The organism is Galbibacter mesophilus (genome assembly GCF_023721415.1).
GTDB classification, from domain to species: Bacteria; Bacteroidota; Bacteroidia; order Flavobacteriales; family Flavobacteriaceae; genus Galbibacter; species Galbibacter mesophilus.
Window position 1 is genome coordinate 346027 of the sequence record NZ_JAMQVC010000002.1, and the last position, 57671, is coordinate 403697.

Consider the following 57671-nt stretch of genomic DNA (forward strand, 5'->3'; position numbering starts at 1 on the left):
ACGCTATACTTGGTATGGAGTGGGCAGAGAAATACGGAGAGAAAGCCGAAGTTTGTAATGCAATCGGTGCTCACCACGATGAAATTGAGATGAAATCGCTATTGGCACCTATCGTTCAGGTTTGTGATGCCATTAGTGGGGCGAGACCTGGAGCAAGACGACAGGTATTGGATTCTTACATCCAGCGTTTAAAAGACCTTGAAGAAATTGCTTTCGGATTTACAGGTGTGAAGAAGGCCTATGCTATTCAAGCAGGGCGTGAGCTTCGTGTAATCGTAGAAAGTGAAAAAGTTTCAGATGATAAAGCTTCAGAATTATCATTTGAAATTTCACAAAAAATTCAAACGGATATGACTTATCCAGGGCAAGTTAAAATTACGGTAATTAGAGAAACCAGAGCTGTGAATATTGCTAAGTAGCAAATTTCTGTCCTTAAATAAAAACCATTTTAAAGCCTAGTCGATTGACTGGGCTTTTTTAATTCTTATTTATCGGGTTAAGTTCTTTCAATTAAATTGAGTATATTTAATATATCTATTTTATTTTGAGTGAATTATAACTTTTCGATTCATGAGATTTCGCTACTGTATTTTTATCGGAATAGTATTCGTTTTTATGCAATCTTGCTCCTTGTTGCGTATAGAAAGTGCGCAAGAACCACTTACCAAAAGACAACTTAACTCAAGATTGCTAACCCAACAGTTTGTTGCTGATGCGACGGATAGAGTAGAGGAAGCAGCAGACAGCATTATCACTTCTGAAGCTAATTTGGAAATTGAACGAAATGCATATCTCTGGAAATTAAAAACACTCACCGCCTATAGAAAAGTAGGGTTCCAAACCATGCCTCAATTGGCGCTACTGGATTCGTGGGAAATAAGTCTGGCTATTGAAAATTTTATGGCGACGCAAAAAGCAGCGTCCATGTTTGGTAGTTGGCAGAATTATGTTCAGATAATCTCCAAGGAAAACCTTTTGGAAATAGAAAGGTATGCACGAGGCTTGCTTGAAGAAGATGAATACGAAGCTTACAAGGAACTGGTGTATGCTTTTGCTGAAGAAAACCCCATTGACGAATTCACATTTACCCATACATCTTTACGAGAGGCCTATCTAGAAGCTCAAAATATTGCGGACAGCAATGCTGTACAAACAGTTGGAAGTCTTTCGGAAGTCATGAATAACTTTTCCAACCGCCTAGTTTACACGTCAGAAAGTACGGGAAAACAGCTGCAATGGAACGCTGAATTGATGCTAAAGGAACAGGGCGTAGATTCTGCAAGCTTAAAAGCCGCTTTCGATAATATGGATAGAAGTTTGGATAGGTTGGTAACCACTGCAGAAACCACACCAGAACTTTTGGATCAGTCAGTGAAAGATTTTAGGGCAGATATGTATGTTTTGTTTAGGGGTTTGCATCGAGATATGGAAAGTTCAAAAGAGTTTATAACTATGGAACGTTTGGCTATGGATACCATAATTGAAAGAGAACGCATTGCATTGGATAGTTTTATTTTAAGGGAGCGAAAAGCGCTTACTGCAGAAGTGAATTTATTGGCGGAAGATGTGGTAGACAACACCATGGATCACGTAAAAGGTTTATTGACGAGGGTTCTGTTACTATCCATTTTATTCTTTGCGATTATTCTTTTTCTGCCCTTCGCCATTGGCTACTATACTGGGAAAATTCGTCAACGAAACAGGCATTTGAAGCGTAAAAAGCAGGGTTAGTCATCTAGCCTTTGGTCCACAATTTCATACAATACTTTTGAGTTCAGCGTATTTTTAATTTATTTCTTCGGGTTAAATACAGTAAACGTCTATAAGATTATAGGTAAACGTCGAATTTAATTTTTAAATGATTGTATTGTAAATACTTTAGACGCAGAAAATTAAAAATTTTATATCATGAAAAAGAATCTAATAATTATGGCGTTATTTACAATACTTTTTATAAGTTTTGGAAATGCACAAGAAAGAAAAGGACGTAGAGGAAACGGTCCTGAAAAGGCTGTGGAAGCTTTAGATGAAAAAGCAGATTTAACTGATAGCGAAAAAACAGAGCTAACGGCTATTTTTACCGATTTTCAAGAAAAAATGAAAGAAGATAGGGAAAATAGAAGAGGGTATACAAAAGAAAGAGACGAGGCTGTTGCCAAGGTTTTATCTCCAGAAAAAAATGCCATCTATCAAGAAATGCTAAAAGAGCAAAAAGCAAGAATGCGCAGCCGAGTAAAAAACAGACAATGAGCAAAAAATTAATGAATACCCTAAAAACCATATTTCTACATGTAGTGATATGGTTTTTTATTTTACTTTTTCCCTTTATCCTATCGGAAGGAAATGAACTTAATAAATTATTATTAAGGCAGTGGGTTCCGTTGATAATGGGTTCTTTTCTTATTTTTTATGTAAATTATTTTTGGCTTTTGCCAAAAGTTTACTTCAACAGAAATTCTTTTCAGTTCTATATTTTTAATGTTGTTCTTTTCGGGTTGGTTTTAGCGGGACTTAGATACGGCAACGATTTTGCTAATTTTATAGATTCAGACTCTTTATTTGCCACTTCAAGAAATAGAAAGCGTAGACCTTCATTTGGACCTTGGTTTGTTGCCAGAAATGCTCCTTTGCTTTTTATGTCCGTAGGAATTGCCTTTGGAATTCGCTATTCTCAAAAGTTAAATGAGGAAGAAAGACTTAAAAAAGCAAGAGAAAACGAGCATTTAAAATCGGAATTGAAAATGCTGAAATACCAATTACAACCGCATTTTTTCTTCAATACACTTAACAATATTTATTCGTTGGTAGATACCAATGCAGAGTTTGCTAAAGATGGCATTTTAAAACTGGCAAAACTAATGCGTTACTTATTGTACAAAACTGAAGATGGTAGTACAAAATTGAAAGACGAAATTCAATTTATAGAATCTTATATAGATTTAATGCAAATGCGTTATGGCGATCAGCTTACAGTAACAGCAAACTTTCCAAAACAGGATGTATTAAATATAGAAATACCGCCACTTTTATTTATTCCGCTAGTAGAAAATGCCTTTAAACACGGAGTAGCCGCATCCGATGAAAGTTTCATTGATGTAGATTTGAAATTGATTAATGAAGAATTGATTTTCAGTATAAAAAATTCTTATTTTCCAAAGAGCGATACGGACAGAAGTGGTTCGGGAATAGGGATACAAAACATGCAAAAAAGATTAAAATTGCTGTACCGGGAAGAAGAATATTCGTTTTATCAGCAGCGCGTCGAAAACACTTTTTTTACTGAATTAAAAATGAAAACACATCATGCAAATACTTAGTTGCCTTATCGCAGATGATGAGCCTCATGCAAGAAACCTGATCAAATCTTATATTGAAAAGGTTCCTTATTTACATCTAGTTGCGGAATGCAAAGATGCAAACGAGGTATTAGGTATATTTAAAAATAAGCAGGTAGAAATAGCTTTTTTAGATATTCAAATGCCAGGCATGTTGGGAGTGGATTTGGCAAAAATTATTAAGAACGAAACCAAAATCGTTTTTACCACCGCTTTTGATGAATATGCCATTGAAGGCTACAAAGTAAATGCGGTAGGTTATTTACTTAAACCTTTTTCTTTTGATGAATTTTTGGAAGTAACCCAAAAAATATACAGCCAAGACACAAAAAAAGCACCTTCTTCTGAAAAGCCAGATTTTTTAATGGTGAAAGCAGATTACAAAATCCACCAAATTCCGTTAAACGATATTCTGTATTTTGAAGGATTAAAAGACTATGCAAAGATTTATAGAAAAAGCGTGGAGAAACCCATTCTTTCTTTAATGACGCTAAAGAGCGTGGAAGAAAAATTGGAGCATAAAAATTTTATGCGCTTGCATCGATCCTTTGTGGTGAATATGGATAATGTTGAGCTTATTGAGCGTAACCAAATTGTCTTCGGGAAAACAAGGATAACAGTCTCAGAAAAATATAAAGACGTTTTTCAGGAATTCATTAAAACTCGGTATGAGTAATTATTTAAGCCCATTTCAGTGTAAATAAAGTTCCTAAAAACACATTCTTTCACTGGGAATTTAAATGTACAAGCTACTTTCTTCTGAAACGTCTATAAAATAACCATATTCTTCTATTTAGGTTGAAATGAAACTGCTTTAGTCGGAAGTTTACCGTAAAACAGTTTTAGATGAAGTTATTTTTTCAGTTTACGGTAATGGTTGTGCTTTTTTCGATTTCCGAAAGTATGTACTCACAAAATTCAAAACAGACATTATTTGAGGTGTTTGGTATTGTTAAAACCCAAGATTCTGTTATGAATATGAGCGGAACTAACGTTGTTTTAGTGAAAACGGACAGTAAAAGTGTTCAGGGAACTTCATCAAATCGTGATGGATCTTTTTCATTGGCTGTAAACAGCGGCACATATTCAGTAACCGTTACTTTTGTTGGGTATGAAGATTTTACTTCAGAAATAAAAGTACAAAATGAGGCATTAAATTTAGGAGAAATTGTTTTAAAAGAAAGCGCATTGGCTTTGGAAGAGGTGGTTGTTGAACAAAAAATTCCACCAGTGGTACAAAAGAATGATACAACGCAATACAATGCTCTAGCTTATAAAACCAATCCAGATGCCACTGCGGAAAATCTTTTGGAAAAAATGCCAGGTATTGTAATTACAGATGGAAAATTGCAAGCACAAGGAGAGGATGTGAAAAAAGTTTTAATCGATGGAAAGCCTTTTTTTGATAACGACCCAAACGCGGCCATTAAAAATTTACCAGCCGAAGTTATTCAGAAAATACAATTGTACGATGAGCAGAGCGAATTAGCCCGACTTACCGGTTTTGATGATGGAGAATATGAAAAAACAATCAATATTATTACCAAACCAGAATATCGTGAAGGTGTTTTTGGAAATGCTACAGCAGGCTACGGTACTAATAACAGATACCAAGTAAGTGGTGTAGCCAATATTTTTAACGACGATCAACGTATTACTGTTTTGGCACAAAGTAATAATATCAATCAGCAAAACTTTTCCTCGGCAGATTTGGCGGGTGTTTCCAGCTCTTCTGGGGGTCGTGGTGGTGGCGCTGGTGGTGCACGACGCGGCGGCGGAAGGCGTGGCGGAGGTGGACGCGCTGGGGGCGGCGCAGATGTAAGCAGTAGTGAAAGCGATTTTTTGGTTGGGGAACAAAACGGTATTGTGAGTTCTAATGCTTTTGGAATTAATTATTCTGATAGTTTTAATGATAAAATGGAACTGGCATCAAGCTATTTTTTCAACCAAAGTGAGAACGATGCGTTTACGCAAACTTCCAGAAGTTATTTTAATAACAATGCTGGTCAGCAAGATTTTGTAGAAGAGGCAGAATCTGGATCCATAAATACCAATCACCGATTAAATTTACAGCTGCGATACACGTTGGACGATAAAAACAGCTTGGTTTTTAAGCCTAAATTCACCTCCCAAACCAACGATGGTTTTAACAATGCAACGTCTACTTTTTTTACTGAAAATGGTAATGAAAGCACGGTAAGGAATAATACAAGAGCTGTTTTAGATGCGTATAATTTTACTAACTCCGTACTTTGGCAACACAAATTTGAAAAGAAAGGAAGGAGTCTTGCCATTGATTTTGGACAACAAATTAATACAAGCACGGGAGATAATAATGTTTTTACAGATTATTCTGATGCAAACGACCAGGATATAGATCAAATTTCTACTTTAGACCAGCAAGAGAACACAGCTTATACAAGAATTTCTTTTACAGAACCTCTATGGGAATCTGCTTTGTTGCGGTTAAATTACCGACCGAGTATTACGTTTAGTGAAATTGATAAACAAACCTTCGATAAAAATGAAATAACCGATGCTTACGATCTTTTAAATTCAAATTTAAGCAATCAAAGTTACAGTGAATTTTTTTCGCAACAAGCTGGAGCTAGTGTCCTCATGAGAAGTGGTCAAAGTAATTTTATTTTAAGCTCTGCCATGGAATGGTCGAGTTTAACCAACGAGGAAACACTTCCTAATGAAGGTGTTATTTCAAAAAATTATACCAATTTCTTACCATCATTTATTTGGAGATGGCGCATCAATAAAAGTAAAAATATAAGATTGAATATAAGATCTACTACTTCCATTCCGAAAATTAACCAATTACAGGAGGTGTTGGACAACTCTAATCCATTAAATCAATATATTGGTAATGGAGACCTCGATCAGCAAAAGCAAACTAACGCTAGTGTTCGATATTCATCCACCAATTCGGAATCACTACATACATTTTATGTTTTAGCATCCGCTAACTTGGTACAGGATTATATTGGGGATTATATTTTTCTGAATAATACTGATGCGTCGGTAGAAGTAGAAAACGTTACACTTTCACCAGGATCACAGCTTACAAGGCCCGTAAATTTTGATCAGCAATTCAATACAAAGGTTTTTAGTTCGTATGGCTTTCCAGTAGACTTCATTAAATCCAATCTAAACTTTAACGCAACGGCACAATATGCCAATACACCAAGCTTGGTAAATGATGTTGAAAATGAGCAATCCGACATAAAACTTTCACTGGGCGTGGTTTTAAGTAGTAATATTAGTGAAAATATAGATTTTACTTTAAGTTCAAATTCCTCCTATCAATATACAACCAACAGTACGCTCAGCAATAGTATTACGAGGCAGTTTATTCAGAAGTCAAAATTAAGGTTGTCGTATACTTTTTTAAAAGATTTTGTTTTGAGAAGCGATCTTAACCATTCATATTTTGGGGGGCTAGAAGAAGGCATTGATCCCGATTATTTGCTTTGGAACATCAACGCGGGAATGAAATTTTTAAAAGACAACCGAGGCGAGTTAAGCCTTACGATGTTTGATGTATTGGGTGAAAACACAAGTTTGGTTAGAAATACTACCGATACTTATTTTGAAGATGTTAGGAACAATGTCTTGGAGCAATATTTTATGTTATCGTTTACGTATAAATTTAGAGGATTCTAAAAAAAATATTACAAATTATAACTTATTTAGATTTATTTAAAATAAAATAGATTTTATTTAGAATAAGTAAATATAAGTTGTTAGTTTTGCCGGCAAATGAAAAATAAGATGTCGCTTAAAACTACTCTAACCTTTACATTTTTTTTGTTTTTATCCATAGCAATTTATGCCCAAAATGGCTCTCTTTCAGGTACTATTACATCCGCTAATGGTGTTCCCGTACCGCAAGTGTCGGTGTATATGAAAGGACTTTCAAAAGGAACATTTACCAATGAAGAAGGTGTTTTCAGCATAAAGAATGTTAAGCCTGGAACGCATGATATTACCGTGTCTTTTATTGGTTATGAGACTCATCATACACAAGTTACCATTTCGGCTAATGTATCAACAAAGTTAGATGTACAGTTAAAGGCTACTGAAGAGGAATTACAAGAAGTAATTGTTTCAGCCATTCGTAATAATCCAAACGAAAGAACAGTAGCATCGGTTTCTTTACTTCCTGTAAAAGTTAAGTATCAAAGTCAGGCACTCACTATTTTAGACAATAAGTTGTTAACGGAACAGCAATTAATGAATTTAGATGAAGCCATTAATTATGCACCAGGATTTAATTTAGAGTCTACACGAGGGAATCAATACCCAAATATACAAGTTAGGGGAGCAAAAGCAACTATTTTGGTTAATGGGCTGCGTTTACAATCGTCTACAAGGGAAGGAGATGGTAATTTCGATTTTAATACGTTGGATAATATTCAATTTATAAGCGGTTCTTCTTCCATTGGTTTGGGAAATGGGAGTATAGGTGGGGCCGTAAACACCGTTACAAAACAGGCTACTTTTAAAAACGATGGTTATGTATTTTCATCTTTGGGAAGTTTTGGACGAACATACAATGGCTTTGATAAGCAATTTTCCATGGCAGATGACAAACTAGGTTTTAGGGTAAATGGAAGTTGGAGCAAAGGAGAAACTTTTAGGGATGATGTAGATTTTGAAGCTTTTACGATAGCTCCAAGCGTAGCTTATAAAATATCTGAAAAAGATATGGTAAAAGTAGATTACATTTATAATAACGACGAGCGCTCGCAAGATGTTGGGCAGCTACGGGTAGACAGTTTACTGTTGGCTAAAAACGGGATTTTTATTGAAGAAAGTTTTAGACCTTCACAGCAGCAGTCAATTAGAGAGGATTATTTAGGTTTTAAAGATGATTTTCAAAAACAAATTACCAACACCGTTTTTGCTAATTATACGCATAAGTTTTCAGAAAAAATAAGTTTAGGCGTTACAGGGGGAATAAACCATAAAGATAGAACCAGCAGGGGAATAAATACAAGGAGAGCCTACCAAGATACCGATAGGGATGGAGCAGCGGATGTGTTTGCAAGAAGTTCGGTATATCAAGAAACTGGAGCGACATCAAGCTCTGTTAGGGCAGATTTCCTCGGAAAAGATGTTAAACTGGGGGTTAAGCAAAATTTTCAATTAAGTGTAGATTTATATAAAAACAAAAATTTTGCCAAAGGAAATGGATCGGAAAGTAGAGATCCAGGACCAGAAATTGACAGGATAGATATTTTAAACCCACAGTTTGAAAGTAACATCTCTAATTTGTCTCCTGAAGCTCAAGAAGCTTATTTTGCTGAATTACTGAACACCAACAATAAATCTGAAAATACTATTAATGGAATAACTTTTCAAGATCAATTGGAGCTTACTCAAAAATTACGATTAACATTAGGATTACGCTATAGTTGGGTTACTTCCTTTAATGAATTGCACGAGAATTTGGGTACAGATTCTTTAAGAGTTTCAGAAAGCGACCGAATTGACACTGGGGGGTTTTCTCCAAGTGTAGCAGCATTTTATGATTTAAATAGAAATATAACCGTCTATGGTAGCTATACCAACACTTTCAGCGAAACTTCCATTTCTCCTACTCGGGTAAATATAAATGGGGAACAAATTGGCCCAGAAGTTTTTGATCAGTTGGAAGCTGGAATTAGAGGTAGTTTTTTTCAAAATAGATTTGGTGCCAACTTAGTTTTCTATAACATTTACAACAATAACGTAGCTGTACAGGCGGTGGACATTAATAATGATCCCCTAACATCTCCAGATGCTGTAAGCGATGTGAATCCAGATGGAGAATATTTTGTAGAGGTTGGCGAGCAGCGAAGAAGAGGTGCAGAAATTAGCTTACAGGGAAAAGTAACAGATGCTTTAACGCTGTACGGAACCTATGCATATTACGAGTTTGCTCAAAAGAGTACTGAATCGGGTGACGCAGTCGTTCAGTCAACAGATTATAATCCAAAAAATAGTGCAAGTTTAATTGCGAATTACGAATTTCTCGATGGATTCTTGGAAAACTTTAAAATAGGAGCTGGTAGCGTTTTTACTGGTGACCGAACCGTTAGCACGCGGGGTGGAAGTTCCATCTCTTTTGTAAATGATGCATTTACCACTTTTTCATTAACAGCAGGCTATCAGATTAATAAGTTTTCCATCAACGCTAAGTTTAATAATCTAACTAATGAGCTGGCTTACAACTATTTTGGAACAACGTTTATCAACCCGATTGCTCCTTTTAATTTTGATGTTCGGTTAACCTATAATTTCTAAAAATGAGCAAGCTTAAATTATTACGGAAACGAAAAAAGAAAGAGTCTTTTTTTAAATACATTACGAATGTATTGCATTTGTGGCTCGGCTTGCTTTCCGGAATTGTCTTGGTTATTGTTTGTTTAACTGGGACTATTTTAACTTTTGAAGAACAAATAGAGAACCTTATCAATAGGAAAGTTCGTTATGTTGAAGAAGGAACAGATAGAGTGCCTTTAGATTCGCTAATTGCTTCTTACAAAAAACATTACGATTTACCGGTTGGAAGAATAACAATAGCTGAAGAAAAAAATATAGCTACTCATTTTTTTGCTTTTGATAGAAAAGCGGGAAAACGTGTTTCAACCTATTTCAATCCGTATACAGGAGAACATTTGGGAGACGAAAGCAAAGCAGCTCAAGAATTTTTCAGTTTTAATTTACAATTGCATAGATGGCTTTTGGTAAGAGGAATTGGTAAACAAATAGTAGGAGCAAGTACGCTTATTTTTCTTTTTCTTCTTGTTTCTGGACTGGTTCTTTGGTGGCCAAAGCGAAGAAAACAGCTAAACAGAGGACTTACCATTAAATGGAATGCTAAATTTTATAAGTTTAACTACGATTTACATAACGTATTGGGTTTTTATTCCCTAATTGGCTTGTTTTTTATTGGCGCTACGGGACTGTTTTTTTCGTATTCATGGGTGAGGGATGGTTTGAATTCAGCTTTGGGAAATGAGGCTATTGAAATAGTTGAAAACAGAAATATAGACAATTCTACTTCCGAAGGAAAAAACAAAGGCAATAAAAACCAACACGGCAAAAAAAGTAGCGGAAAAGGAAATAAAAATACAGCTGGACGTCGCGGTGGAAATGGAGAAAGGGGCGGCAGACGTGGCATGGGAAGAAAAAAAGAGCCTGTCTCGGTTGAAGCAATGCTTGTTAATGCCCAAAAAGAACTACCGTATAATTCCAATGTGATAATAAGTTTGCCTGGCGGAAGAAGTGCTAATTACAACTTCACCAAGCTAAACACCAGTAATTGGCTTTCTGCAGCATTACCCGATAAAGTTGAATTTGATACAAAAGGAAAGTTCGTTACCAAAAAACTGTACAGCGAACTTCCATTAAATCTTCAAGTGCGCTCCATAATTAAACCCTTGCATACAGGAGCCATTATGGGTTGGCCAAGTTTAGTATTTTACTTTTTAATGTGTGTTATAGGCACCTCATTGCCAATTACAGGCTTTATAATTTGGTATAAAAGAAAGTAGAAAGTTTATTGAGCAAATTGCAATTTTAGGGATTAACCCTCTTTTCCCCACAAACGTTTATTAAGTTTAGTAACTCGGATTATTTCAGCAGATAAATTGTATCTTTCCTATTCCAATCAAGACGAAAAAATAAATGAAGATTTTACATTTTGTAGCAGTATTTGCCCTTGTTATGGGCTGTAAAGACAATAAAAAAAGTAATGACAGTGTTGTTGCTGAAGAAAAAGAGTCGAAAGTAATGGAAGAATCTAAAGAAACATTTCCATTCTACGTGGGTACTTATACAAGAGAGAACGGGGAAGGTATATATCAATTTGAACTTACGGAAGAAGGTCAATTGTCAAATGGCAAATTAATTGCAAAAACTGATAATCCTTCTTATTTGGCATTTTCAGCAGATGCAAAACATTTACTTGCTGTAAATGAATCTAAAGAAGGAACGGTTTCCTCTTTTAAAATAGAAAAAGACACCTTACTTTTTGTAAATAAAAGTGCCTCTGGAGGTGCGCATCCATGTTTTATTGTCAGCAATGAAGAAGGTTATGTAGTAAACGCTAACTATAGCAGCGGCACGGTTGGACTTCATAAACTGGATGAAAATGGAAAACTATCTGATTTGTTGGATGTACAGAAACACGAAGGTAAAGGTACGCATGGAAGACAGGAAGGCCCTCATGCACATTCCGTTTGGTTACAGCCTTCTCAAAACGAGGTAATAGCAGTGGATTTAGGAACCAATGAACTTTGGTTTTCAAAAATTGATGGTAGCAATAATAAATTGGAGCCAAAAGCGCAAACCAAACTTGCCATGGCAGATGGCGCCGGACCAAGACATATGGCTTTTCACCCCAACGGTAAATTTGCTTTTGTTTTAAATGAATTGGATAATACCGTTACAACACTTGCTTTAAAAAATGGAACCTATGAAATAGTAACTACCATTTCTTCGCTGCCCAAAGATTTTACGGATAAAACCAAAGCAGCAGATATTCATATATCTTCAGATGGAAATTATCTGTATGCTTCAAACCGCGGTCATAATTCCATCGCTATTTTTAAAGTTTTAGAAGAAGGAAGTATAGAAATCGTGGGTTACGAGGGTGTTCGCGGAGACGGGCCACGTAATTTTTCTTTTTCCCCAGACGAAAAATTTCTTTTGGTCGCCAATCAGTTTACCAATAATATTATTTCTTTCAAAAGAAATGAAGAAACTGGCAAACTTACCTTTATTGATGAAATTGAAGCACCTTCACCGGTTTGTATTCTATTTAAAAACTAAATACCTGATTAAGAATATATTATTTCATCGTTTAAAAAGTTAGTTGAAAGATTTTTTGTTTTAAATACAATATTTCTATTTAAATTTTAGTACCTCAAAGAGCACTATCCTATTTAATATGAGTGGTTTAACAACTAAAAATAGAATAGATGTATATCAATGGGTCTTTTCATTTGTCGTATTGCACCAATGTGCATAACTCAGAATCTTGGGAAACTACTTTTTCTACGCTCAATAATTTTATTCCGAAGATAAAAAAGGATTTATCGGATAGAAATCCTTTTGGAATCAGTCTGCGATTGTCGCACAAGACATGCAAAGAACTTTCGCAAAGAAAGAATCTTGCCATTTTTAAAGATTGGCTACAAATTCATCAACTTTATGTTTTAAGTATAGACGGAGTGGCGTATGGTAAAATGCAGGGACACGAGGTAAAGGATTTATTGTATGCGCCAGATTGGGCTTCAACTGCACGATTAGATTATACACTTATGCTCATAAATCAAATGTCTTACTTGTTGCCAAAAAGAATGCAAGGAAGTATAACCACTTCGCCATTGGGATTTAGGCATTGGTATTCCGATGAGGATGAAAAAGAGCAATGCTATATAAAGTCGGCCATAAATTTGGTTAAAGTTGTTGAGGTGCTTTACGAATTGGAATGTGCCGCCGAAAAATACATTCATTTGGATCTAAAACCTGAACCCAATAGTTTGTTATCCAACAGCACACAGGTGATCGATTTTTTTCGAGCATTTTTATTGCCTACTGGTGTGGAGATGTTATCCAAGAAATTGGGTAAGAAGGCCCATGAAATAGAGGCAATGATATTTAGGTATGTCAATATTTGCTACAATACTGGAGCATTTTTTATGGCTTTTGAGTCGCCTTCGTTTACGTTCAAGCGCTTTAAACAAACGGATATTAAAATTGGGAAAATTCAAATGAGCTCGGTGCTGCGTTTTCAAATGAATGAACATAAGCGCGAGCGTATTATTAAAGCGTTTAACCAATTTAATCAAAATTATTTTTTGCATCCTGTAACCGAAAAAATCGGAGAAACGGTAATAACATATCTTAATTTGGAAGATATAGTTAATAAACATTTGGAAATTGGAGAGTTACACGCGCTGTTCAACATTCCAATTTATACAGAAGCGTATAAAAATTTAGAATCCAGTCAGTATACAATTTTGGAGACATTAAAGTGCCTGAAAAAAAGCAATGTTTGTGAGCTCGTAGAAATAGAAAGCTATATGTGGGACTTGTTGCCGGAAAAACTGAAAAAAAATGGATTGCAATTTTCCATAGCAAAAGAACTTCGCTGGTTAAAAGAAAGAATGCAAGAAGAGGTTTACGCGAATTAGTTACTAAATATCCAAGTCGAAATCACTTCTAAGCTTGTCGATTAGCGGATTTTTCTCACGTAGTTTTTCATACTTTTCCATAGGCGTAAAAGCGTATTGCTTTTCAACCTCTTCGTTAATGGTTATGTAAAGCTCAATTTGGTAGTTGTTGAGATGTTTTTTTAGGTATTCCATTAAAGGATATTGGTCTCTTTCTACCTCTTTTTTTAGAGTATCATTGGCCAATTCAATCCAAATCTTGTTTTTGCCTTTTAATCGTGGCGTATCCGAACCGAGGGCAGCACCAAGAATTTTCTTACCTTGCTTATCGATTTTGGCCACATATTTTGCCCAATACTTTTGCATCGTAGCCTCGTCGAATGGATCTTCAGGAAGGTTTTCCTCATCCACTACTTGATTCTTTTTAGCCAGCTCGTGTTCCTTTTTCTTTTTTATACTGGAAAGAGAAAGTCCGGAAACACTTTTTCTGTTCTGAAGGTTTATTTTTACATTCGGTTGAGCCGGTTTTTTTTCTTCGGAAACAGGAGTAGAGGCGGTTTCATTTTTGTCAGAAGCAACATTGTTTTGAACCGTATTGGCTATTTGCTTTTCTTCTGAAGTATTATTTTGAGAAGTTTTTTCTGAAGATACTTTGAAGAAAGAAGGAGGGATTATGAAATCACGGCCTTTTTTTTTTCTCCATTATGATTGATGGAGGCAAGTTTCATTAAGCAAAGTTCAACAAGTAAACGTTGATTTCGACTGCTTCGGTAATTTAAATCACATTGGTTGGCTATTTCAATGCCTTCTAATAAAAATCCTCTGGAAGCCTTTTTACTTTGTTCCAAGTATTTTTGCTTGGCTTCGTCGCCCACCTCAAGTAGTGGTATGGTCGCTTCATTTTGGCAAACCAATAAATCCCTAAAATGTGATGCCAGTCCCGCAATAAAATGATGACCGTCGAATCCGAGCGATAATATTTTGTTGAAATCCACCAATAACTTCGGGATATCTCCATCCAGAATAAGGTCGGTAGCTTCAAAATACGTTTGGTAATCGAGCACATTTAAATTTTCGGTTACAGCCTGGCGGGTAAGGTTCTCTCCTGTAAAACTCACCACCCGATCGAAAATGGAAAGTGCATCCCGCATAGCACCATCTGCTTTTTGGGCAATAATGTGCAGGGCATCATCTTCCGCTTGAATGCCTTGTTGTTCTGCAATATATTTTAAATATTCTTTTGCGTCTTTCACCGTTATCCTTTTAAAGTCGAATATCTGACAGCGAGAAAGGATGGTCGGGATTATTTTGTGTTTTTCTGTAGTCGCTAAAATAAAAATGGCGTGCTTTGGCGGTTCTTCGAGTGTCTTCAAAAAAGCATTGAAGGCAGCTTGCGAAAGCATGTGAACCTCGTCGATGATGTACACTTTGTATTTTCCAACTTGTGGTGGAATCCGCACTTGATCAATCAAGCTACGAATATCATCCACAGAGTTGTTGGAGGCAGCATCCAATTCAAAAATATTAAATGCAAAATCCTCGTCATCACTTTGCGTACCGTCTTGGTTTATTTTCTTGGCCAATATTCGGGCACAAGTAGTTTTACCAACACCACGCGGTCCACAAAATAATAGTGCTTGTGCCAAATGGTTGTGATCAATGGCATTAAGCAAGGTGTTGGTTATGGCCTGCTGGCCAACCACATCTTTAAAAGTCTTGGGTCTGTATTTTCGCGCAGATACTACAAAGTGTTCCATTGCAACAAAGATAAAAATTGACAAGTTATATTCTTTGATTTAAAACATCATTTTGTCTTTAATTATTAACAAAATGGTTAATAAATCATTTACTTTTGCACGGCAGGCCACCTTATCGCTCTTAACTTTTAGTTAGGGGAGGAAAGTCCGGACACCACAGCGTAGCATAGCGGCTAACAGCCGTCGACCGAAAGGTTAGGACAAGTGCAAAAGAAAGGATGTACAGGTAATGCTGTAGTGAAATCAGGTAAACTCTATGCGGTGCAACGTCATGTAAACCAGCGTTTGAGGGTTGCGCGCCCGATGTTGGAGGGTAGGCGGCTAGAATGTTGCAGCAATGTAACATCCAGATAAATGATAAGGATCTTTTTCAAGATACAGAATCCGGCTTACGGCCTGCTTTTTTTTAGTGAAACTCAATTTATGAGCTTCAGTTATTTGCTGAAGCTCATAAATTGTAAGTTGAACTAATCCCGATCTCTGCGTCGGGATCTTATATCTTTTCTGCAACAATTATCTTTCAAAAATTAAGAAACGACTTTTCCATCTAAAACCACCATATCTATATTGTTATTTCCGAAGTCATAAGGGAGGTAACTATACGATGGAATTTCTTTGGTAACTATAAAATTTGCTTTTTTCCCTTTGGTAATGCTTCCGTGGGTTTCGGATAGGCCCATGGCGTAAGCCCCATTTATGGTAGCCGCATTTATGGCTTCTTCCGGGGTGATTCTCATTTTAATACAAGCGGTAGCGACCACTAAATTCATATTTCCACTGGGCGAAGAACCGGGATTATGATCGGTCGCCAAAGCAAATGGGAGACCGTTATCAATAATTTTTCTTGCGGGAGTATAAGGTATTCCCAAGAAGAATGAACAAAGTGGAAGTCCGACAGGCATGGTATTGGAGTTTTTCAAACTATCGAAATCCCTATCTTCCATCACTTCCAAATGATCTACACTTAGCGCATTGTGCCTTGCCGCTGCAGGGATTCCTCCAATAGCATTAAACTGATTAACGTGTACTTTTGGAGTCAAATCATATTTTTTAGAGGCAAAAAGAATGGCTTCCATGTCGCCTACCGAAAAATATCCCTTTTCGCAGAACACATCAATATAATCAGCAAGTTTCCCTTGGGCTACTTTCGGAAGTGTTTCATTTATAATCTTGGAGATATAAGCGTCTTTGTTTTCCTTGAATTCAGTAGGAACCGCATGTGCTCCTAAAAAAGTACTTTTTATCGCAATGGGGTAATTCTTCTTCAGCTTTGCAATCACCTTCAGCATTTTTAACTCTGCTTCCGTGGTGAGTCCGTACCCACTTTTAATTTCAATGGCGCCTGTTCCCAATTTTATGACTTCCTCCAAGCGTTTGGCGGATTGCTCATAGAGCTCTCCTTCCGTAGTTTGCTGCAAAGTTTTGGCAGAATTTAAAATTCCACCACCTTTATTCGCTATTTCTTCATAAGTAAGACCTTTAATCCTATCTACAAACTCTTGCTCCCGATTGCCAGCATAAACCAAATGCGTATGGCTATCACACCAACTGGGCAACACTATTTTATTTCTTACATCGACTACATTTTCAATATTCTTTTTTGGCGCATCTTTCATTTCACCAAAATCTAATATCAAATCATCCTCAATCAGCAAAAAAGCATTTTTAATAGTCGGCAAAGATTGCATGTCTTTTCCATCGACTTTATGTATGTTATCTTCTCTTACTTGTAATAATTCTCTTATATTAAGATATAAAGTCTTCATAATGTAAATTTGAGGTTAAAGGTATAAAACATTTAGGAAAGCTGTCTTTTATGGCGTATTTTTAGGGAGAAATTAGCATAATGAGTTATTTTAAATTATAGCTCAGAAAACGAATATTTGTATGAATAAGGGTATTTATATTGCAACATTAGAATCCAACAGCGGAAAGTCTTTAATTACTTTGGGCTTGATGCGAACACTTTTGGGGAAAACTGCCAAGGTGGGTTATTTTAGGCCGGTAATAGATGAAGATAAAAAAGGCGGCAAAGACAATCATATAAGCACTGTGCTTTCTTATTTTGAAATTGATTTGGCTTATGAAGAGGCTTTTGCGTTTACACGTAATCAAGTAATTCAAAAAAGAAATACAGGGAAATCTGGGGAGATTATAGATACCATTATTCAGAAGTACAAGCGTCTGGAAGAGCAATTCGATTTCATTCTTGTGGAAGGATCCGATTTTTCTGGAGAGGGAAGTGTTTTTGAGTTTGATGTAAATGTACTTATTGCTAAAAATTTAGGAATACCTGCTTTGCTGGTTGCCAGCGGGAGCGATAAAACCAAGGAAGATTTAGCGGGAAGCTTGCAATTAGCATATCATACTTTTGTGAATAAGGATGTAAATGTAATGGCGTTGATTGCTAACAAAATAGATACCGAAAATTTGGAGATGATTAAAGCCGAATTGAAAACCTTTCTTCCTGATGAAGTTGATGTTTTTGCTATTCCAAAGGTTGAGTCCTTAGCCAATCCCACTATAAAGGAAATTGTTGAAGAACTTGATGGAAAAGTATTGTTTGGCGATGAATTTCTCGACAACCAAACTGGTAGCTTTGGTGTGGGTGCTATGCAGCTTAGAAATTACATTACGAAGCTAAAACATAATAGTTTGGTAATTACACCAGGAGACCGAGCAGATATTATTCTAGGAGCTTTACAGGCAAATATTTCCAGTAATTATCCGCGTGTCTCAGGAATTATTTTAACTGGAGGGCTGGTTCCAGAAGAGCCCATTTTAAAGCTGATTGAAGGATTGTCTCAAGTTGTGCCTATTGTTTCTGTGGAAGGTGGAACTTTTAACGTAACGAACCAAGTAGGAAGTATAAAATCGAATATTTATGCGGATAGTATCCCGAAAATAGAAACTTCCATTAGTACTTTTGAAAAATATGTATCGTTTGATACCTTGGCGGAAAGACTCATCAGTTTCAAACCAAAAGGGATTACCCCGAGAATGTTTCAGTACGGACTTATAACAACGGCGAGAAAAGCTAAGAAGAGAATCGTTTTACCCGAAGGACTGGATGAACGGGTATTGAATGCTACCGCGCGTTTGGTTGCCATTGATATCGTGGATGTAACGTTACTGGGCGATAAAGAAAAAATAGAAGAGAAAGTAAATAACTTGGGAGTACCATTGGATTTGAGTAAAGTTGAGATTATTGATCCAACTGCTTCTGAACATTTTAATGAGTATGTGGCTACCTTTTATGAATTGAGAAAGCATAAAAATGTAAACATGGACATTGCCCGCGATTGGATGAGTGATGTGTCTTATTTTGGAACCATGATGATTTACAAAGGTCATGCCGATGGAATGGTTTCGGGTGCCATTCATACTACACAGCATACCATTAGGCCCGCACTGCAATTTATAAAAACCAAACCGGGTGTATCGGTGGTTTCTTCCATCTTTTTTATGTGTTTGGAAGATAGGGTTTCTATTTTTGGTGACTGTGCCATTAATCCTAATCCTACTTCAGAGGAATTGGCCGAAATTGCAATTTCTTCCGCAGATAGTAGTAAAGCATTTGGTATTGAGCCCAAGATTGCGATGCTTTCTTATTCTTCGGGTACTTCTGGTAAAGGGGAGGACGTGGACCGCGTGCGACAAGCAACGGAAATTGTAAAAGCCCAAAGACCTGATTTAAAAGTAGAAGGCCCCATCCAATATGATGCTGCTGTTGATATTTCGGTAGGAAAAAGCAAACTTCCGGATTCGGAAGTAGCTGGACAGGCAAGTGTTCTTATATTTCCTGACCTAAATACAGGTAATAACACCTACAAGGCGGTTCAGCGGGAAACAGGCGCATTGGCAATCGGACCCATGTTGCAAGGATTGAATAAACCCGTAAACGATTTAAGCCGTGGTTGTACCGTTGATGATATTTTTAATACAGTCATCATTACCGCTATTCAAGCACAGGGTATATAATTTTATGTTTACTGTGATTTACCGAAATATTTTCCGTGGAAGCTCAGAAAATAAGGGTAATCAAAATAATATAATTAAATTTAGTTGAAATAATTAGAAGCTTAATATAGGAGTTATAAAATGAAAAAAATATTAGTAATAAATTCAGGAAGTTCATCTATAAAATTTCAATTGATACGAATGCCAGGCGAAATTGTAATCGCTTCCGGACTTGTAGAACGTATCGGGTTGGAGAATTCTACCATTCATTATAAGTCTAAAAAAATGAATGTTTCCGACAAGGTGGACATCCAAAATCATGAAGATGGTTTAAATAAAGTAGCCGCTTTTTTATTGGATAAGGAAAAAGGCGCAATTGCAGATATGAGTGAAATTGATGCTGTAGGGCACCGCGTTGTGCATGGCGGTAAAGATTTTGCAGATACGGTTGTTATTGATGGCAAAGTAAAAAAAGCGATAAAAGATTTATTTCCATTGGCACCCTTGCATAATCCACACAATTTTACTGGAATTGAAGTGGCGGAAGAGGTTTTTCCAAACGCAAAGCAAATTGCAGTTTTCGATACGGCTTTTCATCAAACATTACCAGAAAAAGCATTTCGATATGCCATTCCTAATAAATTGTATAATGAAGACCACATCCGAGCGTATGGTTTTCATGGTACCAGTCACAAGTACGTAGCGGAAAAGGCAAAGGATTTTATCAGTAAGAAGAAATCCAAAGTAATTACGGTTCACTTAGGAAACGGTTGCAGTATTACCGCTATCAAGAATGGTAAAAGTGTAGATCATTCTCTTGGTTTCGCTCCCGTAAACGGGCTCATTATGGGTACACGGAGTGGCGACATAGACCAGTCTATTATATTTTACATGGTAAAGACGTTAGGCTACTCTTTGGAGGAAGTGAGTGAGGTACTCCACAAAAAAAGTGGTATGCTAGGCTTAACAGGCTACAGCGATTTAAGGGAAATTGAAGAGAAAGCAGCCGAAGGAAACCGTGAATGCCAGCTTGCCTTGGAAATGAATGCTTACAGAATCAAAAAATATATCGGGGCTTATGCAGCCGCTTTAAATGGCGTAGATGTTATAGTATTCACCGCTGGAATAGGCGAAAATAGTAGCATTTTACGAAGAATGGTGTGTGAAGACATGAGTTATCTAGGAATCGAGTTGGAAGACTATAAAAACAATGTCCGTTCTTCAGAAAATAGAATTATCAGTAAAGAAACCTCCAAAGTTTTGGTGTTGGTAATACCAACCAATGAGGAACTCGAAATTGCTAAAGAAAGCTTTAAACTCATAAGTTAAGCACTTTCATTAACCAAAATAAAAAATCCAAAAAGTGTCTTCATTCTTTTATGAAGGCACTTCAATAACCATTAACCAATGAAAAAAATAGTACCCACCTTTATTTTATTATTTACATTTTTTCTGAATGCCCAAAATAACAATCCGGTTTTTCCTGGATGGTACGCCGATCCCGAAGGAATAATTTTTAATGATGAATACTGGATTTTTCCAACATATTCAGCACCTTTTGATGATCAAGTTTTTTTTGATGCATTTTCTTCTCCAGATTTGGTAAATTGGACTAAACACGAACGCATTTTAGATACTGCCGAAGTGAAATGGGCCAAAAGAGCCATGTGGGCGCCTTCTATAATTGAAAAGGACGGAAAATATTTCTTTCTATTTGGGGCAAATGATATACAAAGTAACCAAGAAGAAGGTGGAATTGGAGTGGCGGTATCCGACAAACCGGGAGGGCCCTACAAAGACTACTTAGGAAAACCACTAATAGGAAAAATCCATAATGGAGCTCAGCCCATAGACCAATTCATTTTTCATGATAAAGATGGACAATATTACCTAATCTACGGCGGTTGGAGACATTGTAACATAGCTAAATTAAAAGACGATTTTACTGGGTTCGTTCCATTTGAAGATGGAACGGTTTTTAAAGAAATTACACCAGAAGGTTATGTCGAAGGGCCTTTTATGTTCATTCGTGATGGTAAGTATTATTTCATGTGGTCGGAAGGCAATTGGACGGGCCCTAATTACAGTGTCGCATATGCCATCGCGGATTCACCAATGGGACCCTTTAAACGAATTGATAAAATTCTTCAGCAAGATCCAGCAATTGCCACGGGTGCTGGACATCATTCGGTTATAAAAGTTCCAAATGAAGATGCCTATTACATGGTTTACCACCGCAGGCCACTTACTGAAAAGGACGGTAATTCTCGGGAAACTTGCATTGATATAATGGAATTTGATGAAAACGGACATATACTTCCCGTAAAAATTACAAATGAGGGCGTGGGGGCAAATCCATTGAAAAAGTAAGTAAACTTTTAGAGGTTAATAGATAGTCACCTAATTTATCATTTTTAGATTGTCTGGCTGAGCGCAGTCGAAGCCTATTTTTAAAAACGAATAGTTCTCGACTGCGCTCGAACTGACACTTATTTTTAATTATGAAATACCCAATACATATACTTTTCATCTTTTTTTTGATGGTCATAATTTCTTGTGAAAAAGAAGAAAAGAAAGTCGAAAAAGACCAACCTCCTAATGTAGTTATTATTCTAGCGGATGACATGGCTTGGGGTGATACTAGTTTTAACGGAAATCCGAATATTGAAACACCTAATCTAGATCAAATGGCTCTAAATGGGGTCGTGTTCGAAAATTTCTACGTGAGTCCGGTTTGTTCACCAACCAGAGCTGAACTCTTAACAGGTCGATATAGTTTTAGGAGCGGGGTGTACGGCACTGGAGGAGGTGCGGAAAGAATGAACATCGATGAAACTACCATTGCTGAAGTTTTTAAAAATACTGGCTACCAAACGGCTGCATATGGAAAATGGCATAACGGAATGCAATACCCTTACCATCCCAATGCAAGAGGATTCGATGATTTTTATGGATTTTGTTCCGGACATTGGGGGCATTACTTCTCACCAATGCTAGAACATAATGGAAAGGTTGTACAAGGAAATGGGTTTATTGTTGACGATTTCACCAACCATGGTTTAGAATTTATAGAAAAGAATAAAGACAAACCTTTTCTGTTATATCTTCCTTACAATACACCGCACACGCCTTTTCAAGCACCACAAGAGAATTGGGATCACTTTAGGAATAAAGAAATTATAAAGCAAGAAAGGGATTCCTCTGAGAAAATTCAAGAAACCAGAGCGGCATTAGCAATGGTTGAAAATATAGATGAAAATGTAGGTCGTATTCTAGAAAAATTAAAAGCTTTAAACCTTGAAGAAAATACCATCGTACTGTTCTTTAGCGATAATGGCCCTGCAAGTTACCGTTGGAATGGCGGATTAAAAGAAAAGAAAGGCTCTACGGAAGAAGGGGGAGTACGATCTCCGTTAATAATGAAGTGGCCTTCTAAAATTGGCGCCGGAGGAACAATCAATCGTTTGACATCGACGATAGATTTATTGCCCACTTTAGCTTCTTTATGCGACATTGATTATGAAATCAACAAGCCACTGGACGGGATTAATCTTTCAAAAAGCATTTTAGACCCATCCAGCAGTTATGAAGACCGGTTTATATTGAATACGTGGCAAGATCAAATAAGTATTCGAACGCAGAAATACCGCTTATCGAAAGATGGAAAACTGTATGATATTGAAAATGACAGGCAACAAAAAAACGATCTTAGTGCGCAGCTTCCAGCAGTAAAAGATAGTTTACAAAATATTGCAGTTTCATTTCGTAAAGAAAAAGCATTGACCTTGCCCAAAGTTGATGACCGCCCTTTTGTTCTTGGGCATCCAGCTATGAAATTTACTCAAATCCCTGCCCGTGATGGCAAAGCCCACGGAAATATTCAACGATCTAACAAGTATCCCAATTGTTCCTTTTTTACGGATTGGACAAGTACGAATGATAGTATTTCATGGCAAATAAATGTACCAGAAGACGGTTTGTTTAAAGTTAAATTATTCTATGCTTGCGAGGACGGAGATGAAGGGTCAAAGGTTCAATTATCATTTAACGAAAGTAAACTGAATTTTCAAATCAAAGAATCGCACGATGTGCCTTTAAAAGGAATGGAAACCGACTTAGCGCCTAGAAAAGAATCTTATGTAAAAGATTGGAAATCGGTAACCGTTGGCGATATAAAGCTTAAAAAGGGTGAAGGATTAATGACGTTAAAAGCGATTCAAATTCCAAACAACTCCGTAATGGACTTCCGATTGCTGTTGTTTGAAAGGGTTCCGTAGGGTATTCATTCATCATTTTACGTTTCATCAAATCCAGGACGAATAAATTTCTGGGCATTTGGGAATTCTTCAGAGGTTTCTTTTTGTATTTGCTTTAACAGTACCAAAATGTCTAAAATTTCGTTTTGGGCTTCCTTAAAATAATCAAATAAAACTTCCCATGCATTTAATGATTTTTCAGTAAGGATTAGAGCTACTTTTGCAGAACCGTTGGCGTCATTTTGAATTTCATCTTGAATGGCAAGATCCAGTTCATCATTTTGCAAAGCTCGAAGAAGTTTAAAATGTATTTGGTGTTGGTAGCGTTTTATAGTGTTAATTTCTTCGTCAATGCCCAGAAAGTCAAAAAGGTCCTGTTCTTCTAAAATCCCAAGTTCTACTTTATCTAAAATATTTTTACCTAAAGAGTGCAGCAACGGTCCATTCCTTTTAAACCAAACAAAAACTTTAAAAGCGTATTGCTTGCTTATAATGGCTAAGTGATGTGCTCTAGCAATTTGCTCTTTCTGCCTTTGTTCTGGAGACTCGGTAGTTTCGAATAAAACGACTCCTTTTTCTTTAGCTAACTCCTTTATTTCTTTAATGGCAATTTCTATTTTTTCTGTAGCTTCTTGTAAATACCCTTTTTCTTCGGATGCTTTTTTCTCGTCTATAACATTCAATTTCATGGCGTATTGAGTGCACTTAGCTTTAAAATCGCATTTTTCGCACCATCGGTCACAATAGCTTTCAATGTTTCTTATGAAATGGTCATGATTTTGGCTAAAAAATTCTCTCAGCTCTTTTTTATTCATAAAGTTTGATGCATTAAAAAGTGTAATTAAATGAAAATAATTTGCTTAAAACATGGCGATTGTCATTTCATTTTCCGATTTTAGAATTTTAGAAAACGCCCCAAAACAAAAGTAGAATGCAACATCAAGGATTCGATTTTTACAGCAGTAACAAGCGCTTGTTTGGCCAATGCTGGCATGGCGAGGAAACCAAAGCCGTTGTATTGCTGGTACACGGTATGGGGGAACATAGCGGTCGTTACACAGGCTCGATAATCCCAGAATTGGTACATGCCGGCTATGCTGTGTACAGTTTCGATCATTTCGGTCATGGTCATTCCGAAGGAAAACGAGGCTATTGTCCCAGTTTTAAAGCTGTTCTAAACACTATTGATGACGCTTTGGAACTCATTGAAGAACGCTTTGCCAAGCTACCTGTGTTTTTGTACGGACATAGTCTTGGCGGAAACGTTGTTATCAATTATACCATGCAACGTGCAAGCAGTATTAAAGGTATTGTAGCTACAAGTCCGTTTCTGCGCATGGCTTTTGATCCTCCATCGTGGAAAATGAATGTTGGTAAAATATGCTATTATTTACTACCGTTTATTACTTTGCCAAGTGGTATAGAACCAAAATATATTTCGAGGGACGAACGGGAAATTGAAAAATATAAAGACGATCCTTTGGTGCACGACCGAATAAGCCCCAATTATACCTTTCCTTTTATAAAATGGGGTGAATGGGCACTCAACAATCCCAAAAAATTAAATACCCCGACGCTTTTGCTGCACGGAACAGGAGATTACATCACCAGTCACTGGGCGAGTAAAGCTTTTGCCAAACAATCAGATTATATTACTTTAAAGCTTTACAAGGGCGGATATCATGAACTACATAACGATTTGGAAAGGGAAGATGTTTTTGAGACAGTAATTTCCTGGCTGGATAGCTTTTTTGATAAATAGTAATAATGAAAGTCTGCCTAGGCGCTACCCAATTTTATATTGATTCACGCTATTGGTAGTAACCAATTCTTCAGCAATAAGTTCTTTTAAAGCTTCTAGAATGTAAACTTCTTTAAAGGTGATATTTTCAGCAAGTTCTTTTGAAGAGAGCGGACTTTTTTGCAGGCATTTTAATACTTCTTCCTTTGCAATTGCAAGAACATCCGAAGAAAGACGGCTCTTTTTCGCTAAGCAAACCGAGCAAATTCCGCAGGTTTCTTTGGTATCTTCATCAAAATAGGTGAGTAGCTGCGTGCTTTTGCAAACTTTTTCATTATTTACATAGTTAAGCACTGCTTTTACTTTTTGTATTTTCAATTTATTTTGTTGCTCAATTTCTTTAGCAATTACATTAATAGTTTTATCGTCCTCACGAGGTTTTAAAAAGGTGATGGAGGCATCGGTATCTTTTGCTTCCAATTCTATAATATTATCTTTTTGTAATTGTTCCAGTGTTTGGAGTACCCTTTTTTCGAAGGTGTTTGTTTTTTTAGCAATCAACGTCACATTAATAGCTGTTGAAATATCAAAAACACCTCCGTAGGTTCTTAAAATGGCCTGTGTAATCTTTTCTGCGGAAGGATTTTGGTCTAAATAATAAAACAATTGCGAATTGCTGCAGATGAATAATACGCTTGTTTTTTTATGATGGGTTTCCAAAAAGGAGATGACCGAATGTTTATCAAGTATTTTTAATCCGTTGTAAGCCAGCATCGGATTTATAGAGTATGCGCTGCAAAAAGCATTAAAGTTAAGTGAAAAATTTTGTTGGAAGCCTTCACCGTAAGGAATTTGAAAATAATTATTTAGTTTTTTATAAAGCAGTTTGATAAAATCTACATTAGGTAACGTTTTTATAAACTGATTTTTAAGCTGAATCTCGTCACTGTTATTTTTTAAAATTACGGCTACCGCTTTTTCTCCATTTCTACCAGCTCTACCGGCTTCTTGGTAGTAACTTTCTAACGATTCAGGGAAATTAATATGGGCAATTACAGAAACATTCGGTTTGTCTATACCCATACCAAAAGCGTTGGTGGCCACCATAACCGTTGTTTGGTCGGTTAGCCAAGCATCCAATCGCTTATTTTTTTCTTCATTGGTAAGGCCTCCATGAAAAAAGGTGGCACTAATTCCTACTTTGTTCAAAACCTCACTGGTTTCCACGGTCGCTCTTCGGCTTCTCACGTACACAATGGCAGCGCCGTTATTTTCTTTCAGTATTTGTTCTAGTTTAAACAGTTTGTCCTCTGTATGAAAAACTTGATACGAAAGATTTTCCCTTCGAAAGGATTTTTTTACTGTAACAGGTTCGTGAAGATGAAGGTTTTCTATAATATCGCCGGCAACCGTTTTGGTGGCAGAAGCGGTAAGTGCCATCATAGGAGTCTCTGGAAAAAATTCTTTTAAAACACTGCAATTTCTATAGGCTGGCCTAAAATCGTTTCCCCATTGAGAAATACAATGAGCCTCGTCGATGGCGATGAGGTTTACGTTCATGCTCTTCATTCGTTCTTGTACCAATTCCTGTTGAAGTCTTTCTGGAGAAAGATATAGGAATTTGTAATTACCGTAAATACAATTGTCCAACAAGGAGTCAACCTCTTCGAATTTTAGTCCGCTTGTAAGCGCAATTGCCTTTATCCCTTTGCTCTTTAAAGAATTTACTTGGTCTTTTATAAGTGCAATCAATGGAGAAACAACAATGCAAATACCTTCTTTCATCAAGGCAGGAACTTGGTAGCAAATTGATTTTCCACCACCGGTAGGCAGTAAAACTAACGAGTCTTTACCATCTACGGCAAGTTGGATTATTTCTTCCTGCGGTTCTTTAAATGAAGTAAAACCCCAATATTTTTGTAAAACTTCCTGAGGTTTTAGCATGGCATTCATCGTGACAGATTTACGGTATTAATTCCGAATTAAATTAAGGATAAATTTTTAAGTATAAAATCAGCTCTTTCCTCTACAGTTCCGGTAGGAACATCCTTTAAACCGTAGTCATATTTTTCATACGTTTCTTTCAAGTATTGGTGAATTTTTTTTGCCTGCTCAAAATTCTCGTAGCGTTCACTGTCAGACCTGTATATTTCTTCCCATGGAGGAAGTAAAAAAACCAGATCATACCGGTAATTTTCACAAGCTTCATTGAAATAATTAGGATACTCATCCCCAGCATAGTCCATATAAGCAAGAACATCTGGAACACCGCGATCAAAAAAAACAGTCCCATGGAGCTTCTCAGCATCCTTGTGTTGTTGAATACGGCCTTCCAATAATTTTTTACTGAAGAGTAGGGAATCGGTTAGAAAAAGTTGCTCAATGCCCTTTTCCCTTGCTTCCTGGGTAACTTGTCTTGAAATTTCCAATATGCACTGGTGTCCATTTTGCTTTAAAAAGTCTATAACAGTAGTTTTTCCCGTTCCAGGACCACCAGTAATTACTATTTTTTTATTTCTGTTCATGAGATTACATCCAAACTGCAAAAGTAACCAAATGATAACCGAATTAAAAATGAATGAATGCGAAGAAATTAATACTTCGGAATATTCTGGATTGGGCATGAAAGATTTTAAAAGTAGTCTCAAGTCGGCAATCACAATATTTCTTTAATATTCATGTATTCGTATAGAAGGAAACTGCTAAATTGATTCGTAAAACTTATCTTTGCACAAAACAAATTTGCTTTATGAAGAGTAAAAAGGAAGTAGAAGAATTTTATATTAGATTAAAAGACGAATTAGATAGAACTACCCAATGGCCTTCCCTGTACCTTTACAAATTTATTGTTCCTACGGATGAGAAAAAGGTAAAACAAATAGAAACCATTTTTAACAATACAGGTGCTGTTATAACTACAAAAACTTCTTCCAACGGGAAATATACTAGTATTTCTATAGAGGTTACCATGAACAGCGCCGATGCCGTAATTGATAAATATAAGGAAGTAAGTGTAGTAGAGGGTGTAATTTCTCTTTAAATTCCTTTGATACAGCGTAAAATTTGTTATTTTGCAAACATTAATACGTCTTGGACGTAAATATAACTTCATTTTAATAATATCATATTTTGATAGATACTTTAGAATACAACAGCGAGCGACCTAAGCTCATTATACCTGAATACGGGCGACATATACAAAAAATGGTAGATTATGCCATTTCTATTGAAGATAAGGAGGAACGAAATAAAGTTGCTCAATCCATAATCGGGGTTATGGGGAACTTAAATCCACATTTACGGGATGTGCCTGATTTTCAGCATAAATTATGGGATCAATTATTTATAATTTCCGATTTTAAATTGGACGTGGATTCTCCGTACCCAAAGCCCACAAAAGAATTGTTGGCTGAAAGACCAGAGCGTTTGGAGTACCCGCAAAACCATCCAAAATACCGGTTTTACGGTAACAACATCAAAAGAATGATCGATGTTTGTGTAAGTTGGGATGAAGGCGATTTAAAGGACGCTTTGAAGTTTACCATCGCCAATCACATGAAGAAAAGCTATTTAAACTGGAATAAAGACACAGTGGAGGATGAAGTGATTTTTAATCATTTGTTTGAACTGAGCGATGGACAAATTAATTTAGCTAGGTTTGACGAAGATCTTGCGGAAAGCAAAAACCTTGTTCGAAGCAAATCTACCAGTAAAAATTCAAGAAATTCTGGCTCCAGAAAACACCACACCAAAGGAAGAAGCAAAAAACGATATTAAAAAGCCTACTTATCTTACATGGGAACATTTAAAATTGAAGGAGGACACCAATTAAAAGGAGAAATTACTCCTCAAGGTGCAAAAAATGAAGCCTTACAAATTCTTTGTGCTGTTTTATTAACAGATGAAAAGGTAACCATAAATAACATTCCAAATATTATTGATGTAAACAAGTTGATTGACTTGCTCGAAAATTTGGGGGTGAAAATCCAAAAACTCGGGAATGCATCCTATTCATTTGTTTCAGATGATCTTAATTTAGAGTACCTTCAATCCGATCAGTTTAAAAAAGACGGTCGCGGTTTACGAGGTTCCATCATGATTGTTGGTCCGCTCTTGGCTCGCTTCGGAAAAGGCTATATCCCTAAACCAGGCGGTGATAAAATAGGAAGACGAAGGTTAGATACCCATTTTGAAGGGTTTATAAAACTGGGAGCAAAATTCAGGTATAACCGTGAAGAATACTTTTACGGAGTGGAAGCAAAGAAACTCAAAGGAACATACATGTTGCTTGATGAGGCTTCCGTTACTGGAACGGCAAATATTGTTATGGCTGCTGTTTTAGCGGAAGGAACTACCACTATTTATAATGCGGCTTGCGAACCCTATTTACAACAACTTTGCTCTATGCTGAATAGAATGGGAGCAAAAATAAGTGGTATCGGTTCTAATTTGTTAACAATTGAAGGAGTTAAAAAGCTTGGCGGTACCGAACATACCATTCTTCCCGATATGATTGAGATTGGAAGCTGGATTGGTATGGCAGCTATGACACGTAGCGAATTAACTATAAAAAATGCAGGCTGGGATTATCTCGGTCAGATTCCAAATGTTTTTAGAAAACTTGGAATCACGATAGAACAGAAAGGAAACGATATTTACATTCCTGAGCACAAAGATGGTTATGAGGTGCAGAACTTTATTGACGGTTCGGTATTAACTATTTCCGACGCTCCTTGGCCCGGATTCACTCCCGATTTACTAAGCATCATCTTAACAGTGGCTACACAAGCACGTGGGAGCGTTTTGATTCATCAGAAAATGTTTGAAAGTCGACTTTTCTTCGTTGATAAGTTGATAGATATGGGTGCAAAAATTATTCTTTGCGATCCGCATCGTGCTACCGTAATTGGTCACGACTTTAAATCTACCCTTAAAGCAACCACCATGACATCTCCGGATATTAGAGCAGGGATTTCGTTACTGATTGCGGCACTTTCAGCCAAAGGGGAGTCTACTATTCATAACATTGAACAGATCGATAGAGGTTATCAAGATATAGATACCCGCTTAAAAGCAATCGGGGCTAAAATTGTTCGCGTTGATTAACTCACAAAATAAAATTTAAGAAAGCTGTCTAGCATTATGCATTAGCGCTTCGTTGAAGGTGTTAAAGGCAGCAAAAGATATTATAAAACTACACGAAAAGTTCCTCATCGAGGGACTTTTTTCGTTTCATGATGGAGTCCATAAAATAATCGGCTTCATTTAAGGGTTCATAGAAAAATTGAGCTTCCGTTATTTTATCATTTTCCACTTTATAAAGACATAATTCTTCCATTTGGACCCTGCCGATATCAGCAAAGGTAGTATCACTGGTCATTTTTACCACGAAATAATGATCGGCCACCAAAGGTTCAGAAATAGAAAAACTGTGGACTTTTATAATATTTCCTTGGTTTATCAGAAATTCCTCAATAATTCGAGCCTTTCCTTCCGTAGTAATATCAAAAGAAGTTCTTTTCTCTTTACTGATTGCAAAATCGTCATAAAGTTCCTGATAGGCCTCTAAATGTTTTCCGTTTCGGCAAAGAGAAACCAATTGATGGGCTATTTTTTTTGTATTCATTGCTTTTAGTTTTTGCAAAACTACAATTGGTTTTAAATTAATAAGTTAGCTTTAGGTTAACACAGTTTTATATGTTTGAAAACTAGAAAATAATGACTTATGTAATTGAAGAAGTAAATTTCTCCCTAAAAATATGTAATTTTACAAACCATATATTTCCTTTAGTAATATGAGTCAAAAAGTCTTGCTTTCCGAGAAAGAAATCAACATTATACTTCACCGTTTGGCTTGTCAACTCATTGAGAATCATTTAGATTTTAAAAATACAGTTCTTATCGGTATTCAGCCGAGAGGTGTTTTTTTAGCAGAGCGTTTAAAAAAATTGCTTTTAGAAGAATATGCTATTCCTGATGTAAAACTCGGGTATTTGGATATTACTTTCTATCGTGATGATTTTAGGAGAGGAGACAAACCGCTGGAAGCCAATAAAACAAAGATTGATTTTTTGGTTGAAGATAAAAAAGTAGTTTTTGTAGATGATGTTTTATATACAGGAAGAAGCATACGCGCTGCGTTAACTGCAATACAGTCTTTTGGAAGGCCGTTTGAAATTGAACTACTAACTTTAATTGATAGACGTTTTAGCAGGCACCTGCCTATTCAGCCCGATTACCGCGGAAGACAAGTAGATGCCATCAATCAAGAAAAAGTGAAGGTGATGTGGAAAGAGCAAGAAGGGGAAGATAAAGTATATTTGATAAATAAATAGCTGCACGATGAGCGAATTAAGTGTAAACCACTTATTGGGAATTAAATATTTAAATGAAGCTGATATACAGTTGATATTTGAAACTGCAGATCACTTTAAAGAAGTAATCAATCGTCCGATTAAAAAAGTACCTTCCCTTCGGGATATAACCATAGCCAATTTGTTTTTTGAAAATAGTACGCGAACAAAGCTTTCTTTTGAATTGGCAGAGAAAAGACTTTCCGCGGATGTTATAAACTTTTCGGCAGCGCAATCATCCGTAAAAAAAGGGGAAACCCTTATTGATACTGTAAACAACATCCTTTCCATGAAAGTGGATATGGTTGTTATGAGACATCCAAATCCGGGCGCAGGCGTATTTCTTTCAAAAAATGTAAAAGCAAGTATTGTAAACGCAGGGGATGGGGCCCATGAACACCCAACACAGGCGTTGTTGGATTCGTATTCAATTCGAGAGAAATTAGGAGATGTTGCGGGTAAAAATGTTGTAATTGTAGGTGATATTTTACACTCTCGGGTAGCATTATCCAATATTTTCGCTTTAAAACTACAAGGCGCTAATGTAAAAGTGTGTGGACCAAAAACATTACTTCCAAAATTTATTACCTCGCTAGGGGTAGAAGTAGAAACCAACTTAAGAAAGGCGTTGGAATGGTGCGACGTGGCAAATATGCTTCGTGTACAAAACGAACGTATGAATATTAGCTATTTTCCATCAACGCGGGAATATACTCAACAGTTTGGTGTAAACAAGGCACTTTTGGATTCATTGGATAAAGAAATTGTAATTATGCACCCCGGACCGATAAACAGGGGAGTAGAGATAACCAGCGATGTAGCAGATTCTAAACAGGCTATTATCCTGAATCAGGTAGAAAATGGTGTGGCTATTAGAATGGCAGTAATTTATTTATTAGCTTCAAAAATAAAACAGTAGGATTATGATAATTGATAGACAAGAGAATACCACCGTAATAACACAAGAAAACGTTTCTTTGGGTAAATTCATAGAGAAGCTTAAAGAATCGTATTCAAAGGTAGCCAAAGACAATCTAGTATTAAATCTCTTATCATTAAGCAATTTGTCTGCCAATGATTTAATGGAGTTTCTAGAGCTTTCCAGAGACCACCGAAGTAATAAGAAATCTTTTGTTATTGTAGCAGACAATATAAATTTTAATGAAGTTCACGACGATTTGGTGGTTGCGCCTACTTTAAAAGAAGCCTACGATATTATTGAAATGGAAGACATAGAACGGGATTTAGACTTCTAGGTTCGTTGTATGGCAAATCTCAATAAACTACATATTTTAGGTTGTTACAGTGCTACACCTAGGGCTTTTACCAATCCAACGGCTCAAGCGCTGGAAATAAAAAACCATATTTTTTTAATAGATTGTGGGGAAGGAACACAGGTACAATTACGAAGACAGAAAATTAAATTTGTTCGCGTAAAACATATCTTTATTTCGCATTTACACGGGGATCATTTTTTTGGACTTCCGGGTTTGTTATCTACATTTCGATTACTAGGCAGGGAAGCTCCCATTCATGTTTACGGTCCAAAAGGAATAAAAAAAGCGGTTACTACTATGCTAAAAGTCGGACATGCTTGGACAAATTTCCCTCTTTATTTTCACGAACTTGAATCGAATACTTCCGAATTAATTTTTGAAGATGAAACTGTAGAGGTTTACACAATACCGCTAAAACACCGTGTTTATACCAATGGTTTTCTGTTTAAAGAAAAAGAAGGCGATCGCAAATTGGATGTGAACGCCGCAAACGAATATGGTATCGATACCGCTTATTTTAGGAATATAAAAAAAGGAAAAGATATTGTGTTGGAAAATGGGGAAGTGATTCCGAATGAAAAATTAACTTTAGATCCACCGCCACCAAAAAGCTATGCCTTTTGTAGTGACACATCCTATTCTGAAGAAATTATTCCAATTATAAAAGATGCTACTTTATTATATCATGAGTCCACTTTTTTAAGTGAACACGAGAAACTGGCCTTACAAACGGGGCATTCAACAGCAAAACAAGCAGCAATGATAGCTGGTAAAGCCAATGTTAAGAAGCTTATATTAGGGCATTATTCCACGCGATACAAAAATCTTGATGTTTTTCAGGAAGAGGCACATCAATTTTTTCCTAATGTAGAATTGGCAGAAGACGGAAAAGAATTTCTTTTTTAGATTGAAAGTTTGCTTGAAAAATAAATACCTTTAAAGAAGGAATTAAATAACTTCATTAAGAATTAATTACACAAAATTAGAAAAGTAATGGCAAATGAAAAGGATTTAAGTGACTACCGAAAGGTTTATGAAAAACGGGCGCTTTTAGAGAGTGAAATACCCGACAACCCATTACAGCTTTTTCAAACTTGGTTTTATGAAGTTGATAAAAGTGATGGGGTAGATGAGGCTAATGCTATGACGGTAACCACAATTGGTTTGGATGGTTTTCCAAAAAACCGTGTGGTACTACTTAAAAAATTTAATGAAGAAGGTTTTATCTTTTATACCAATTACGAAAGTGAAAAGGGGAAAGCTATTGAAGCAAACCCAAACATGTGTGCTTCTTTTTTTTGGCCCAATCTGGAACGTCAAGTAATCATAAAAGGAAAGGCCGAAAAAGTAGCCGAAAATTTATCCGATGGTTACTTTGAATCACGTCCAAGAGGAAGCCAGCTTGGAGCATTAGTTTCAGAGCAAAGTAGGGTAGTGGACTCAAGGGAAACTTTGGAAGATAAGCTTAAGGAAGCAGAGGAATTTTATAAAGACAAAGAAATCCCAAGACCCAATTTTTGGGGTGGATATATTATAAAACCAGTTTCCATAGAGTTTTGGCAAGGAAGACCCAACCGATTACACGACCGTATTCGTTATATCCTTCAAGAAGACTATAATTGGAAGATTGAAAGGTTAAATCCTTAATTTTTAGTGCCTTTTATCGATTAATAAGACTTATTTCGGTTAGAATAAATTAAGAATTGTATATTACCAATGCCAAATCTTAATTTACAAAACCTATGAATGCTTATGCGAAAGCTATAGCAGTTGCCCTGCTGTTCTATAGTTTTTCTTTTCTAAGTAGTTGTTCTGCTGACAAAACTCAGGATGAAGTATATGTGGGAGCACCACAAATTTATCACGAGGTAGAGGATGAAATTCTGCTACTCATCAATCAACACCGTATTTCTAAAAATTTAGTTCCTTTAAAGAAACTTGAACTGGCTAAAGAGCAGGCCTCAAATCATTGTTCCCATATGTTGGAGGCAAATGAAGTTTGTCATCATTTTTTTGGTGAACGTGAACGTGAATTAAAAAATAATGATGCCATTGCAGTCGGAGAGAATGTTGCTTTCGGTTTTCATACCGCCGAGGGAGTGGTTAATGCTTGGTTAAAAAGCAATTCGCACAGAAGAAACATTGAAGGTGATTTTACAGCTTCAGGGATTTCAGCAATAAAGGACGCAGAAGGTAACTTTTATTACACCCATATTTTCGTAAAAGAAGAAAATTAGGATTCATACATAGGGTATTATTTCATTTTAAGTATTTTAAACTCGGTACGTCTGTTTTCTTGGTGTTCCGGCTCTTCACATTTAACGCCGTCTGAACAGCCATTGGTTAGCCTCCGCTCTCCATACCCTTCGTGTGCAATTACCCGCGTAGCATTTAAGCCCTGACTTACCAAGTAATCATAAGTGGCATTGGCTCGGTCTATTGAGAGTCTGTCGTTGTACGAAAGTGATCCACGGGAATCGGTGTGAGATTCAATTTCCATTACCATATCAGGATATTCTTCCGTTAGCAAACGCACTATTTTATCCAATTCCTTTGCTGCATCTGGACGGATATTGTATTTATCAAAATCGAAAAAAATAGTGTTGAGGTCGGCTAAAACACTAAGATCATCCACTGGAGACAGTTCCAAATTAACCACTAGTTCTTTAAGTTTTTTACCGATGTTTTTACTGCTGAATACTTTAGATTTATCCATATATTTTTCGCGACTTCCCTTTATAGAGTAATCCTTTTCTCTTTCAATAAAAGTTTCGTAGTAGCCGTTGTTATTTGTTGATAAAGTGATAATTTCCTGATGATTTTCGTCAAAGAGTTCAATTCTGGCGTTGGCAATGGGCTTGCTATTTATAGAATCGGTAACCACTCCTTTTAAAAGTAACGGTAAAACAGTTTCAAAAGCATAAATATCGTCGTTCGTTGCAGCATTATTTCTATTTGAGGCTATGTAGCCGGAAAGTCCATCAGTATTCATAAAAAAGGAAAAATCGTCTTTTTTACTGTTAATCGGAGCTCCCATATTTACAATGGACGATATTTTATTTTCTTCGGAAGTTATAGTAGCGTAAATATCCAATAATCCTAAACCTTCGTGACCATCTGATGAAAAGAAGAGGGTGCTCTCGGAATTAACAAAAGGAAATAACTCTTCCCCAGCGGTGTTGATAATCGGTCCTAAATTTTCAGGCTTTCCGTAAGTCCCATTATTATTAATGGTTACTTTATAAATATCTGTTTTACCGTATCCTTCCGGCATATCAGAGGCAAAATAAAGTGTTTTTCCATCTGGGCTTAAAGCAGGATGAGAAGTGGAATATGATTTATTGTTGAATGGTAACGGTACTATATTTTCCCATTTTCCACCAACATTCGTTGCTTTGTATATCTGTAGGTGGTTGATACCTTTTTTATCCTTTTCATTTTGTTTATTTAAATAATTATTGCGAGAGAAATACAACGCTTTACCATCTTCTGAAATTGAAATAGGTCCTTCATGAAACTTCGTGTTGATTGCTCCCGAAAGTGGCTCGATTGCTGGAATGGAATCACTTAAATTAAAAGTGTATAAATCTAAAAAAGGTTGTTCGTTCCAGCTGTAAATACGTTGTTCGGGACCGGATTCTTTTTTGGCACTCACAAAATAGACCCTATCACCAAACTGATACGCACCGAAGTCACTGTTTTTTGTATTGAAATTCACATCTTTTAGTTCGTATGTTGGTTTGTTTTCCAGTGCATCTGGATTTTCGTCAATATGCTTTACTAATTTTTTTTTGCCACCTTCTTCTTTAAATTTTTCCAACCATTTTTCAGCTTCATTATAATCTCCTAGAGAACGCAATACAATGGCATAATTGTAATAATAAGCATTGGGAATATCGGGTTGTTGAACTACTTTTTTAAAGTGCGGAGCAGCTTTTTCTGGATTCCGAAGCATAAAGTAGCAATCGGCTAACTTTCTATGCACATAATCGGTATTGAAGTTATGGGTTAATACTTCCTCGTAATTTTTTGAAGCTTTTATAAATGCAAACTTATTGAATTGTGCATCCGCCTTTTTCTGCTGAGCGTACTGGGAATTCAGTAAAAAAGGGATGAATAAAAAGAGAAGCGTCCTATATTTGAAAATCATATTCATTTGAAACTAGATTAAAAATAGCGGGGGGATTTGTATTTTGAGTTTTTAAATTTTAATTCAAACATCAGCAAAACTTCATGTGTTCCAGAAGTGTACGGTCGAATATCGGAAATAGGTTGTTCGTAGGTATATCCAATTCGCCATTGCGGGGTAATTTGAAAATCAATTAATACCGCTGCGGCATCATCCAATCGGTAGGCAAGTCCGAGCCACATTTTTTCGTAAAACAAGAAGTTACCGGTAAAATCATAGGCAAGAGGACTCCCGCTTGTAGCTTTTATCAAAAATGAAGGTTTAAATTTTATATTTTCAGTTAGCGGAAGTACGTAACCAGCGGTTAAATAATAACCAACCCTTTCCGAAGCTTCAAATTCTTCCTGTTTGTTATAATCGGTAGTGAAAATTCTCGGGGAAGATGCCCCAACATACCACCTTTCCGAATGCCAATAAATGCCCAGACCCATATTTGGGGTCCAATGATTGGAGATATCATTAAAAAAGGGATCATTTATAACGGTAGGGTCACCAAGAAATTCATCATCCAAACGGTACTGTGTGAACCCAGCTTTTAATCCGAAAGCTAATTGGGAATTAACTCCCGTTCGAATTGTATATGAAAAATCACCGTACAAATACGAAAAGCGCTCGAAGCCCAATTGATCGTTTATAAACGATAATCCCAGTCCTATTTTATCATTCCGAAGAGGAGAATTTATGGATACTGTAGTGGTTTTTGGTCCGCCATTAAAACCATTCCACTGACTTCTGTGAAGCGCTACAACACTTAAAGCCTCCCTACTTCCGGCATAGGCGGGATTAATGGAAATGGTGTTGTACATGTACTGCGTAAATTGCGGTAATTGCTGTGAAAATGCATGAAAGACACAAAATACAAATGCAAAAAGGGTCGTTTTTTTACTGTAATTCATAAAAACTGTTTATTTGGAGCTGGTTCCGGCGTAGATATAACCTCGAATAGGGTCAAAGCCACTGTCTACAAGTGTTAGTGCGTAAAAGTATGTTCCTGTTGGAATTTGATTAGAACTTCCAATTCCGGTGTTACTAAATCCATTCCAATTATTTTTATAATCGTTGGAGCGATATACAATGGTGCCCCATCTATTAAACACTTCCAACTCCATTCTAAAGCCGCATTCATCCAATCCACTTACGGTAAAATACTCATTGAAAGCATCTCCGTTAGGCGTAATGGTTTTTGAAATAACGATGTTTTCAATAGAGTTGCACGGTAAAACCACACACTCATCATGTACTTCGATATTTAGGGAAATGGCAAATCTATTCGGTTCGTTTGGTGTGTATAGAATTTCATATTTCCCTATTTCTGCGGAAGTCGGATTGAAGTTTCCATTATTTAAGTTGACATTCCCAAGAATGACTTCCCAGATTCCTTCGGAAGAATATAGTTCCGGAATTAATGTTTGTAAATTAATAGCGGCATCTTCCACGCAAACCCGAAGCGGAGCGATTGATGGAGGTGGAGCAGGACTTGGCATTGCCTGAACAAAAATGGTTTGTATAAAGATGGATTCATTACCGCAATCGTCAGTTACCGTCCATGCTCTTGTAATTTCATAATCGATATTGTCTGATATAAAGTTGGAAATTTCCTCGAACTGTACTCCCAAATTTTCGTCACAATTATCCTCGAAAAGAAGCTGTGGAACTTCAGGAACCTCTCCATCAAAAATGGTGATTTGCTCGTCAAGATCAGTAATTAGGCTAGGCGACTCCATGTCTTGAATTGAGATAGTTTGTACATGTGATGCTTGATTACCAAAACAGTCTTCAGCAGTCCATTTTCGAGTAATCAGTATTTTACAGTTATCATCAGTTCTTTCTTCCGTGAATGTTACAGGAATAGCACTATTGCAGCCGTCTGTTGCGGTGAGCGAAATTGCTTCTGGAACTTCTCCACAGCTTGCCGTAATATCCTGCGGCAATGTTTCCACAAATTCTGGTGCTTGGTTGTCTTCAATAGTAATGGTCTGCGTGTGTGAAACGGAATTATCGCTACAATCGGTGGCGGTCCATGTTCTTATTACGGAAGTAATTCCGCATTCATTCTGATTGGTTTTTTCTTCAAAAACTACCTGGATATTTTCTTGGCAATTATCGATAGCGGTAATAGTTTCGGCTTGCGGTATTTCCGAACAAGCTATGGTAATATTCTGCGGTAACGGTTCCACAAATTCGGGTGCTTGGTTGTCTTCAATAATGATTGTCTGCGTGTGTGAAACGGAATTACTGCTACAATCGGTGGCGGTCCATGTTCTTGTTACGGAAGTAATTCCACACTCATTTTGATTGGCTTGCTCTTCAAAAACTACTTCAATATTTTCTTGGCAATTATCAATTGCAGTAATGGTTTCCGCTTGCGGTATTTCTGAACAAGCTATTGTAATATCCTGCGGCAAAGTTTCTACAAATTCGGGTGCTTGGTTGTCTTCAATAGTAATGGTTTGTGTATGGGAAATGGAATTATCGCTGCAATCGGTGGCGGTCCATGTTCTTATTACGGAAGCAATTCCGCATTCATTCTGATTGGTTTTTTCTTCAAAAACTACTTGAATATTTTCTTGGCAATTGTCGATAGCGGTAATGGATTCGGCCTGCGGTATTTCTGAACAAGCTATTGTAATATCCTGCGGCAAAGTTTCTACAAATTCGGGTGCTTGGTTGTCTTCAATAGTAATGGTTTGTGTATGGGAAATGGAATTATCACTGCAATCGGTGGCGGTCCATGTTCTTGTTACGGAAGTAATTCCGCATTCATTTTGATTGGTTTTTTCTTCAAAAACTACCTGGATATTTTCTTGGCAATTATCGATAGCGGTAATAGTTTCCGCTTGCGGTATTTCCGAACAAGCTATTGTAATATTCTGTGGTAAAGCTTCTACAAACTCGGGTGCTTGGTTGTCTTCAATAGTAATGGTTTGTGTATGGGAAATGGAATTATCACTGCAATCGGTGGCGGTCCATGTTCTTGTTACGGAAGTAATTCCGCATTCATTTTGATTGGTTTTCTCTTCAAAAACTACCTGGATATTTTCTTGGCAATTATCGATAGCGGTAATAGTTTCCGCTTGCGGTATTTCCGAACAAGCTATTGTAATATTCTGTGGTAAAGCTTCTACAAACTCGGGCGCTTGGTTGTCTTCAATGGTGATTGTCTGCGTATGGGAAACGGAATTATCGCTACAATCAACGGCCTTCCAATTCCTGATAATGGATGTTTTACCACATTCATTTTGTACCACACTTTCTTCGAAACAAACCTGAACATTGTCATCGCAACTGTCCACGCCACTTAAAAGCGGAGCATCGGGAACTTTCCCACAGCTCACCATAATATCTTGAGGCAGCGCTTCTACAAACTCGGGTGCTTGGGTATCTTCAATAGTGATTGTCTGCGTATGGGAAACGGAATTATCGCTGCAATCAACGGCCTTCCAATTCCTGATAATGGATGTTTTACCGCATTCATTTTGTACCACACTTTCTTCGAAACAAACCTGAACATTGTCATCGCAACTGTCCACGCCACTTAAAAGCGGAGCATCGGGAACTTCCCCACAGCTTACAGTAATATCCTGTGGTAAAGCTTCCACAAACTCTGGTGCTTGGGTGTCTTCAATGGTAAAGGTGGCTTTTGTTTTAATTTTATCGCATCCGTTGGAAGCCTTAAAGGTTACCTCAATAAATTTTGTGTTTCCGCAAATGGTTTCCCAAACACACTCATTAAAATTATTGCTCCATGTAATTTCATCACAGCCGCTGGATACTTCAGCATAACCATTATTGTCCAACCAATTTTGAAATTCCTCATCGGAGTTATCGTTACATTCAGTAGCTTTTTTTTGCGCTTTTACATTAAAAGCCAATGGTTCAACTTCCGGAACGTTGAAAGTTGCAGAACAAGTTCGAACTTCCCCACAATCGTCTGTAGCTTTGTAATTTACCGAGACACTTCCGCCACAGGCATCGGGAGGCGTATTGTTATTAAACTCTTCGTTTACAGGACCGTTGCCTCCCTGATAATTAAATTTGCTTAGCCAATCAGTAAAAAGTGTATTTATTTCCTCTTGCGTTAAGCATTCTTCAACGGTCAAGGAAGAAGGGTGTTGAATTGAAAAATAAGCGCCATGGGATATTTTAACTTCTTCCTCGAAAACACATTTTCTATTATCTTTTACAAATACGTTATAAGTTCCTTCGGGAAGTTGGCTGAAAGTGGCGCTATTCTGAAAAGTAGCACCGCCGTCTATTGAAAACTTATAAGGCGCATCGCCTCCTGAAGCATTAACGGTAATGGTTCCTTCGGAAGCTCCAAAACAACGATTGTCGGTTTTTTCAACTGAAACTTCAAAATTGTCGTATTTGCACACCGCATAGGTTTTTTTGAAAACCCGAGTTCCATTATCGTAAATTTTGAGAGTATAATTTCCAGCACTTAATCCAAATTGATTTTTCGCGCTTGGGTCTAAACCACTGCCATTGTTGGTCGTCCATTCGAAGCGAAGCGGACCCGTATAATCGGTTACAGTTAATTCAATAGCGCCATCGTTGCTCGACTGCCCGTTTAGCACGCAACTAATGTGAGTAATATCTGCCTTTACCTTGCAGAAAAGAGCAGTGTTTTCTGCAATTCTATCTTCGTCTACTACAAAAGTAGTCGCGTAGTTTAAAAAGGGAAAACAATATAAAAGAATGTAAAAAAGATTTAGTAATTTCATTCTGCTAACGGTTAATCGTAAGCAGTTAAGCAAGATAAATTTGGGGTAATTTATCCCGATAGTCTTCAGTAGAAATTAAAAAAAACGAGTAGTTCTGTAAGTGATATTTTGGGTTGATTTCTTACACCTAAATTCTAAAGAAATCTAATCTTGTAGAAAAAAACATGTTAAAATGTCCTTAAAATCGTTGAGATGAAAATTCATTTTTCTGAAGCGGATAAGAGGTAATAAATTAACGTTGAATAACATAGCGTAAAAATTTTGTAGCATATGAAGAGTTTAACATTAATGCGACACGGAAAGTCGTCTTGGGATTTTGAAGTGAGGGATAAAGACAGGCCTTTGCAAGAACGTGGCGTGAATGATGCCATTTTGGTGGCGCAAACAGTTAAAGTAAATCTTACAACTCCGGATATTATTTTTTCGAGTCCGGCCGCTCGTGCTTTGCATACCTGCATGATTTTTGTTCGAGAAAGTAAATTGGACTTATCTAAGGTGAAAATTACAGAAGAATTATATGATTTTGATGGTGATTCGGTAATTACATTCCTTAAAAGTTTAGATGAACGCTATAAAAATGTTATGATTTTTGGTCATAATCATGCTTTCACGTCAATTTCTAATATCTTTGGTAACAAATCCATTGATAATCTCCCTACAGCAGGACTTGTAACCCTACATTTTGATGTAGAAAAATGGAGTGATATCAAACAAGGAACAACAGAAAAAATCATTTTTCCAAAGCAACTTAAATAAATGAACGAAGTTAAAAATCAGTATATAAACAGAGAAATTAGTTGGCTACACTTTAATGCCAGAGTACTACAGGAAGCAGCAGATAAATCAGTTCCATTAATTGAAAGACTTCGTTTTTTAGGAATTTTCTCCAATAACTTAGATGAATTTTTTAAAGTGCGCTACGCCACTGTTAAGCGTATTGCATTATCCGGAAAAACTGGAAAGAGCGTTTTAGGGGGTACCCGCGCTAAAGATTTGATGGAGGATATTACCCAAATTGTAATTAACCATCAAACCGAAAGTCTAAAAATTCTTCGGGATATCGAAAAGGAATTGGAAGGACAAAATATCTTTAGGGTAAAAGAAGATGAAGTCACGCCTGTTCATAGTGAATTTATAAAAAACTACTTTTTTGAAATAGTGAGTCCTGCTTTGGTGACTATTATGCTAAGTGACTTAGATGAACTTCCTAATTTAAAGGATAGTGCGGGTTATTTGGCGGTTAAAATGGTAATGAAAGAACAAAAACCTAACGAAGGGGTGAAAGGTATTTTTGTGCCTAAATCCAAACAGGTTCGTTATGCTTTGTTGGAAATTCCTAAGACTATAGAACGCTTTGTGGTTTTACCAAGTCAAGGGGATAAGCAGTACATTATCATTCTAGATGACCTTATACGATATTGTATGGGGAGTATCTTTAATATTTTCGACTATGAGTCGCTTTCCGCGCACATGATAAAGATTACAAGAGATGCTGAGTTGGATATCGATAGCGACTTGAGTAAAAGCTTTATGGAAAAAATCTCCTCGAGTGTTAAAGGTAGACGTATAAGTGAACCTGTACGATTTGTGTACGATAAAGAGATAGATAAGGACACCTTGAAGTTCTTAAAGGATAAAATGGGCATAGATAACACCGATAGTGTTATTCCTGGCGGTAGATATCATAACCGACGAGATTATATGGGCTTTCCAAGCCTCGGTCGTGCCGATTTAATGTATAAAAAGTTTCCGCCGCTTCCGGTAAAAGGACTTACCAACGACGGAAGTTTGTTTGAAGCCATTGCGCAGAAAGATTACTTGCAGTACGCGCCTTATCACACATTTTCTAATGTGATTAAATTCTTACGTGAAGCTGCAATCGATCCAAAAGTAAAATCTATTAAAATCACGGTTTATCGATTGGCAAGTAATTCGCAAGTGGCTAGTTCGCTTATCAATGCGGTAAAAAATGGTAAAGAAGTTACTGTACAAATAGAATTGCAAGCTAGGTTTGATGAGGAGGCAAATATAGAATATGCTGAACAGCTACAATCAGAAGGGGTAAAGCTTATTTTTGGAGTACAGGGACTGAAAGTACACAGTAAAATATGTCTAATTGAACGTGTAGAAAACGAAAAAATTAAAAGATACGGATTTATAAGCACTGGAAACTTCAATGAATCTACTGCTAAAATTTATACTGATTACACTTTATTCACGGCGCATCAACCTATTTTAAAAGAACTGAATAAAGTTTTCGATTTCTTCGAAACGAATTACAAAATAAACAAGTACAAACACCTTATAGTTTCTCCACATTACACAAAAAAGGTTTTTACAAAGCTTATCAATCAAGAAATTACTAATGCAAAAGCTGGAAAAGAAGCGTACATAAAGATTAAAATGAACAGCTTTACCAGTTATAAAATGGTGGACAAGCTTTATGAGGCAAGCAACCACGGCGTTAAAATACAATTAATAGTTCGTGGCACCTGCTGTTTAATACCTGGTGTGCCAGGAATGAGTGAAAATATAGAAGCTATAAGTGTGGTAGATAGATTTTTAGAGCATCCACGACTTTTCATATTTGCCAATGGAGGCGATCCTAAATGTTATATTTCTTCTGCTGATTGGATGACAAGAAACCTTGATTTTAGGGTAGAAGTAGGTTGCCCTATTTATGATGAAGACATAAAGAAGGAAATAATAGAAACTTTTGAAATTTGCTGGAAAGATAATGTGAAAGCAAGGGTGTTTTCTGAAAGACAGGACAATGCATATCGAAAAGAAAAAGGAGCCAAATTTAGGTCACAATTTGAAACGTATGAATACTATTTAAAAAAGCAAATTGTAAAAGAATAAAATTCCATAGAGGTACATGAGGATACGAAAATTTGCAGCTATCGACATAGGTTCCAACGCCATTCGGTTATTGATAAATAATGTAATTGAGTATGAAGAAAAGGCAGCACAATTCAAGAAAAGCTCTTTGGTTAGAGTCCCTGTGCGCTTAGGTCAAGATTCTTTTACGGTTGGGGAAATCTCCAAGCAAAATACCGAACGAATGGTAGATACCATGAAAGCTTTTAAATTTTTAATGAAAGTTCATGGTGTTGAAAAATATATGGCTTGTGCTACTTCTGCTATGCGAGAGGCCAATAATGGAAACGAATTGGTGGATACAATTAAAAGTAAATCGGGGATAGAAATAGAGATTATTGATGGAAAAAAAGAAGCCGCTATCATTGCTTCAACCGATTTACACACATTGATTGATAAAGATAAAACCTATCTGTATGTAGATGTTGGCGGAGGAAGCACCGAGTTCACTATTTTTAGCAATGGTAAGATTGTAGCTTCCAAATCCTATAAAATTGGGACGGTACGTTTACTTAATGAAATGATTTCCGCAGAAACGTGGAAGGATATTGAAAAGTGGATTAAAAGTCACTCTAAAAAGTATAAGAGTATTGAAATTATTGGTTCCGGAGGCAATATTAATAAGCTTTTTAAAATGTCTGGTAGAAAACCGGGCGAACCGTTATCGTATATTTATTTAAACGCTCAGTATCAGTTTCTACAGGAAATGAGCTACGAAGACAGGATTTCCGAACTGGGTTTAAATCCGGATAGAGCCGATGTTATTATCCCCGCTACCCGAATTTATCTTAATGCGTCTAAATGGAGTGGCGCCAAGCGTATTCATGTTCCTAAAATCGGACTTTCGGATGGTATTATTAAGTTGCTCTACAATTTGGAAAAAGAGAACAGTATCTACGCTGAAATGTAATTTCCCGGTCACTTCAAGTATGGTTTGTTACTTGAGTTTAAGCGGTAAATAATCCAGATACAAAAAGTAAAGAAGTTACAATAGCAATCCCAAAGCTTAGCAAAGTACCTATAAGAATGTATTCGGTAAGCTTTCTATCCTTGGCTTCTGTTAAATCGCTAAATCTAAAAATGGATTTCGCAGCAATTAAAAAGCCTACGCCTTCCCAATGATTGGTGGCTATAAAGGTGAAAACCAATAAACGCTCCAGCATTCCAATATATTTTCCAGCATTTTCTAAAGAATCCCCAGAGTCCATTTCTGTTTTTGGGGTGTAGATGGAAATGAGTGTTTTTATTATAATGGAAGTGGGATGGGTTAAAAATATAATTGCACTTAAAAGTAGCCATGTATTGGAGGGAAATATTTCACTGAAAATTATATTTTCAGAAGTCTGCCAAAAGCAAATTGCACCAATTACTAAGATATGTAATAGTTGGTCCAAGAAGAAAAACAGTCTTTTGGTCTTTGGTGTTTGTAAGGTGAGTTTTGCTGCATCGATAATAAAATGGGTAGCCCCGATGATGAGTGGAATATACCAAAGACTAAAATCCCAAACAAAAAGAAATGCCAATAGCACATGAATTAAAACATGTATGTAGAGTTTCCCTGACCTTGCTTTTTTCTCTTCTTTTTCAGCAACCCATTTCTTGGATTGAAAAGTGAAATCTCCCAATAAATGGGCAAGAAACAATTTTAAAAACAATTCCATTTTTTTACTTTTTACTCACTTAGTGAGATTTATAATCTTAATAACCGTTTTGCAAGTTTCTCTCACACATATCTTTCCTGCAATAATATTGCAGGTTTACTCCTCGGTGTTACAAACTACTTATTTTTTCGCGGTACATAATATCCAATTCCATAATTTCTTCAAAAGAAGCTCTCTTTAGGCGTTCGCTTACAGCACTTTGTTTAATTCCTATTAAGCTTCCTAATTCCTCTTGAGATAACGTGGGGCTTTCCAAAGATACTTTCACAATTTCTGCGGAACTGGCTGTCCAATTATCCATGGCAATTAAAGCTAACTTAAAATACAAGTTTAACTCTTTATTTACTGCGCTATTGTCTGTTTGAATGGCTAAATTCGTTTTTAACGGTTTTAGGTTTTCAAATAATTCTCCCGAATTTAAAAACGCACTCCCGTTCGATTCTGAAATTTTCTCACCTTCATGGGTTTTATCGCCTATACCAATAGACATGCGTACATCTAGTCCTTTTATGCTCTTTATGGTAGCTTTTATTAAAACGGCTGCTGAAAAAGCAAAGTACACATCTTTGATTTCTACTTGAAAACTGTCCCCACGATATATTTCCCAAAACTTTTGGTTTCCTGAAATACCACTGAATACTTCTTTCAATGGAATCAGCCATTCTTCAGGATTTTTTTTCCTTGAGTTTATAATATCGCCTGTAATTACACTTGTCATAGTCTTTTGAAAAACTTATATACCGGCTTATAGCCCGATTTGCAAAAATATCGGCTTAAATACCAATATTTATAATTATTGGGTTAATAGCCAATAAAATCAAATATCGGGTTTTAAGGCGATAAAAACAAATTAAAAATAGGATAAGAGCATCTTATAGGTTAATCTTCACATTGTAGCCTTCCAGTTCATGGATAAGTTCGTTTACCGTGTAATCCAATTGATTAGAGTATTCATGGCGTTCTTTGCGTAATTGGTTCCGTTTTATACTTTTAAAAAAACGTTTCAAATCTTGTTCAGATTCTAGTATGAGTCCGGGCACTTTAACGCTCTTTCCATTATCATCCTTCGCAACCATGGTAAAATAGGAAGAATTACAGTGTTTCACCGCACCGGTTTGTATATTTTCCGCCTCTACACGAATACCAATAACAATAGATGTATTTCCCACAAAATTTACGGAAGCTTTCATAGTAACCAGTTCGCCAATTTCTATAGGCTTTAAAAAATCAACCGTATCTACAGAAGCTGTTACACAATACGACCCAGAATGTTTGGAGGCACAGGCGAACGCAATTTGATCTAAAAGCGATAAAATAAACCCTCCGTGAATTTTTCCACTAAAATTGGAATGGGAGGGAAGCATTAATTCAGAAATTTCTACACGTGAGGCACTCACGGGTTTAAGTTTTGGTGTCATATATTTTTTTAGTTGGTGGTTATGCTCAATTATTCTGGAATTATTAGATTATGGCCATGAGTACTATTGTAATTATTTAAAAATACAGCACATTTTTTAGACTATAAGTAGTTGCGTAGGTTAAGGGTTAGTAAGTAGATACCAACTGAAAGTTTGCGAGCATTCTCACAGGTAGGTGGTGACGCACTATCACTTATAGCTGATGTTCTGTATGGTATTTTATTTTTCGTTCATTCTGTTAAAAAAAGGATTGCTCGAGTCATCATTTATCTGATGTCCGTAACCGTATTTTTCGTTTAATTGGTAAAGTCTCAAATATAAATCTACGTAATCTTGGGAAGTCAAAACCCAATCGGATATAAGTTTTGCCATTTCATTCATGTCTTCTGCATAAGTCATTCTAGAGTCACTACCTCTTGTTCCATCTGGTTTAAGCGCGACACCTCGATTTAAGAAAATCAACTTTTCTTCATGGATAATTTTTCTCTGCTCTGCGAATTCTTTACCTTTTGGCAAATATTTTAACAATAGATTTTGGATTCCGTTGTAGAACAATGAGTGTTTTTCCTCCGGATTGTCAAATTTCTTGTCAATTAGTTCTTTCAGTTCGTCAATTTCTTTTAATTGACCATCCTCAATATTAATACTTAACTGTTTGCCTTGTTGTTGTTTTGCCCTTTGAAGTATCTCAAGCTTCTCAATATTTTTCAGTTTTTCTAGCTCTAAATCTTTAGCAGATTTTTTCTTGTTGTCCATATTACTCGACTATTTTATTTAATTCAAATATTTCTTTAATAATTTTCGCTTTTTGTGGGATTGAATCTGTCTCCCAAACTAAAGGAGATAATCTCTTAACGGTTTCATCTATTTCTGGAAAATGTTGTCTGTATGCCTTCCAGTAGTTCTTGTTATGATTATAGTACATATCTATCTGAAAAGCACGATAAACAAAGCATTTATGAATATTATTCTTTTTTGCAATTTGATTTACCATTAATTCATTATTGATGTGAGGTTTAATAAACCTTAAAAGGTTAGAGTCAAAAAAGAACTCTTGAGCAAAATCATCTGCGTTCTTCTCGTTTATTAATAACAAATCTGGTTCTCCCGTTAAATGATATCCTTGAGACAAAATACTTTCAAAGTCAAATAAAACGTGATATAGTTCGTGCAGTAATGCGTACCAGATAGTTGCATAATTCTGATTCAAATCAGTTAGGACTATGCAGGGTTTTCTATTTACAGCAAAAGTCGCTCCTCTAAACTGAGAAGTAGTTAGTTGTCTTTGAAAACAAACAGTTACTCCAATACTGTACAAAGCTTGACATACTGTTAACAATCCTTTTTCAATATCTTGAGTGTATGGTTTAATCTTGGGAACTATTTCTTTAAGGTTATTTCGATTATAACTATTTGGGTTTGAGATTCTTTCAAAAATCATATAAGCTGATGAAATTGAAAAATACCGCATCTTATCAGCGAAATTCCTTTTTGTGGAGCTATAAAGAATCATATTTAATTTTGAAGCATAGTCCTCATATTCTCTTATCGATTCAAACCCGAAGAAATCCAATAAGTTTTTCTTGATCTCGGATGAATCAGATTTCGAGTTTATTAAACCAACTTTGCTTAATCTATCGATATCAAAATTTTTCTCTATGAATTGAAAATCATTAGAAGTTTCCAGCTTTTTAATTTTATCACTTTGTTGATTTGCAATTAAAAATACTATTAAGTCCTTTAAGTTGATGTTTAGAAAATCAGATATTTTCAGTACATTGAATAAGTTAGGATGCTTTATCGAACCATCAAGAATTGGATTAACCGAATTTTTGTCAAGTCCAATTAAGTTGAAAGCTTGGTTTTCGCTAATGTTTAATTCTTCTATTTTTTTTTCAAAAACTTCACGTGGATTTATAAAATCCTTCGTTCTGAAAGATTCTTGAAGTAGGTTTGATATTGAAAAGTCATTCATTTATCAGGAAAATTTTCCCAAATATAATAGTATTTTTTGTTTGCACCCACACTTTTATGGGAAAATTTTCCTAAAATATTATAAATATGGAATGCAGCATAGTTATTTGTAACTATCTATTCTCAGGCGATTGCAATTCTTCTAAATCCTCATCTTCAGCAGCTCTTTTTATCCATTTCTGGTCAATTTGTTTACTTGCCTTTGCACCTAGTTTTTTCAATTTTTCAACACGCCCCAAAAGGTTTCCTTTTCCTGTAAGTTTTGTCATGGAACTACTGTACGAGTTTTGCACTGTTTGCAGTTGTTTTCCTACTTTCTCCAAATCATCCAATAGGTTTTTAAACTGATCGTAGAGGCGTCCCGCTTGGGTAGCAATGTCCAATGCATTTTTATGTTGCTTATCGTTTTGCCACATGCTATCAATTGTTCGCAACGTAGCTAAAAGGGTAGAAGGTGTAACAATAACGATATTTTTTTCAAAAGCTATATTATATAATTGCGGTTCTTGCTGGGATGCAATGGCAAAAGCAGGTTCCATGGGGATAAAAAGTAGCACAAAGTCCGGACTTTCAATTTTGTACAAATCATGATAGTTTTTTGCACTTAATTGGTCTACGTGCTTCTTTATGGAATTTACGTGCTCTTTTAATAATGCAGGCCTTAAATCTTCATCTTCTTCATTAACATAACGTTCGTAAGCAATTAGCGAAACTTTAGAATCGACAATCATTTTTTTATTGTCTGGTAAATGAATAATTACATCGGGAAGTACGCGCTTTCCTTCTTCCGTAGTAAAACTATTCTGAACGGTATACTCACTCCCTTTTTCCAGTCCAGATTTTTCCAACACTCTTTCCAACACCAATTCGCCCCAGTTTCCTTGCATTTTGGTATCTCCTTTTAACGCTTTGGTTAAGTTGGAAGCCTCTTTGGTAATTTGTTGGTTGAGGTCTTTTAGATTCCGCAATTGCTCCTGTAAAGCGGAATGTCGGGTGATACTTTCTTTGTTGCTATCCTCTACGCGTTTTTCAAAAAGTTGAATTTTCTCTTGTAACGGATTCAATATGTTTTTGATATTCTCTTTATTCTGAAGCGTAAATTTTTCAGACTTTTCCTCTAAAATACGATTGGCGAGAATTTGAAAATCCTTGGTGAATTTCTCCTGAAGCTTTTCTACTTCAGCCTTTTGTTCTTTATTTCTTTCCAAAAGGTTATCAAAATCTACTTCTTTTCGAGACAGCTGTATCGCCAAGGCATCTTTTTGCTGACGAATTTCCTCTTTTGCCGCAGTTTCTTTTTCAATAGTAGCCCTTAAAGAGGCTATTTGTTGCAGCAGTTGTTGTTCTTGAGTGTCAAAATTATTCTTCTGATTGCTATTTTTTAGTTTTTGGATATAGATACCAATAAAAATTCCAAAGGCAGCAAAAATAAAAGCAACAAGTATTAAAAGAAGATTTTCAGTCATTATATGTATTTTCGTGAAAATTTATACCAATTATTGAATTGGTAAATGAGTTTTATAAATGAAATGTAAAGATAAAAGAATCGCTTCAAATGAATGTCTTTTAAGGAAAATTTGAACGTACTCATACAAAAAAATTGGTTTCGGAATGTTTTTTCAGCTATATCCAAGAATAGTTATTTTTTTAGGGATTGTTTTTTACTCGTTCTTTCTGAATGGTCAAAGCCAGCCGCCCATACATAATTTCAATGTTCACGATTATAAAGCGGGGATACAGAATTGGGGCATTACCCAAGGGAAAAAGAATATTTATGTAGCCAATAATGAAGGTTTATTGGAGTTTGACGGTAAAGTTTGGCGATTCTATGAGCTACCCAACAAAACCATTGTTCGCTCGGTTGCTTATTTCAACGGAAAGGTATTTACTGGGTCTTATGAAGAATTTGGTTATTGGGAAAAAACAGCAACGGGGAGCCTAAACTACCATAGCTTAAGTGCGCAGCTCGATTCAAAAGATATAGAAACTCAATCTATTTGGGGAATTTATCAGTTAAAGGATGCCATAATTTTTAAATCTTTCAGTAGTATATTCATTTATGAAAATGGTAGAATTTCACTTTTAAAGCGAGAAAACACCGTTCTTGGAGGAAACGTAATTAATGATGCGTTTTATGTTTTTGCCAGAAACGAAGGCATTCTTAAATTGGACGGTGAGCAGTTGAGTTTGGTTCCAGAAACAAGTTTTTTAAAGGATTTTAAAGTACAATCCATAAACGCGTTTGACGGAAATAGGATTGTTATCGGGACTTCTTTAAATGGTTGTTTTATTTGGGAAAATAATCGTTTGAGACCTTGGCAACATCCATTGAATAAGGTTTTGAAGGAGAATCAACTAAATAAAATTACTGTTACAAAGGATTTTGTTTTCTTCGGAACCATTAAGAATGGCGTATACGTTTGGAACCGTAAAACAAATCGTTATTACAATTTGAATGTAAAAAGTGGTTTACAAAACAATACGGTTTTAGGCAGCATTTATAATAATCGGGGGATATTATGGTTGGCGTTGGATAATGGAATATCTGCTGTCCCCATAGCCTTCGATGCCTATTATTTAAACCCATCCAAGCAGGATATTGGCGGAGTTTATGATATGGTGGTTTATAATAATGAAACCTACATTGCTACCAACACCGGTGTGTATGTTAGCAATAAGGAAGGTATAGAGTTTATTGAAGGGTCACAAGGCCATATTTGGGACCTTAGCTTAGTTGATGATGTTATTGTTTGCGGCCATAATTTAGGAACTTACCAGATAAGAAATAAAAAGTGGGAACCAATATCGCAGGAAAATGGAGGCTATGTTTTTAAGCAAATCAGCCATTTGCCCGAAACATATCTTCAAGGAAATTACTCTGGAATTACCCGTTATTCTAAAGAAAAAGATGTTTGGGCAACAAAGGAGGTTGAGGGAATTGACTTTCCTGTAAAGAAAATTGTTTTTGAAAAGGAATATACCGCATGGGTGGCACATACTTACAAGGGAGTATATCGAATTCATTTTTCAGAGGATTATTCTAAAGTAACTAAAATTGAAAAAGATTTCAATAGTCAATTTAAAAATGAGTATTTAATAAAACTGTTTTCCATTGCCGGTCAGGTGGCTTTTTATAATGAAGAAGAATGGTTTGTATACAATTCATTAGAACAAAAAATAGAACCTTTTACTTCTTTAAAAACGATTTTAGGAAAAGAAAAAGATGCCTACCCCATTACCGATGATGGTTTAAATCCGATTGTTTTTATAAAGCCTGATGGTTCTCTTTTTGTTCGGGAGACTTTAAATAACGATGAAACTCAGTTTTATTTACCCGTTCGGTATTACCAAAACCGACTGCTAAAGAATGATGAAAAAGCAGTGGCGGTGAGCGATTCTCTTATCCAGATTGCTCTGTATAATGATATTTTGGCGTTTAAAACCAATAGCATTGCATCCAAAACGGTAGAGGAGCAACCAACGATTAATCGGGTTTACAAAAACGGAATTCCTCAGAAACTGGATAGCGTTATTCATTTAAAACAAAGAGATACCATATTAATTGAAACTTCGGTTCCCTTACTTTCCAACAATTCTATTGTGTATTCTTTATCCAACGAAGAAACAAAGGGATTTGGTGATGCCGTTGATGGGAAGATTGAAATAACCAAATTACCATACGGCACTACAGAAATTGAAATTCGAACTAAAGTGAAATCGGATATTTCAGAGAATGGAATAACCTTATCATTGGAAACCCGTAAACCTTGGTACCTGGGTATGTGGGGAGGAGTTTTGCTGCTTGTTATAGTTGTTTTATTGATATTGGGCATATTTACGGTTAACAAGTATATGTTGATCCGGCATAAAAAATATTTAGAAGATCAGTTTGAGCATGAAAAAGAACTTAATAGGAAGGAAGAAGCGCTGCTCCACGAGAAAAAACTGAACGAAATACAAAAGGCTCAGCATGAAAAAGAATTGAAGGGAAAAACCAAAGAACTTGCCAATACGGCTTTGGAAATGACAAAGAAGAATGAGTTGTTGCTTAATTTAAAGGAAGAACTCAACTATTTTAAATCGGAAATTATAGACAAAAGCAGGTACAATAAATTGTTGCGTAAAATTAATAGCAATATTAACAATGCGAACGATTGGGAAGTGTTTGAGTCTAATTTTAATGAGATACACGATTCTTTTTTCAAAAGTCTAGTAAAGCAACATCCCGAGAAGCTTACCCCAAAGGACTTGAAACTTTGTGCTTATTTAAAAATGAATTTATCCAGCAAGGAAATTGCGCCCCTTATGGGAATTTCCGTTCGTGGTGTTGAGATTCATCGCTACCGATTAAGAAAAAAACTGGAATTGTCTTCAGAACAAAATTTAAACGAATATTTAATGGGGGTATAAATAAAAGATGTTTGGAAAATCGGTTTTTGAGGCTGTTTTCACTTATTCAAGCCTGTTTAGGCTTGGTAAATTTAAGAAAACGTAGCAAGCCAGATTTTCCAAACATCTTATTGATTATAAAACTTATTCCACAATTAATTTCTTTTGAATAACTTCACCAGTATCCAACGCGACATTAATCATATAAATTCCTGGAATAAGGTCAGCGGTGCTAATAGTTGAACTACTTCCATTAATAGGGAATTTTTTAACCGTTAATCCCATTAAATTCCATACCGCTACTTTTGCGTAATTACCAGTATGTGAAATGGTAACATATTCGCTGGATGGATTGGGATAAAGTGACACGTTTCCAGCTGTTTTATTTTGCTGAAGCTTCACTGAAGTCTGAACATTTACAGGCGTAACGTTGTTTCCTGAAGAATTTTCAGTCAGAATCAAATTATCAATTACTCCATAAGCATTGCTTGTTCCTCCTTTGAAATCAATATCTACTTGCGTTAAATCTTTCCATTCAAGAGATAAGGTTGTAAGTTGCTTTTTATCAAAATTATAAGTTGTTGTTACTGTACAACCATCGGCTTTATAACCGGTTACCGTGGCATCACCAATTCCACTCCAAAGCCCAGCGGCATAGTCTAGAGACTCTAAATCAAAGGTATTACCACTGGTGTGGGTTATACGTATAATTCTGCCCCAATTTTTAGACTGCAGTACATTACTGCTAAAGCCATTGGTAGTGCCATAAACTAGGAAATTATTATTGCCAGGCCCTATATCTTTAAATTTGAATCCAGAATCATGGATGTACTCTGTGCTTCCATAATCCCCAGTGGTAAGCTCTTCAAAATCCACAACAGTCGTAGGGTTGGAGTTTACCTCATCGCTTAGCAATGCAGTACCCAGCAGTGAAGGGTTTTGCCAGTTTAAATCCTGTTCCGACCACCATGAAAGTTTTCCTTTTCTATTGCCTCCTGGTGTGTCGTTGTCTGCAATCATAACATCTAAACCGATGTAATGTCCATCGGATGGATTTATACCCATATCACTCCAAGAAAGTGCTATCTCTGCTTGATAACCATTGCTGGTAGTAGATTGAGCAGCCAAGGCATTTTCTATAGACATGGTTCCGCTGGCACCAACTAACGAAGAGGCATTGTAAGTATAAACAATTTGCCTATCATTGGTATTGTAGCTGTCCGTTTTATCGTTGGTAGCATCAATATAAATTTCTATCCCATCATAGTTCCATATTTTGCTCGGATCTTCAACGGGAACTAGTTCATTATCCATTACGTTTACTAAAATATAAAGATAATCTTCATCCCAAAGGAGTCTAAATGTGGCGTCAAGATCTGTTGAGTCGGAAACGGTTCCTAACGGTACTTTATCCATTGAAATAACTTCAGAAGCATTCCAAGAATCTTCAATCGTAGCGTCTATAAGAATCGGTGTATTCGTTTTATTGGCCAATACTTTATCGACTTCCGTAACTGTTAAAGTAACGGATTCACTAATAACTGTACCGGAAGAATTGGACACTTCAACTTTGTAAACATTCCCATCTTTCTCCAAACCGTTTTGTTGAATTAACAACTCAGAGCCGTTTTCTCCCGTTAAAGCTTCATCGTTTTCAAACCATTGAAATTGCATAGGTTGTTCCCCAATAGCGGTCACCTTGAAATTTGCGCCACTACCTTCGGCAACGACTACCGATTCCGGCTGTTTGGTAATGTAAGGCGCCACAATTTCACTATTATTTTTATTTACTTCTTGCCAATCTTTTAGTGCCCTGTATTTGTAGGCTTCCAGCTCAGGTTGTCCAACATACTCTTTGGAACCCCATGCCATTCCTCTTCCGAAGGGATTAAAATGAACAAATTGGGGGAGAAGTTCCATATACGGGGCATTGGCATTTAAATATTGAATATACGCCTCGTACATCGCCGGATTTCGGCTAGCCAATTCGCCGCTATTTGTAATATGTTGACCAGCCTCATAAGCAATCAATGGAATGTTCAAGCCTGATTCTGCTAAAATGGTGTAATGCTGAGCCACCATATTTCCAGCATTTTTGGCAGCTTCAATAATTTTGGACTCAATTTCGGGATCAGATCCGTTTAAATTCCCTCCAAAATAGGGAGCTATGGCATATTTATCGGGATAAATTCCTGTTGGGTTTACTTGATCATCGGAGAGTGCATCGAGATGAACACGTGTTAACGCGGGTTGCCCAGCCCAACCGGAGAGAACCTTTACCACACGGCTACTTTCACTGACATATACCGAATTAAAAATATTCCAAATCTGGGAAGCTCTATGCACATAGTACCTAAAACGTGCGTAATCAAGATCGTCAAACCAAGCATGACGAGGAAAATCTCCAGTTCCAAATCCGAGATTGGTTCCCATGTCATTGGCATAGGCTTCTGCTGCAAAGCCGCCCCAGACTTCATTCGAATATTCAATGTATACTTTTAAATTCGGATCTAAATGCTGTTTTACCAAAGCAGCGAGTTCTGCAATGTAATTGTCATTGGCTGCGTGTGGAACGTTTATCCAAAAATCGGCTTGAACAATATTACACATCTTTATCATCCATTCAATAGCCATTCCTTTAATTACAACGATATTGTTTTTGTTGTAGTTCGGTTTTATCGTTTGGTTAGGGTCGTCTGGTTGGCGTCGATCGCTCCAGTTTTCAATCCAGTTGTTATTTGTGGAAAGCATGTCCATAAATCGGAGTACTTTGTAATGACTTATCTCATCTAAAAAGACCTGACTAAAAGGATTTGCAGAACCGTAATTGGCCCATTCTGCAGCGAAGTCAACATTATTTTTATATACCCCATGAGTTTCATGTCCTAGCCCAGCACCTATAGCCATTGCTCCAACAGCGGGTTGAAGTGTTTGCGTGGTAACATCAAAAGGAGCGCTGATTTCCGATTCATTTCCTAGTTTATCTTTTGCAAGAATAGTTATGGAATAGGTAGTTTGAGGAGACAACCCATAAACAATGGCATTTTCTTCATTAGTAACTGTCCAATCCTTTCCATTCACAAAAATATTATAGGAGGCTAATCCAATACCATCATCAATAGAGGGACTCCAGCTTATCTCTGCATACGTAGCAGTGGTCTCATCAGCAGTAATATTTTCTGGAATTGATGGTGGCGTAGTATCTAAATCTGGAGGAGTAACCGTTCCAAAGTCAAACCGACCAGTTTTCAATCGGTCATTATCTTGGTGACTTTCAAATTCATTGCCGCTTACACTTTCCCTTTCGTAAAGTAATGTCCAGTTTTGTCCATCTACAGAACCTTCGCAGCGAAAAGCTTTTAGATTTGTCCAGCTGTTTTCAGTAATGGTAATTCCGGTAGGATAAAATGTGAAGTTTTTAAAGCGTAATGTTACCTCTTTGCCTTCTGGGGCATACCAATGTGTGTTAGCATCATTATCAAAAGCTTTATAGGGGCCATCAAAAGCATAAATATTATCATTGGAGCTCAAAATTTCTATTTCAGAATCTCCCGCCGCTGCTGTAATGGGATTTAACGGAAA

The 57671-nt window shown here is 36.4% G+C and carries 43 protein-coding genes, 1 other RNA gene and 1 pseudogene (2 of these 45 only partly in view); 29 read left to right on the plus strand and 16 right to left on the minus strand.

Features of this window, described 5'->3' with window-relative positions:
- From rny to eboE, 10 genes are all read left to right on the plus strand, one after another.
- A protein-coding gene (rny, locus tag NDQ75_RS08470) for a ribonuclease Y (RefSeq protein ID WP_202027041.1) crosses the window boundary here: on the plus strand, nt 1–419 show its 3' portion. 1144 nt of this gene lie to the left of the window's left edge; 419 of the gene's 1563 nt are visible here — the last part of the coding sequence; its start codon lies off the left edge, out of view; the stop codon is at nt 417–419.
- 151 nt (nt 420–570) lie between these two features.
- Complete coding sequence (locus NDQ75_RS08475; protein WP_202027042.1) at nt 571–1731, plus strand: hypothetical protein; 1161 nt, start codon at nt 571–573, stop codon at nt 1729–1731.
- Between the two features lie 177 nt (nt 1732–1908).
- On the plus strand, nt 1909–2250 hold the full coding sequence (locus tag NDQ75_RS08480) for a hypothetical protein (protein WP_202027043.1): 342 nt from the start codon (nt 1909–1911) through the stop codon (nt 2248–2250).
- Nucleotides 2247–3317 (plus strand): sensor histidine kinase, encoded by a 1071-nt coding sequence (locus tag NDQ75_RS08485; protein WP_202027044.1) that lies wholly within the window; start codon nt 2247–2249, stop codon nt 3315–3317. The genes NDQ75_RS08480 and NDQ75_RS08485 overlap by 4 nt, the downstream gene beginning before the upstream one ends.
- Complete coding sequence (locus tag NDQ75_RS08490) at nt 3304–4011, plus strand: LytR/AlgR family response regulator transcription factor (protein WP_202027045.1); 708 nt, start codon at nt 3304–3306, stop codon at nt 4009–4011. The genes NDQ75_RS08485 and NDQ75_RS08490 overlap by 14 nt, the downstream gene beginning before the upstream one ends.
- A gap of 170 nt (nt 4012–4181) precedes the next feature.
- Nucleotides 4182–7007, plus strand: coding sequence for an outer membrane beta-barrel protein (locus NDQ75_RS08495; RefSeq protein WP_202027046.1), 2826 nt, complete (start codon nt 4182–4184; stop codon nt 7005–7007).
- Between the two features lie 144 nt (nt 7008–7151).
- Nucleotides 7152–9632 (plus strand): TonB-dependent receptor, encoded by a 2481-nt coding sequence (locus NDQ75_RS08500; protein ID WP_202027047.1) that lies wholly within the window; start codon nt 7152–7154, stop codon nt 9630–9632.
- Nucleotides 9633–9634: 2 nt separating this feature from the next.
- On the plus strand, nt 9635–10885 hold the full coding sequence (locus tag NDQ75_RS08505; protein WP_202027048.1) for a PepSY-associated TM helix domain-containing protein: 1251 nt from the start codon (nt 9635–9637) through the stop codon (nt 10883–10885).
- 133 nt (nt 10886–11018) lie between these two features.
- Nucleotides 11019–12164, plus strand: coding sequence for a lactonase family protein (locus tag NDQ75_RS08510; RefSeq protein ID WP_202027049.1), 1146 nt, complete (start codon nt 11019–11021; stop codon nt 12162–12164).
- A 149-nt stretch (nt 12165–12313) separates the two neighbouring features.
- Entirely contained in the window at nt 12314–13531 is a 1218-nt protein-coding gene (eboE, locus tag NDQ75_RS08515; protein ID WP_202027050.1) for a metabolite traffic protein EboE, read from the plus strand.
- Nucleotides 13532–13534: 3 nt separating this feature from the next.
- Here the strand turns inward: eboE and NDQ75_RS08520 are convergent.
- A pseudogene (locus NDQ75_RS08520) lies at nt 13535–15267 on the minus strand (DNA polymerase III subunit gamma/tau).
- A 99-nt stretch (nt 15268–15366) separates the two neighbouring features.
- On the opposite strand from NDQ75_RS08520, the gene rnpB reads away from it, so the two are divergent.
- Nucleotides 15367–15674: RNase P RNA component class A (gene rnpB, locus NDQ75_RS08525), an RNA gene on the plus strand.
- A 120-nt stretch (nt 15675–15794) separates the two neighbouring features.
- Here the strand turns inward: rnpB and hutI are convergent.
- Nucleotides 15795–17033, minus strand: a complete 1239-nt coding sequence (gene hutI / locus NDQ75_RS08530) for an imidazolonepropionase (RefSeq protein WP_202027051.1) — start codon at nt 17031–17033, stop codon at nt 15795–15797.
- Nucleotides 17034–17154: 121 nt separating this feature from the next.
- Between hutI and pta the strand changes: the two genes are divergently transcribed.
- The 4 genes from pta (at nt 17155) to NDQ75_RS08550 (ending at nt 23504) form a co-directional block, all read left to right on the plus strand.
- Nucleotides 17155–19248 (plus strand): phosphate acetyltransferase, encoded by a 2094-nt coding sequence (pta, locus tag NDQ75_RS08535; protein WP_202027052.1) that lies wholly within the window; start codon nt 17155–17157, stop codon nt 19246–19248.
- Nucleotides 19249–19368: 120 nt separating this feature from the next.
- Nucleotides 19369–20556, plus strand: a complete 1188-nt coding sequence (locus NDQ75_RS08540) for an acetate/propionate family kinase (protein ID WP_202027053.1) — start codon at nt 19369–19371, stop codon at nt 20554–20556.
- 78 nt (nt 20557–20634) lie between these two features.
- Nucleotides 20635–21597, plus strand: coding sequence for a glycoside hydrolase family 43 protein (locus NDQ75_RS08545; RefSeq protein ID WP_202027054.1), 963 nt, complete (start codon nt 20635–20637; stop codon nt 21595–21597).
- Between the two features lie 170 nt (nt 21598–21767).
- Nucleotides 21768–23504 (plus strand): arylsulfatase, encoded by a 1737-nt coding sequence (locus NDQ75_RS08550; RefSeq protein WP_202027055.1) that lies wholly within the window; start codon nt 21768–21770, stop codon nt 23502–23504.
- Between the two features lie 17 nt (nt 23505–23521).
- Here the strand turns inward: NDQ75_RS08550 and NDQ75_RS08555 are convergent, their stop codons facing one another.
- Complete coding sequence (locus NDQ75_RS08555) at nt 23522–24172, minus strand: hypothetical protein (protein ID WP_202027056.1); 651 nt, start codon at nt 24170–24172, stop codon at nt 23522–23524.
- Nucleotides 24173–24414: 242 nt separating this feature from the next.
- Between NDQ75_RS08555 and NDQ75_RS08560 the strand changes: the two genes are divergently transcribed.
- Entirely contained in the window at nt 24415–25245 is an 831-nt protein-coding gene (locus NDQ75_RS08560; protein WP_202027057.1) for an alpha/beta hydrolase, read from the plus strand.
- A gap of 24 nt (nt 25246–25269) precedes the next feature.
- On the opposite strand, the gene NDQ75_RS08565 is transcribed toward NDQ75_RS08560, so the two are convergent.
- Together NDQ75_RS08565 and NDQ75_RS08570 are read right to left on the minus strand one after the other, a co-directional pair.
- Nucleotides 25270–27177 carry a RecQ family ATP-dependent DNA helicase gene (locus tag NDQ75_RS08565; protein WP_317191275.1) on the minus strand — a complete coding sequence of 636 codons (1908 nt, stop codon included), beginning with the start codon at nt 27175–27177 and terminating at the stop codon, nt 25270–25272.
- Nucleotides 27178–27206: 29 nt separating this feature from the next.
- Nucleotides 27207–27749 carry an AAA family ATPase gene (locus NDQ75_RS08570; protein ID WP_202027719.1) on the minus strand — a complete coding sequence of 181 codons (543 nt, stop codon included), beginning with the start codon at nt 27747–27749 and terminating at the stop codon, nt 27207–27209.
- Nucleotides 27750–27973: 224 nt separating this feature from the next.
- On the opposite strand from NDQ75_RS08570, the gene NDQ75_RS08575 reads away from it, so the two are divergent.
- The 3 genes from NDQ75_RS08575 to murA all read left to right on the plus strand — a co-directional run bounded on the left by NDQ75_RS08575 (nt 27974) and on the right by murA (nt 30330).
- Nucleotides 27974–28264, plus strand: a complete 291-nt coding sequence (locus NDQ75_RS08575) for a DUF493 family protein (protein ID WP_202027058.1) — start codon at nt 27974–27976, stop codon at nt 28262–28264.
- An 89-nt stretch (nt 28265–28353) separates the two neighbouring features.
- Nucleotides 28354–29001: a DUF4290 domain-containing protein gene (locus NDQ75_RS08580; RefSeq protein WP_202027059.1), complete on the plus strand. Its 648-nt coding sequence runs from the start codon at nt 28354–28356 to the stop codon at nt 28999–29001.
- A gap of 18 nt (nt 29002–29019) precedes the next feature.
- Nucleotides 29020–30330, plus strand: a complete 1311-nt coding sequence (gene murA / locus NDQ75_RS08585) for a UDP-N-acetylglucosamine 1-carboxyvinyltransferase (protein ID WP_202027060.1) — start codon at nt 29020–29022, stop codon at nt 30328–30330.
- 88 nt (nt 30331–30418) lie between these two features.
- On the opposite strand, the gene NDQ75_RS08590 is transcribed toward murA, so the two are convergent.
- The gene (locus NDQ75_RS08590; protein ID WP_202027061.1) at nt 30419–30850 is read right to left on the minus strand and encodes a SnoaL-like domain-containing protein; all 432 of its coding nucleotides are present in this window, start codon (nt 30848–30850) and stop codon (nt 30419–30421) included.
- A 169-nt stretch (nt 30851–31019) separates the two neighbouring features.
- On the opposite strand from NDQ75_RS08590, the gene pyrR reads away from it, so the two are divergent.
- The 6 genes from pyrR (at nt 31020) to NDQ75_RS08620 (ending at nt 35091) form a co-directional block, all read left to right on the plus strand.
- Nucleotides 31020–31559 carry a bifunctional pyr operon transcriptional regulator/uracil phosphoribosyltransferase PyrR gene (gene pyrR / locus NDQ75_RS08595; protein WP_202027062.1) on the plus strand — a complete coding sequence of 180 codons (540 nt, stop codon included), beginning with the start codon at nt 31020–31022 and terminating at the stop codon, nt 31557–31559.
- Nucleotides 31560–31566: 7 nt separating this feature from the next.
- Nucleotides 31567–32496, plus strand: coding sequence for an aspartate carbamoyltransferase catalytic subunit (locus NDQ75_RS08600; protein WP_202027063.1), 930 nt, complete (start codon nt 31567–31569; stop codon nt 32494–32496).
- Between the two features lie 4 nt (nt 32497–32500).
- Nucleotides 32501–32833 (plus strand): ribonuclease Z, encoded by a 333-nt coding sequence (locus NDQ75_RS08605; protein ID WP_202027064.1) that lies wholly within the window; start codon nt 32501–32503, stop codon nt 32831–32833.
- Nucleotides 32834–32842: 9 nt separating this feature from the next.
- Nucleotides 32843–33760 carry a ribonuclease Z gene (locus NDQ75_RS08610; protein WP_202027065.1) on the plus strand — a complete coding sequence of 306 codons (918 nt, stop codon included), beginning with the start codon at nt 32843–32845 and terminating at the stop codon, nt 33758–33760.
- 87 nt (nt 33761–33847) lie between these two features.
- Nucleotides 33848–34501, plus strand: coding sequence for a pyridoxamine 5'-phosphate oxidase (pdxH, locus tag NDQ75_RS08615; RefSeq protein ID WP_202027066.1), 654 nt, complete (start codon nt 33848–33850; stop codon nt 34499–34501).
- Nucleotides 34502–34596: 95 nt separating this feature from the next.
- Entirely contained in the window at nt 34597–35091 is a 495-nt protein-coding gene (locus NDQ75_RS08620) for a CAP domain-containing protein (protein WP_202027067.1), read from the plus strand.
- 17 nt (nt 35092–35108) lie between these two features.
- On the opposite strand, the gene NDQ75_RS08625 is transcribed toward NDQ75_RS08620, so the two are convergent.
- The 3 genes from NDQ75_RS08625 to NDQ75_RS08635 are packed head-to-tail and all read right to left on the minus strand — an operon-like array spanning nt 35109 to nt 41767.
- Nucleotides 35109–37010, minus strand: a complete 1902-nt coding sequence (locus NDQ75_RS08625; protein WP_202027069.1) for an OmpA family protein — start codon at nt 37008–37010, stop codon at nt 35109–35111.
- Nucleotides 37011–37021: 11 nt separating this feature from the next.
- The gene (locus NDQ75_RS08630) at nt 37022–37939 is read right to left on the minus strand and encodes a PorP/SprF family type IX secretion system membrane protein (RefSeq protein WP_202027070.1); all 918 of its coding nucleotides are present in this window, start codon (nt 37937–37939) and stop codon (nt 37022–37024) included.
- A gap of 9 nt (nt 37940–37948) precedes the next feature.
- Nucleotides 37949–41767, minus strand: coding sequence for an HYR-like domain-containing protein (locus tag NDQ75_RS08635; protein ID WP_202027071.1), 3819 nt, complete (start codon nt 41765–41767; stop codon nt 37949–37951).
- 270 nt (nt 41768–42037) lie between these two features.
- Between NDQ75_RS08635 and NDQ75_RS08640 the strand changes: the two genes are divergently transcribed.
- From NDQ75_RS08640 to NDQ75_RS08650, 3 genes are read left to right on the plus strand one after another with little or no spacing between them, the layout of a single operon-like run.
- Entirely contained in the window at nt 42038–42523 is a 486-nt protein-coding gene (locus NDQ75_RS08640; RefSeq protein ID WP_202027073.1) for a SixA phosphatase family protein, read from the plus strand.
- Complete coding sequence (gene ppk1, locus NDQ75_RS08645; RefSeq protein WP_202027075.1) at nt 42524–44629, plus strand: polyphosphate kinase 1; 2106 nt, start codon at nt 42524–42526, stop codon at nt 44627–44629.
- Between the two features lie 16 nt (nt 44630–44645).
- Nucleotides 44646–45557: a Ppx/GppA phosphatase family protein gene (locus NDQ75_RS08650; protein ID WP_202027076.1), complete on the plus strand. Its 912-nt coding sequence runs from the start codon at nt 44646–44648 to the stop codon at nt 45555–45557.
- 37 nt (nt 45558–45594) lie between these two features.
- On the opposite strand, the gene NDQ75_RS08655 is transcribed toward NDQ75_RS08650, so the two are convergent.
- The 6 genes from NDQ75_RS08655 to rmuC all read right to left on the minus strand — a co-directional run bounded on the left by NDQ75_RS08655 (nt 45595) and on the right by rmuC (nt 51166).
- Complete coding sequence (locus NDQ75_RS08655; protein WP_202027077.1) at nt 45595–46308, minus strand: DUF3307 domain-containing protein; 714 nt, start codon at nt 46306–46308, stop codon at nt 45595–45597.
- Between the two features lie 109 nt (nt 46309–46417).
- Nucleotides 46418–47026: a transcriptional regulator gene (locus NDQ75_RS08660; RefSeq protein ID WP_202027078.1), complete on the minus strand. Its 609-nt coding sequence runs from the start codon at nt 47024–47026 to the stop codon at nt 46418–46420.
- Between the two features lie 154 nt (nt 47027–47180).
- A complete protein-coding gene (locus NDQ75_RS08665) occupies nt 47181–47726 on the minus strand; it encodes an acyl-CoA thioesterase (protein WP_202027079.1) in 546 nt (181 codons plus the stop codon).
- Nucleotides 47727–47945: 219 nt separating this feature from the next.
- Nucleotides 47946–48482 carry a hypothetical protein gene (locus tag NDQ75_RS08670; RefSeq protein WP_202027080.1) on the minus strand — a complete coding sequence of 179 codons (537 nt, stop codon included), beginning with the start codon at nt 48480–48482 and terminating at the stop codon, nt 47946–47948.
- Between the two features lies 1 nt (nt 48483).
- A complete protein-coding gene (locus tag NDQ75_RS08675) occupies nt 48484–49701 on the minus strand; it encodes an ImmA/IrrE family metallo-endopeptidase (RefSeq protein ID WP_202027081.1) in 1218 nt (405 codons plus the stop codon).
- 112 nt (nt 49702–49813) lie between these two features.
- Nucleotides 49814–51166 carry a DNA recombination protein RmuC gene (gene rmuC, locus NDQ75_RS08680; protein WP_202027082.1) on the minus strand — a complete coding sequence of 451 codons (1353 nt, stop codon included), beginning with the start codon at nt 51164–51166 and terminating at the stop codon, nt 49814–49816.
- A 145-nt stretch (nt 51167–51311) separates the two neighbouring features.
- On the opposite strand from rmuC, the gene NDQ75_RS08685 reads away from it, so the two are divergent.
- Nucleotides 51312–54110 carry a helix-turn-helix and ligand-binding sensor domain-containing protein gene (locus tag NDQ75_RS08685; RefSeq protein ID WP_202027083.1) on the plus strand — a complete coding sequence of 933 codons (2799 nt, stop codon included), beginning with the start codon at nt 51312–51314 and terminating at the stop codon, nt 54108–54110.
- 123 nt (nt 54111–54233) lie between these two features.
- Here NDQ75_RS08685 and NDQ75_RS08690 read toward each other — a convergent pair whose 3' ends face one another.
- Nucleotides 54234–57671, minus strand: the 3' portion of a protein-coding gene (locus NDQ75_RS08690; RefSeq protein WP_202027084.1) for a sugar-binding protein. The gene runs 888 nt beyond the window's last position; 3438 of the gene's 4326 nt are visible here — the last part of the coding sequence; its start codon lies beyond the right edge, outside the window; it ends in the stop codon at nt 54234–54236.

What these genes read in the sequence shown, in the direction of transcription:
- NDQ75_RS08475 (WP_202027042.1), top strand. Translation starts at nt 571, where the DNA reads ATGAGATTTCGCTACTGTATTTTTATCGGAATAGTATTCGTTTTTATG.
- NDQ75_RS08480 (WP_202027043.1), top strand. Translation starts at nt 1,909, where the DNA reads ATGAAAAAGAATCTAATAATTATGGCGTTATTTACAATACTTTTTATA.
- NDQ75_RS08485 (WP_202027044.1), top strand. Translation starts at nt 2,247, where the DNA reads ATGAGCAAAAAATTAATGAATACCCTAAAAACCATATTTCTACATGTA.
- NDQ75_RS08490 (WP_202027045.1), top strand. Translation starts at nt 3,304, where the DNA reads ATGCAAATACTTAGTTGCCTTATCGCAGATGATGAGCCTCATGCAAGA.
- NDQ75_RS08495 (WP_202027046.1), top strand. Translation starts at nt 4,182, where the DNA reads ATGAAGTTATTTTTTCAGTTTACGGTAATGGTTGTGCTTTTTTCGATT.
- NDQ75_RS08505 (WP_202027048.1), top strand. Translation starts at nt 9,635, where the DNA reads ATGAGCAAGCTTAAATTATTACGGAAACGAAAAAAGAAAGAGTCTTTT.
- NDQ75_RS08510 (WP_202027049.1), top strand. Translation starts at nt 11,019, where the DNA reads ATGAAGATTTTACATTTTGTAGCAGTATTTGCCCTTGTTATGGGCTGT.
- eboE (WP_202027050.1), top strand. Translation starts at nt 12,314, where the DNA reads ATGTATATCAATGGGTCTTTTCATTTGTCGTATTGCACCAATGTGCAT.
- hutI (WP_202027051.1), bottom strand. Translation starts at nt 17,033, where the DNA reads ATGAAGACTTTATATCTTAATATAAGAGAATTATTACAAGTAAGAGAA.
- pta (WP_202027052.1), top strand. Translation starts at nt 17,155, where the DNA reads ATGAATAAGGGTATTTATATTGCAACATTAGAATCCAACAGCGGAAAG.
- NDQ75_RS08540 (WP_202027053.1), top strand. Translation starts at nt 19,369, where the DNA reads ATGAAAAAAATATTAGTAATAAATTCAGGAAGTTCATCTATAAAATTT.
- NDQ75_RS08545 (WP_202027054.1), top strand. Translation starts at nt 20,635, where the DNA reads ATGAAAAAAATAGTACCCACCTTTATTTTATTATTTACATTTTTTCTG.
- NDQ75_RS08550 (WP_202027055.1), top strand. Translation starts at nt 21,768, where the DNA reads ATGGTCATAATTTCTTGTGAAAAAGAAGAAAAGAAAGTCGAAAAAGAC.
- NDQ75_RS08555 (WP_202027056.1), bottom strand. Translation starts at nt 24,172, where the DNA reads ATGAAATTGAATGTTATAGACGAGAAAAAAGCATCCGAAGAAAAAGGG.
- NDQ75_RS08560 (WP_202027057.1), top strand. Translation starts at nt 24,415, where the DNA reads ATGCAACATCAAGGATTCGATTTTTACAGCAGTAACAAGCGCTTGTTT.
- NDQ75_RS08565 (WP_317191275.1), bottom strand. Translation starts at nt 27,177, where the DNA reads ATGAATGCCATGCTAAAACCTCAGGAAGTTTTACAAAAATATTGGGGT.
- NDQ75_RS08570 (WP_202027719.1), bottom strand. Translation starts at nt 27,749, where the DNA reads ATGAACAGAAATAAAAAAATAGTAATTACTGGTGGTCCTGGAACGGGA.
- NDQ75_RS08575 (WP_202027058.1), top strand. Translation starts at nt 27,974, where the DNA reads ATGAAGAGTAAAAAGGAAGTAGAAGAATTTTATATTAGATTAAAAGAC.
- murA (WP_202027060.1), top strand. Translation starts at nt 29,020, where the DNA reads ATGGGAACATTTAAAATTGAAGGAGGACACCAATTAAAAGGAGAAATT.
- NDQ75_RS08590 (WP_202027061.1), bottom strand. Translation starts at nt 30,850, where the DNA reads ATGAATACAAAAAAAATAGCCCATCAATTGGTTTCTCTTTGCCGAAAC.
- pyrR (WP_202027062.1), top strand. Translation starts at nt 31,020, where the DNA reads ATGAGTCAAAAAGTCTTGCTTTCCGAGAAAGAAATCAACATTATACTT.
- NDQ75_RS08600 (WP_202027063.1), top strand. Translation starts at nt 31,567, where the DNA reads ATGAGCGAATTAAGTGTAAACCACTTATTGGGAATTAAATATTTAAAT.
- NDQ75_RS08605 (WP_202027064.1), top strand. Translation starts at nt 32,501, where the DNA reads ATGATAATTGATAGACAAGAGAATACCACCGTAATAACACAAGAAAAC.
- NDQ75_RS08610 (WP_202027065.1), top strand. Translation starts at nt 32,843, where the DNA reads ATGGCAAATCTCAATAAACTACATATTTTAGGTTGTTACAGTGCTACA.
- pdxH (WP_202027066.1), top strand. Translation starts at nt 33,848, where the DNA reads ATGGCAAATGAAAAGGATTTAAGTGACTACCGAAAGGTTTATGAAAAA.
- NDQ75_RS08620 (WP_202027067.1), top strand. Translation starts at nt 34,597, where the DNA reads ATGAATGCTTATGCGAAAGCTATAGCAGTTGCCCTGCTGTTCTATAGT.
- NDQ75_RS08625 (WP_202027069.1), bottom strand. Translation starts at nt 37,010, where the DNA reads ATGAATATGATTTTCAAATATAGGACGCTTCTCTTTTTATTCATCCCT.
- NDQ75_RS08630 (WP_202027070.1), bottom strand. Translation starts at nt 37,939, where the DNA reads ATGAATTACAGTAAAAAAACGACCCTTTTTGCATTTGTATTTTGTGTC.
- NDQ75_RS08635 (WP_202027071.1), bottom strand. Translation starts at nt 41,767, where the DNA reads ATGAAATTACTAAATCTTTTTTACATTCTTTTATATTGTTTTCCCTTT.
- NDQ75_RS08640 (WP_202027073.1), top strand. Translation starts at nt 42,038, where the DNA reads ATGAAGAGTTTAACATTAATGCGACACGGAAAGTCGTCTTGGGATTTT.
- ppk1 (WP_202027075.1), top strand. Translation starts at nt 42,524, where the DNA reads ATGAACGAAGTTAAAAATCAGTATATAAACAGAGAAATTAGTTGGCTA.
- NDQ75_RS08650 (WP_202027076.1), top strand. Translation starts at nt 44,646, where the DNA reads ATGAGGATACGAAAATTTGCAGCTATCGACATAGGTTCCAACGCCATT.
- NDQ75_RS08655 (WP_202027077.1), bottom strand. Translation starts at nt 46,308, where the DNA reads ATGGAATTGTTTTTAAAATTGTTTCTTGCCCATTTATTGGGAGATTTC.
- NDQ75_RS08660 (WP_202027078.1), bottom strand. Translation starts at nt 47,026, where the DNA reads ATGACAAGTGTAATTACAGGCGATATTATAAACTCAAGGAAAAAAAAT.
- NDQ75_RS08665 (WP_202027079.1), bottom strand. Translation starts at nt 47,726, where the DNA reads ATGACACCAAAACTTAAACCCGTGAGTGCCTCACGTGTAGAAATTTCT.
- NDQ75_RS08670 (WP_202027080.1), bottom strand. Translation starts at nt 48,482, where the DNA reads ATGGACAACAAGAAAAAATCTGCTAAAGATTTAGAGCTAGAAAAACTG.
- NDQ75_RS08675 (WP_202027081.1), bottom strand. Translation starts at nt 49,701, where the DNA reads ATGAATGACTTTTCAATATCAAACCTACTTCAAGAATCTTTCAGAACG.
- rmuC (WP_202027082.1), bottom strand. Translation starts at nt 51,166, where the DNA reads ATGACTGAAAATCTTCTTTTAATACTTGTTGCTTTTATTTTTGCTGCC.
- NDQ75_RS08685 (WP_202027083.1), top strand. Translation starts at nt 51,312, where the DNA reads ATGTTTTTTCAGCTATATCCAAGAATAGTTATTTTTTTAGGGATTGTT.